Annotated in this window: 46 protein-coding genes, 1 tRNA gene, 2 rRNA genes, 1 other RNA gene and 1 pseudogene; 20 read left to right on the top strand and 31 right to left on the bottom strand. The window is 66.5% G+C overall.

Features of this window, described 5'->3' with window-relative positions; genetic code table 11:
- Positions 1-41 precede the first annotated feature (41 nt).
- Positions 42-524 (top strand): hypothetical protein, encoded by a 483-nt coding sequence (locus LQD00_RS02335; protein WP_232715501.1) that lies wholly within the window; start codon positions 42-44, stop codon positions 522-524.
- An 84-nt stretch (positions 525-608) separates the two neighbouring features.
- On the opposite strand, the gene LQD00_RS02330 is transcribed toward LQD00_RS02335, so the two are convergent.
- Positions 609-1,031: an NUDIX hydrolase gene (locus LQD00_RS02330; RefSeq protein WP_006865521.1), complete on the bottom strand. Its 423-nt coding sequence runs from the start codon at positions 1,029-1,031 to the stop codon at positions 609-611.
- A gap of 153 nt (positions 1,032-1,184) precedes the next feature.
- On the opposite strand from LQD00_RS02330, the gene LQD00_RS02325 reads away from it, so the two are divergent.
- Entirely contained in the window at positions 1,185-2,243 is a 1,059-nt protein-coding gene (locus LQD00_RS02325) for an N-acetylmuramoyl-L-alanine amidase (RefSeq protein ID WP_232715500.1), read from the top strand.
- 28 nt (positions 2,244-2,271) lie between these two features.
- Here LQD00_RS02325 and LQD00_RS02320 read toward each other — a convergent pair whose 3' ends face one another.
- The gene (locus LQD00_RS02320; RefSeq protein WP_232715499.1) at positions 2,272-2,835 is read right to left on the bottom strand and encodes a TetR/AcrR family transcriptional regulator; all 564 of its coding nucleotides are present in this window, start codon (positions 2,833-2,835) and stop codon (positions 2,272-2,274) included.
- A gap of 89 nt (positions 2,836-2,924) precedes the next feature.
- Between LQD00_RS02320 and LQD00_RS02315 the strand changes: the two genes are divergently transcribed.
- Positions 2,925-3,377 (top strand): DUF1772 domain-containing protein, encoded by a 453-nt coding sequence (locus LQD00_RS02315; protein WP_232715498.1) that lies wholly within the window; start codon positions 2,925-2,927, stop codon positions 3,375-3,377.
- A 179-nt stretch (positions 3,378-3,556) separates the two neighbouring features.
- Entirely contained in the window at positions 3,557-4,363 is an 807-nt protein-coding gene (locus LQD00_RS02310; RefSeq protein ID WP_232715497.1) for a DUF6159 family protein, read from the top strand.
- A gap of 144 nt (positions 4,364-4,507) precedes the next feature.
- Here the strand turns inward: LQD00_RS02310 and LQD00_RS02305 are convergent, their stop codons facing one another.
- The 7 genes from LQD00_RS02305 to LQD00_RS02275 form a co-directional block, all read right to left on the bottom strand.
- Positions 4,508-5,203, bottom strand: a complete 696-nt coding sequence (locus LQD00_RS02305) for a hypothetical protein (RefSeq protein WP_232715496.1) — start codon at positions 5,201-5,203, stop codon at positions 4,508-4,510.
- Positions 5,200-5,835, bottom strand: a complete 636-nt coding sequence (locus LQD00_RS02300) for a hypothetical protein (RefSeq protein ID WP_154884848.1) — start codon at positions 5,833-5,835, stop codon at positions 5,200-5,202. Before LQD00_RS02300 ends, LQD00_RS02305 begins: the two co-directional genes overlap by 4 nt.
- A complete protein-coding gene (locus LQD00_RS02295; protein ID WP_232715495.1) occupies positions 5,832-6,635 on the bottom strand; it encodes an ABC transporter ATP-binding protein in 804 nt (267 codons plus the stop codon). Before LQD00_RS02295 ends, LQD00_RS02300 begins: the two co-directional genes overlap by 4 nt.
- Positions 6,628-7,692 carry a FecCD family ABC transporter permease gene (locus tag LQD00_RS02290; protein WP_232715494.1) on the bottom strand — a complete coding sequence of 355 codons (1,065 nt, stop codon included), beginning with the start codon at positions 7,690-7,692 and terminating at the stop codon, positions 6,628-6,630. Before LQD00_RS02290 ends, LQD00_RS02295 begins: the two co-directional genes overlap by 8 nt.
- On the bottom strand, positions 7,673-8,830 hold the full coding sequence (locus LQD00_RS02285) for an ABC transporter substrate-binding protein (protein WP_232715493.1): 1,158 nt from the start codon (positions 8,828-8,830) through the stop codon (positions 7,673-7,675). Before LQD00_RS02285 ends, LQD00_RS02290 begins: the two co-directional genes overlap by 20 nt.
- Before the next feature lie 261 nt (positions 8,831-9,091).
- A tRNA-Ala gene (locus LQD00_RS02280) sits at positions 9,092-9,164 on the bottom strand.
- A gap of 111 nt (positions 9,165-9,275) precedes the next feature.
- Positions 9,276-10,025, bottom strand: coding sequence for a DsbA family protein (locus LQD00_RS02275; RefSeq protein ID WP_232715492.1), 750 nt, complete (start codon positions 10,023-10,025; stop codon positions 9,276-9,278).
- Positions 10,026-10,290: 265 nt separating this feature from the next.
- Between LQD00_RS02275 and LQD00_RS02270 the strand changes: the two genes are divergently transcribed.
- A complete protein-coding gene (locus tag LQD00_RS02270) occupies positions 10,291-10,989 on the top strand; it encodes a VIT1/CCC1 transporter family protein (RefSeq protein ID WP_051992472.1) in 699 nt (232 codons plus the stop codon).
- Here LQD00_RS02270 and pgm read toward each other — a convergent pair whose 3' ends face one another.
- Entirely contained in the window at positions 10,990-12,633 is a 1,644-nt protein-coding gene (gene pgm, locus LQD00_RS02265; protein ID WP_232715491.1) for a phosphoglucomutase (alpha-D-glucose-1,6-bisphosphate-dependent), read from the bottom strand.
- 144 nt (positions 12,634-12,777) lie between these two features.
- Between pgm and LQD00_RS02260 the strand changes: the two genes are divergently transcribed.
- Both LQD00_RS02260 and LQD00_RS02255 read left to right on the top strand, forming a co-directional pair.
- A complete protein-coding gene (locus LQD00_RS02260; RefSeq protein WP_232715490.1) occupies positions 12,778-13,428 on the top strand; it encodes an alpha/beta fold hydrolase in 651 nt (216 codons plus the stop codon).
- Between the two features lie 59 nt (positions 13,429-13,487).
- A complete protein-coding gene (locus LQD00_RS02255; protein WP_232715489.1) occupies positions 13,488-13,994 on the top strand; it encodes a hypothetical protein in 507 nt (168 codons plus the stop codon).
- A gap of 25 nt (positions 13,995-14,019) precedes the next feature.
- Here LQD00_RS02255 and LQD00_RS02250 read toward each other — a convergent pair whose 3' ends face one another.
- Entirely contained in the window at positions 14,020-15,804 is a 1,785-nt protein-coding gene (locus LQD00_RS02250) for a long-chain-acyl-CoA synthetase (RefSeq protein WP_232715488.1), read from the bottom strand.
- A 141-nt stretch (positions 15,805-15,945) separates the two neighbouring features.
- Between LQD00_RS02250 and LQD00_RS02245 the strand changes: the two genes are divergently transcribed.
- From LQD00_RS02245 to LQD00_RS02225, 5 genes are all read left to right on the top strand, one after another.
- Positions 15,946-17,187, top strand: a complete 1,242-nt coding sequence (locus LQD00_RS02245; RefSeq protein ID WP_232715487.1) for a CaiB/BaiF CoA transferase family protein — start codon at positions 15,946-15,948, stop codon at positions 17,185-17,187.
- A 197-nt stretch (positions 17,188-17,384) separates the two neighbouring features.
- Positions 17,385-18,308 (top strand): metal ABC transporter substrate-binding protein, encoded by a 924-nt coding sequence (locus LQD00_RS02240; protein ID WP_232715486.1) that lies wholly within the window; start codon positions 17,385-17,387, stop codon positions 18,306-18,308.
- Positions 18,305-19,078, top strand: coding sequence for a metal ABC transporter ATP-binding protein (locus LQD00_RS02235; protein WP_232715485.1), 774 nt, complete (start codon positions 18,305-18,307; stop codon positions 19,076-19,078). The genes LQD00_RS02240 and LQD00_RS02235 overlap by 4 nt, the downstream gene beginning before the upstream one ends.
- Positions 19,075-19,950 (top strand): metal ABC transporter permease, encoded by an 876-nt coding sequence (locus LQD00_RS02230; RefSeq protein WP_006865502.1) that lies wholly within the window; start codon positions 19,075-19,077, stop codon positions 19,948-19,950. The genes LQD00_RS02235 and LQD00_RS02230 overlap by 4 nt, the downstream gene beginning before the upstream one ends.
- Before the next feature lie 133 nt (positions 19,951-20,083).
- On the top strand, positions 20,084-20,239 hold the full coding sequence (locus LQD00_RS02225; RefSeq protein ID WP_006865501.1) for a DUF6131 family protein: 156 nt from the start codon (positions 20,084-20,086) through the stop codon (positions 20,237-20,239).
- Positions 20,240-20,371: 132 nt separating this feature from the next.
- Here the strand turns inward: LQD00_RS02225 and ssrA are convergent.
- Positions 20,372-20,747: a transfer-messenger RNA gene (gene ssrA / locus LQD00_RS02220) on the bottom strand.
- Positions 20,748-20,855: 108 nt separating this feature from the next.
- Positions 20,856-21,401, bottom strand: coding sequence for a TetR/AcrR family transcriptional regulator (locus tag LQD00_RS02215; protein ID WP_232715484.1), 546 nt, complete (start codon positions 21,399-21,401; stop codon positions 20,856-20,858).
- A gap of 155 nt (positions 21,402-21,556) precedes the next feature.
- On the opposite strand from LQD00_RS02215, the gene LQD00_RS02210 reads away from it, so the two are divergent.
- Positions 21,557-21,916: a hypothetical protein gene (locus LQD00_RS02210; RefSeq protein WP_232715483.1), complete on the top strand. Its 360-nt coding sequence runs from the start codon at positions 21,557-21,559 to the stop codon at positions 21,914-21,916.
- A 20-nt stretch (positions 21,917-21,936) separates the two neighbouring features.
- Here LQD00_RS02210 and smpB read toward each other — a convergent pair whose 3' ends face one another.
- The 7 genes from smpB to LQD00_RS02175 all read right to left on the bottom strand — a co-directional run bounded on the left by smpB (position 21,937) and on the right by LQD00_RS02175 (position 27,238).
- Positions 21,937-22,413: an SsrA-binding protein SmpB gene (gene smpB, locus LQD00_RS02205; RefSeq protein WP_154884860.1), complete on the bottom strand. Its 477-nt coding sequence runs from the start codon at positions 22,411-22,413 to the stop codon at positions 21,937-21,939.
- A gap of 87 nt (positions 22,414-22,500) precedes the next feature.
- The gene (gene ftsX, locus LQD00_RS02200; protein WP_006865497.1) at positions 22,501-23,409 is read right to left on the bottom strand and encodes a permease-like cell division protein FtsX; all 909 of its coding nucleotides are present in this window, start codon (positions 23,407-23,409) and stop codon (positions 22,501-22,503) included.
- A 55-nt stretch (positions 23,410-23,464) separates the two neighbouring features.
- Complete coding sequence (gene ftsE, locus LQD00_RS02195) at positions 23,465-24,151, bottom strand: cell division ATP-binding protein FtsE (protein ID WP_005198440.1); 687 nt, start codon at positions 24,149-24,151, stop codon at positions 23,465-23,467.
- An 89-nt stretch (positions 24,152-24,240) separates the two neighbouring features.
- Positions 24,241-24,729, bottom strand: coding sequence for a hypothetical protein (locus LQD00_RS02190; protein ID WP_232715482.1), 489 nt, complete (start codon positions 24,727-24,729; stop codon positions 24,241-24,243).
- Complete coding sequence (locus LQD00_RS02185) at positions 24,729-25,694, bottom strand: mechanosensitive ion channel family protein (protein ID WP_232715481.1); 966 nt, start codon at positions 25,692-25,694, stop codon at positions 24,729-24,731. The genes LQD00_RS02190 and LQD00_RS02185 overlap by 1 nt, the downstream gene beginning before the upstream one ends.
- The gene (gene prfB, locus LQD00_RS02180) at positions 25,691-26,806 is read right to left on the bottom strand and encodes a peptide chain release factor 2 (protein WP_154884864.1); all 1,116 of its coding nucleotides are present in this window, start codon (positions 26,804-26,806) and stop codon (positions 25,691-25,693) included. The genes LQD00_RS02185 and prfB overlap by 4 nt, the downstream gene beginning before the upstream one ends.
- A gap of 30 nt (positions 26,807-26,836) precedes the next feature.
- The gene (locus LQD00_RS02175; protein ID WP_154884865.1) at positions 26,837-27,238 is read right to left on the bottom strand and encodes a hypothetical protein; all 402 of its coding nucleotides are present in this window, start codon (positions 27,236-27,238) and stop codon (positions 26,837-26,839) included.
- A gap of 19 nt (positions 27,239-27,257) precedes the next feature.
- Here LQD00_RS02175 and hisN point away from each other — a divergent pair, with 19 nt between their 5' ends.
- Positions 27,258-28,079 carry a histidinol-phosphatase gene (gene hisN, locus LQD00_RS02170; protein WP_232715480.1) on the top strand — a complete coding sequence of 274 codons (822 nt, stop codon included), beginning with the start codon at positions 27,258-27,260 and terminating at the stop codon, positions 28,077-28,079.
- Between the two features lie 241 nt (positions 28,080-28,320).
- Here the strand turns inward: hisN and LQD00_RS02165 are convergent, their stop codons facing one another.
- A complete protein-coding gene (locus LQD00_RS02165) occupies positions 28,321-28,980 on the bottom strand; it encodes an MBL fold metallo-hydrolase (protein WP_232715479.1) in 660 nt (219 codons plus the stop codon).
- 18 nt (positions 28,981-28,998) lie between these two features.
- The gene (locus LQD00_RS02160) at positions 28,999-29,457 is read right to left on the bottom strand and encodes a DUF2752 domain-containing protein (RefSeq protein ID WP_232715478.1); all 459 of its coding nucleotides are present in this window, start codon (positions 29,455-29,457) and stop codon (positions 28,999-29,001) included.
- 161 nt (positions 29,458-29,618) lie between these two features.
- Between LQD00_RS02160 and LQD00_RS02155 the strand changes: the two genes are divergently transcribed.
- Together LQD00_RS02155 and LQD00_RS02150 are read left to right on the top strand one after the other, a co-directional pair.
- Positions 29,619-30,986, top strand: a complete 1,368-nt coding sequence (locus LQD00_RS02155) for an acyl-CoA dehydrogenase family protein (RefSeq protein ID WP_232715477.1) — start codon at positions 29,619-29,621, stop codon at positions 30,984-30,986.
- Positions 30,987-31,013: 27 nt separating this feature from the next.
- A complete protein-coding gene (locus tag LQD00_RS02150) occupies positions 31,014-32,237 on the top strand; it encodes an acyl-CoA dehydrogenase family protein (protein WP_006865488.1) in 1,224 nt (407 codons plus the stop codon).
- Positions 32,238-32,315: 78 nt separating this feature from the next.
- On the opposite strand, the gene LQD00_RS02145 is transcribed toward LQD00_RS02150, so the two are convergent.
- From LQD00_RS02145 to LQD00_RS02130, 4 genes are all read right to left on the bottom strand, one after another.
- Positions 32,316-32,696, bottom strand: a complete 381-nt coding sequence (locus LQD00_RS02145) for a fluoride efflux transporter FluC (RefSeq protein ID WP_232715476.1) — start codon at positions 32,694-32,696, stop codon at positions 32,316-32,318.
- Positions 32,681-33,160, bottom strand: a complete 480-nt coding sequence (crcB, locus tag LQD00_RS02140) for a fluoride efflux transporter CrcB (protein ID WP_232715475.1) — start codon at positions 33,158-33,160, stop codon at positions 32,681-32,683. The genes LQD00_RS02145 and crcB overlap by 16 nt, the downstream gene beginning before the upstream one ends.
- Positions 33,161-33,219: 59 nt before the next feature.
- Positions 33,220-35,100, bottom strand: coding sequence for a propionyl-CoA synthetase (locus LQD00_RS02135; RefSeq protein ID WP_232715474.1), 1,881 nt, complete (start codon positions 35,098-35,100; stop codon positions 33,220-33,222).
- Positions 35,101-35,252: 152 nt separating this feature from the next.
- Positions 35,253-35,696 (bottom strand): MarR family winged helix-turn-helix transcriptional regulator, encoded by a 444-nt coding sequence (locus LQD00_RS02130; protein ID WP_232715473.1) that lies wholly within the window; start codon positions 35,694-35,696, stop codon positions 35,253-35,255.
- A gap of 65 nt (positions 35,697-35,761) precedes the next feature.
- Here LQD00_RS02130 and LQD00_RS02125 point away from each other — a divergent pair, with 65 nt between their 5' ends.
- Complete coding sequence (locus LQD00_RS02125) at positions 35,762-36,637, top strand: alpha/beta fold hydrolase (protein WP_232715472.1); 876 nt, start codon at positions 35,762-35,764, stop codon at positions 36,635-36,637.
- 32 nt (positions 36,638-36,669) lie between these two features.
- Here the strand turns inward: LQD00_RS02125 and LQD00_RS02120 are convergent, their stop codons facing one another.
- Positions 36,670-37,281 carry an MSMEG_1061 family FMN-dependent PPOX-type flavoprotein gene (locus tag LQD00_RS02120; RefSeq protein WP_232715471.1) on the bottom strand — a complete coding sequence of 204 codons (612 nt, stop codon included), beginning with the start codon at positions 37,279-37,281 and terminating at the stop codon, positions 36,670-36,672.
- 20 nt (positions 37,282-37,301) lie between these two features.
- Positions 37,302-37,907 (bottom strand): universal stress protein, encoded by a 606-nt coding sequence (locus LQD00_RS02115; protein ID WP_232715470.1) that lies wholly within the window; start codon positions 37,905-37,907, stop codon positions 37,302-37,304.
- A gap of 165 nt (positions 37,908-38,072) precedes the next feature.
- Here LQD00_RS02115 and LQD00_RS02110 point away from each other — a divergent pair.
- Together LQD00_RS02110 and LQD00_RS02105 are read left to right on the top strand one after the other, a co-directional pair.
- A pseudogene (locus LQD00_RS02110) lies at positions 38,073-39,242 on the top strand (sensor histidine kinase).
- Positions 39,239-39,925 (top strand): response regulator, encoded by a 687-nt coding sequence (locus LQD00_RS02105; protein WP_232715469.1) that lies wholly within the window; start codon positions 39,239-39,241, stop codon positions 39,923-39,925. The pseudogene LQD00_RS02110 and the gene LQD00_RS02105 overlap by 4 nt, the downstream one beginning before the upstream one ends.
- A 131-nt stretch (positions 39,926-40,056) precedes the next feature.
- Here LQD00_RS02105 and LQD00_RS02100 read toward each other — a convergent pair whose 3' ends face one another.
- Positions 40,057-41,292 (bottom strand): helix-turn-helix domain-containing protein, encoded by a 1,236-nt coding sequence (locus tag LQD00_RS02100; RefSeq protein ID WP_232715468.1) that lies wholly within the window; start codon positions 41,290-41,292, stop codon positions 40,057-40,059.
- A gap of 164 nt (positions 41,293-41,456) precedes the next feature.
- Between LQD00_RS02100 and LQD00_RS02095 the strand changes: the two genes are divergently transcribed.
- Positions 41,457-43,295, top strand: a complete 1,839-nt coding sequence (locus LQD00_RS02095) for a flavin-containing monooxygenase (RefSeq protein WP_232715467.1) — start codon at positions 41,457-41,459, stop codon at positions 43,293-43,295.
- A gap of 208 nt (positions 43,296-43,503) precedes the next feature.
- On the opposite strand, the gene rrf is transcribed toward LQD00_RS02095, so the two are convergent.
- A 5S ribosomal RNA gene (rrf, locus tag LQD00_RS02090) occupies positions 43,504-43,620 on the bottom strand.
- 113 nt (positions 43,621-43,733) lie between these two features.
- A 23S ribosomal RNA gene (locus LQD00_RS02085) occupies positions 43,734-45,584 on the bottom strand; the annotation flags it as partial.

Below are 45,584 nucleotides of genomic sequence, written 5' to 3'. Positions count from 1 at the left end.
CGCGGAACACTCGACGCCGTCCTGCGACTAACGTCTGCGCCATGCAACAAGACCGCAGCCGACAGATCACCTGGGTTCTCGCCGGCATCGCGACGCTCCTCGTGGCCGTCTTCGTCGTGCTCGCCACGTACACCTTCACCCGGGACCGCGGCAGTAGCGCCGACGCCGCTCCGGTCACCGTGACCGTCACGAGCACCCCGGACCCGGAACCGGCGCCGCAGCCCGCGCCGGCCACGCCTCCCCCGGTCACCACCCAGCCGGAGCCGACTGGGTCGACGCCGGTCCGAGGCGGGGTGTGCCTCGAGACGGAGGACCGACAGTTTGGCGTCGCTGCCGATGGAACCAGCGTTGTGTGCGTCTACTCGCACCCGACCGATGACTACAGGTGGAGTAGGCACGCCGACAACGACGGGTCAGTCCACAACCTCGGGGAACCCTGCGACCCTGCTGTCGACAAGGTCGCCCAGGACCCGTCCGGCAAGGCGATCATGTGCGGCGGCCAGTTCTGGGTCGACGGCCCGTGACGCCGCAGAATCGCGGGTTCAACCGCAGAACCGCTGGCCGTGAGCAGCGCGTCTTCCGACAGCCGGCAATCCTGTCCGTAGGCCTCAGACCAACTCGGGCAGTACGCATTCGGTGAGCGGCGCGAGGTCCGGCGGGAACGCCGAACCGTCGAGTGGTTGCCAGCGCAGTTCGGCGATCTCGGCGGCGGGGTTCAGCGTCCGCGCGTCCCGGTCGAGCACCGTCGTGGAGACGAAGACCGCTGCCTCCACGTCGAACCCGTCTTCGTTCGCGGCGACCGCCCGGTAGACGCCACGCGACTGCAGCTCCGACGGGTCGAGTTCGAGGTGCAGTTCCTCTCGGCATTCGCGGATCGCCGTCTGCAGCGCGGTCTCGCCGGGCTCGGGCTTGCCTCCGGGGAACATGAATCGCGCGGTGCCGCGCTTGCGCACGGTCAGGACCGCGCCGGCGGAATCCCGCAGGACCACCGCACTCACCCGGATGACAGCTGAATCGACCACGCAACCCACCTTAGTGTCCGCACCTACCGGGCGAATCGGCGGTCACGCTCGAGGGCCGAGTTACCGGCGACGTCGGGCGTAGGCTCGAATCATCGAAACTCTTTGACAGGGTGGACTTTCGGAGCAGTGACGCAGAGTAGGCACACGAGGGAGGCGACCACGGTGGCATGGACCGGCGACCCGATCTGGCTGGCCGACGTACTGCGCGCCGAGGGCCTGGCCGTCATCGAACACGCCGGGTGGCGTGGCCGCGGCCACGGGGATTTCCGCGACCTGCGCGGGGTGATGTGCCACCACACCGCCGGTGGTGGTCCCAACGACTGGCGGGTCGTGCAGGACGGTCGGCCCGGCCTGCCGGGGCCACTCGCGCAGCTCGTCCTCGAACGCGACGGGACCTACCGGGTGATCGCGGCCGGGGTGGCGTGGCATGCCGGGGCCGGCTCCCATCCCGGATGGCCGACCGACAACGCGAACTGGCACGTGATCGGGATCGAGGGCGTGAACAACGGCGTGGGTCAGGTCTGGCGGGCGGCGCAGATGAATGCCTACCGGCGTGGCTGTGCAGCGATCCTCCGTCGACTCGGCCGACCCGCGTCGGATTGCGCCGGTCACAAGGAGTGGTCGTCGGAGGGCAAGATCGACCCGAATTTCGACATGGTGTCGTTCCGTGCGGAGGTCGCCCGCCTCATCGCCGGCGGCCCGCCGGCACCCGTGGAGAACGAGATCGACGCCGAAGCCCTGGTGGCCCGGGCCTGGATCGGTGCCAGGCTCACACCCGGCGAACTGCCGACCGCGGACGGCGTCGGGCGCTTCGCCCGGTTCGCCAACGGCACGATCTACTGGCACCCGTATGTGCGCAACGGCGAAGCGACGGCCGTTCCGGCGCATCTGATGAAGACCTACGCGCAGTACGGATTCGAGTCCGGCTTCCTCGGCTACCCGACCCTGCGCCACACCGTCGTTCCCGGCGTCGGCGACATCCAGGCGTTCGAGGGCGGCACCCTGTACCGCCGCTACGGCGACGACGGCTTCCCGGTCCGCGGCGTCATTGGCAAACGCTGGGCGTCGGAAGGCTGGGAGACCGGCCCTCTCGGCTGGCCGATCTCCGACGAGTACGACAACGGCACCGGCGGTCTCGCGCAGGACTTCCAGAACGGGCGCCTGCAGTGGGACCCATCCGGTGCCGTGAAGGAGATCAACCGCGGCAGCGACGCGATGTGAGCACAACCGACGCGCACGCCCGCCTTGACTACCCTGCCGAGAACCGCGAATTCAGTTCTGCCACACGGGCTTCCCGGTTCTCGGGACGCATCCTCCCGGCACGCTCCAGCAGATGAATGCCGTGCAGGGCAGCCCAGAAGGTCTCCGTCGCACTGCCGCGTTCGTCGTCCCCGATGGTTTCGGCGAGAACATCGAAACCCGCCCGTAGATCCGCGGGCGTCTCATCGCTGGCGAACTCGGCGTCGATGGCCTGCTGGAACATCGCTTCGTACACGGCGGGGTGGGCCCGCGCGAAGTCGAGATAGGCGTAGGCGACCGACTCGACGCGACCCTGTGCGTCACCACCGCTCTCCGCCGCACGACACTGCCGCGTCAGCTCGACGAAACCCTCGAGCGCGACGGCCAGCATGATCTCCGACTTGCCTCCCGGGAAGTGGCCGTAGAGCACCGGCTGCGAGTATCCGATGGCCTCGGCGAGATGCCTCGTGGTGACCGACGACCAACCCTCCGCGTCAGCACGACGCCGCGCGGCCTCGAGAATCGCACGACGCCGTTCCTCATAGCGCTTCTGCCGCGCCGTCTGTTCGGCCATCGGATCTCCTCCATTCCGTTGCGTTCGCTCGCAACCCGACCTAGTCTAGCATCACTAGAAATTCTAGTGAGGCTAGAAATGGAGTCGTCATGTCCCCTGTCCTCTCCGTGGTCACCACCGTCGTCGTCGGACTGATGGTCGGCGTGGAACTCTCGGTCGCCTTTGTGATCAACCCGATCACCCTGGCGCTGCCCGCCCCCGCCTCGATGGCCGCCCGATCGCACGGAGCCCGCATGATGGGTCGGGCGATGCCGTTCTGGTACTTCGGCTCACTGATCCTCGCCGGGGCGCTCGCCGCGACGACGTGGGGCACGACGCCGTCGACCGCGGCCCTCGTGGCAGCGGCACTGCTCGCTATCAGCGTGGTCATGTCGATCACGCTGCTCGTCCCGATCAACAACCGGTCCAAGAACTGGACCGCCGACTCGTACCCGGAGGACTGGCGAGAGCAGACGCAGCGCTGGGACAACCTCCACTACATCCGGGTCGCGGTGATCGTGGCGGCCTTCGCCCTCATCGCGATCGCCGCGGTGGCTTTGTAGGTGCGAGCAAACGGGCGACTGCCGCGGGACCCGTCCGAGCCGGCGCATCGGTTCAATCGCGGCGCCGGTGCCCGACGATCGCCTGACGCGCCCACCACTCGGCATGCCCGATTTGCCCGAAGCGATTGTTACTGTGCTCTGGGCCGTCACACCGGCCATCGGCTACCGAAAGGAACGGCGTGGCATCCTCGTGGGAGATCCTGAAGGCATCGGCGCGTATCTTGCGATCCCGCAAGGAACTGACGATGTTCCCGGTGCTGTCCGGTTGCACCCTGGGCATTCTCGCCATCGCGTCGGGCATCGTGGTCGTCACCCTTCCGGGACTGCGGGACTCCGCCGCAGGGCTGATCATCGTGGCGGCGGTCTTCTACTTCCTCGGGGCGTATGTGCTCACCTTCTGGCAGGCGGCGCTCATCTCACAGGCGGACATCACGCTCGACGGCGGCGACCCGAGCGTCGCAGGCGGTATCGCTCGGGCCACGCGAGCCGGCGTGCGCCTGGCCCCGTGGGCCGCGATCGTCGCGACCGTGTCGTTCCTGCTGGACGTCGCCGAACGTCGTCTGCCGCAACTCAACATCGTGTTCGACATGGCCTGGAACGTGACCTCCTTCCAGGTCTTGCCGATGATGGTTCTCGAGGACGAGTCCGTGCCCGGCGCCGTGCGGCGCGCCAGAGAAACGTTCCGTGAGGTGTGGGGCCGCAACATCCTCGGCGTCGCGAGCACCGGGCTGATCTCGCTTGTACCGGCTGTGCCCGGTGCGGTCCTGATCTGGCTGGCCCTCACCGAACTCGACGGTGCGATGATCGTCGTCATGGCGCTCATCGGGATGCTGTTCATCGCCGCGGGCGCCGTCATCGCATCCGCTCTCAAGGGCATCTACCAGACCGTGCTCCACCACTACCTGGTCAACCGTCAGATGCCCGAGGCGTTCGGCGGGATCGACGGTAGCCAGTTGGTTCGCACCCGACGCAGCGCGACGGCGTAGTCGCAGCTCGAAACGACAAACACCCCCTACGAGGAGGGGGTGTTGTCGGTGGATCTACGCGTCGGTCGCGAACCGTCGCCTCACGCATTGCGAATCAACCTCTGCCACACGGCCCGACCGGCCTTTCTGACACGTTGGGGCCGATCAGCTACCGGTGTTGTCCAGCCACCGCAGGAGCGAGTACAGGAACCGCGTCGAACCGGGCATGAAATTGTTGCCGTGATGGTACGTGGGGTCCAGGGTGGTGACGATGATCCGGCCCGGCGTGCTGACGGTGTCCTCGTAGAGGATTGCGCCGGCGTCTGCGCGGGCCCCGGTCTCGTCGGGTTCCTCCGCGACCACCAGCGGCACGACGCCGGCCTCGGCGTGCAGCAACCCGTGGTGATGCCAGATCACGGACTTGGTGGACAGGTACTCCCACGCCTCGTGCTCGGGGTTGCGCGTACGGATCAACGGATCCGAACCCTCCAGCCACCACCAGAAGTTGGTGGGACGCGGACTCCACGAGACGCCCGGAAGCCAGGTGTGGGCGGCGTTCTCACCGAGTACGACGAGTGTTCCTCCACGCTGGGGAACCGCAAGGAGCTGCGCGGTGTGCTTGCGGACGAGTTCCGGATGGAGCCGGTCGGCGAGCACGACGGTGTCGAACGCGTCGAGATCACCGTCGGCGAGGTCACCGAGGTATACGAACTCGGGCTGGTGCGCGATCACCGCCGGGTCCTTGAGCGTCTGCAGGTGGAAGTGCGAGCCGCCGTGAACGAAGGCAAGACGCCGACGCGAGCGCGGGGCACGGTCGGTGCGTGCGAAGGGTTCGGCGACGGGATCGATGGTCGTGGTCATACCTGGGCCTCCTGCTGGGCGAGCCACGTGAGCAGCTGGGGGAAGATTCGTGCGGAGGTGTTCGGATCCTCCTGATAGACACCGACATCGAGACCGCCGTGGACGAGCACCTGGCCGGCGCCGAGCGGATACACGTAGTCGACCGGAAGCGCGTTGCGGCCGATGCGGTTTGCCACGACCGCGCCCTCCGGCAGCTTGTCACTGTAACCGCGGGCGTAGAAGCCGGACACCCCGCGCCGGAAGCTGACGTCGGCGGGATCGACTCCCTCCCACACCGGATGCGCGTCGCCGGAGACGATCGCGAGGTCCTTGGGGCCGAAGTACTGCAGCTTGCGCCACTTGCCGAGACCGGGCAGGAAATCGGTCAGGGGATGCCCCATGATCGCGACCCGGCCACCCGCGGTGACGAAGTCGGTCAGCAGGTCGCGACGGCGTTCGAGGAAGATCTGGTCGCAGTTGCCGTTGATCAGCAGGCCGCGGACGGTGCTCAGATCCAACTCGTCGAGCGAGTACAGGTCGACGGGAGTGACCTGGTCCGAGACGTCGGTGCCGCCGGACATCCCGGCATTCGATCCCATCGTCAGATGCAGAACGGGTGGAAGTGACTGCGGTGCAGTCGGATCGGTACTCATCGAGATACTTTCTGTAGGGAGGGTGCCGCGGGGGCTGTATCCGCGAACGTGTCATAACGGGTGTAGAGAACGGTGCGGGGGCCGCCGCGGTCGTCGACGGTCGTGCTGACCACGTCGATTCCGTACAGCTCGCTGAGCACATCGTCGGTGACGAGTTCGGCGACGGGACCGACGCGGATGTCGTCGACCGAACGCATCACCACGGCGCGCCCGCCGAGGTGCAGGACGTGGTCGGGGTGATGGGTCGTGAGCAGGATGCCCATCCCGTCGGCCGCCAGGTCGCGCAGCAGCTCGAGCACTCGGGCCTGGTTCCGCAGGTCCAGGGCCGAGACCGGTTCGTCGAGGATCAGGAAGTTGCAGTCGGACACCAGCGCTCGTGCGATCAGCACCAGCTGGCGCTGCCCACCGGACAGCGCCGCGAAGCTGCGCGTCGCCAGGTCGGCGATCCCGACCCGCTCGAGGATCTCGCGGGTGCGGGCGACGTCGGTACGACTGGGGGTGGCGAACGCCGACACCTTCTTGGCCCGCCCCATCAGGACCATGTCGAACACCGAGTAGGCGAAGTTCGACGCACTCGCTTGTGGGACATAGCCGATCGCGGCGTCATGGGTGACCGACCCCTCGGACAACCGGGTCAGTCCGGCGATACAGCGCAGCAGCGTGGTCTTGCCCTGCCCGTTGGGGCCGAGGATGGAGGTGATTCCTCCGTCGATGCGCAGACTGGCGTTCCGGAACACCCAGTCGCAGCGCGGGTAGTGGAACCCGGCGTCCCGTAATTCGAGGGCGGTGTGATCAACCATCGATGAAGGCCTGTCTGCGTGAATTGCTCAGGAGCAGAACGAAGACCGGGGCACCGATGATCGCGGTCAGGATACCCAGCGGGATCTCGCCGGCGCTGATGGTGCGCGACAACGTGTCGATGATCGTCAGGTATGCGGCGCCGAGGAAGAACGTCGTCGGCATGGAGATCCGGTGGTCGGGTCCGACCCACAGTCGGGCCATGTGCGGGACGACGAGGCCGACCCAGCCGATCACCCCCGACACGGCGACCGCACCGGCGGTCATGAACGCCACCATCGTCAGCAACACCGCTCGCAGCCGTCCGGGGTTCAATCCGAGTGCGGTGGCGTCGTCGTCGCCGAGCGAAAGGATGTTGATCCGCCATCGCAGACCGATCAGCACCGTCGAACCGATGAGGATCGGGACGGCGGCGATCAGCACCTTGCCCATGTCGGCGGTGGCCAGAGAACCCATGAGCCAGAACACGATCGACGGCAGCGTGGTGTACGGGTCGGCGACGTAGGTGATGAACGAGACCAGCGCCGAGAAGAAGGCGCTCGTGACCACGCCGCCGAGCACGATGGTGAGGATCGGTCCGCCCGCTCGGGTGCGCCCGATCAGCAACACCATGCCGAGCGCGACCAGACCGAACAGGAACGCCCCACCGACGAGGAAGGCCGACCCGAGCCCGAAGATCAGCGCCAGCACACCGCCGAACGACGCCCCGGAGGACACCCCGAGGATCTGCGGGCTCACCAATGGATTACGGAACGCCGCCTGCAGTGCCGCGCCGCCGAGGGCCAGGCCACCGCCGACGAGCATGGCGAGCAGCACGCGCGGAAGACGAACGCCCAGAACCACGTTGGCTTCCGCCTCGGTCCAGGTACGGGGCAGCGCGATCACCTCGTTGACGAGGATGCGGGCGACCTCGTTGACCGGCACGGTGTAGCGACCCACCGACAGCGAGATCAGGCCCACCGCAACGATGCCGACGGTCAGGACCAGCGGCACCACGATGCGCGTCGACGTGCGTGTCTTCTCCGGCTCGGCGACGAGCTCATGCACGGAAGTCGTCATAGTCCGCGCTGCCCGCGTTGTCCGGCACCTGCAGGATGCGATCGATGTCGGCATCGGTCACGTCGTAGGCGTACAGCGTCCGGTAGGTCTCCCGGATGCGTCCGCGCAGTTCGTGGTCGACGTCGGGGAAGAAGACCGAGTTGGCCCACATCCACATCAGATTGGACTCGTAGCACGGCGGGTCCCAGGAGAATCCGCCGATCGGAGCCTTGTAGACCCGCTTGTTCTTGACCGCCGACAGCGACGACCAGCGGGGATCGGCGTACATGTCGGCGGGTGTCGTGGGCTCGAAGTTGCCGAGGATCACGATCTCCGGATCCCAGCCCAGGACCTGCTCCCGGGTGACACCGAAGCTCGAACCCTTCCCCGCACCCGAGGCGACGTTCTTGCCACCGGCCAGTCGAATCCAGAAGTCCATGTAGCTGTTGTCGGCGCCTACCTTGATCTCGGGCGCGTTGTACATGTACAGCACGCGCGGGGCCGCGGAAGCGTGAGCCGCGGCGGCCTTCTCGACCACCTTGCGGTCGGCGGCCATCGTCGCGAGAACCGCGTCGGCCTGCGACTTCTTGCCGAGCAGTTCCCCGAAGATCGAGATCCAGGCCTCGAGGTCCTCCTGGGTGCCGTACTTGAGCAGCAGCACCTTCAGGCCGGCGTTGCGCAGCGGCGCGACGATGTCATCGCCCTTGTCGCCCCACTGGATCACGACGTCGGGGTTGAGGCTCAGGATGTGCTCGACGTTCGGCACGAAGTCGTTGCCGGCGACCACCGGGGTGTCGAGGAACGCCGGGAACATCGTGCCCAGCATGCCCTTGGACGCCATCGAGATCGCGACCTCGTTGACGCCGACGTTGCGGGCGGTGGACTGATCCGAACCGATGATCATCGACGGAACCGGGATGATCGTCGACGCGATACGGCCGACCGGGGTGTCGAAGGTGACCGTGTTCTGGTACTGGTCGACGACGGTGATCGGACCGCCCGCGGCGCTGGTGCCTGCGGTCTCGGAGACTGCTTCGCGGCTCGAGCACGCGGTGACACCCAATGCCCCCAGGGCAAGTGCGGCAACTCCCATCGAGCGCATGAGGTCGCGGCGCGAGAGGTGTGCGGCAGGGGCGGACGGACGGGGGCGGGCAGCCATCTGGACTCCAGGACAAACAGGCGGCGACGCGATGCGCTGCTCAGCGCCTCGCGTCATCGGAACGGACATCTTCGACAATTAGGGGAGCTTATACTAACGAAGGCTAGCCTTGCTTCAGCGGTATTTCTGTGCCGACAATTCTGGGCACAGGGTGGCGAATTCCGAGCAGATACGGTGTGCGCGAAGGGGCCCCGCCCCGGGCGCGGGACAACAAGAAAAAGGGTGGGTCAGACCCGAAAGTCTGACCCACCCTCTGTGGAGTGGAGCTAAGGGGACTCGAACCCCTGACCCCCACACTGCCAGTGTGGTGCGCTACCAGCTGCGCCATAGCCCCGTATTTTTTTGTTCCGCCCTGTTCAAGGGCACTGTGAAAGTTACACCACTGCCTCGACGGCGACCAAATCCGCAGGAACCGGGCCCTTTGCGGGGCCCGGTCCCCCTCGGATCACGACTTGCCGGCGCCCAGAATGCCGTCGAGCCAGCCGGTGCCGTCGAGCAGTCCATCGACGGGCTTGCCGTCGTGGAGGACGCTCGGGGTGCCCACCTGGCCGGCGGCCTTCTTGAGTTCGTCACTCGACGTGGCGGCGTTCGCTTCCGCCTGCGCGACCTTCTCGTTGTCGGTGATGCACTTGGCGGTCGCGGGTGTCGCACCCTGCGAGGTCGCCAGGCGCGCCAGTTCAGGGCTGGTGATGTTGCCGGTGCCGTCCTCGGCCGGCTGGGCGTCGAACAGCGCACTGTGGAACCGGAGGAACAGGTCGGTGTTCTGCTCCTGCGCCACACAGGTCAGCGCGCCCGCCGCACGGGAGCTGTAGTCACCGGTCGCCGACCGCGAGTTCAGGAAGTTGAGCGTGTGATATCGCACCCGCAGCTTTCCCTCGGTGACCGCGGCGGTGATCGCGGGACCCGACTGCTGCTCGAACATCTTGCACACCGGGCACAGCGGGTCCTCGAAGACATCGATCAGCGGCGCGTTCTCCGGTCCGACGATCATCGTCGAACTCGCGGCGAGCGCGGACTGGTCAGCGGTTCCCTTGTCGCGACCGCTCCACCAGATCCCGCCGATGACCAGGCCCGCGATCACCAGGATCGCGATACCTCCGAGGACATAGGTCATCGTGCTCGACGGCGCGCTCGGCTGATACTTCGATGTGGTGGCGCGGGGCACGGAGGCTCCCGACTTACGCTTTTCGCTCACGTAACGACAATATCCGCGCCGCACTGATAATCGGCTGAGTAGATGCGCCCGAGGAGCACCGAATACGTGCCGCTTTCGCAAAATGATCTCGACACGGCTCGATCGGCGAAGGGACGGCTCGATCGGCGAAGGGACGGCTCGGTCGGCACAGGGACGGTCGATCGGCGAAGGGATGGCTGGACCGGGAGAAGGGCCGGCTCGCCCGGCGACCCGCGACATACGTCGCTACGCTCGCGGGGTGACCAACAGCGAGGTCGACGAGGAAATGAACCCGATCAGCCACGAGCACCCGGACGTCTCGGGCGGCCAGGTCCGCGCCGCGACCTTCGGCGCGATGGACGGCTTGGTCACCAACATCAGTCTCGTCGCCGGCGTCGGTGGCGCAGGTGCCAGTGCACACACGATCATCCTGTCGGGCGTCGCCGGACTGATCGCCGGCGCGTTCTCGATGGCGCTCGGCGAGTTCACCTCGGTGTCGACGCAGAACGAGCAGCTCGATGCCGAGGTGGAGGTCGAACGCTCCGAGATCGAGAAGAACCCCGGCGGGGAGATCCACGAACTCATCGAGATGTTCACCGAGATGGGCATGACCGAGGAGACCGCGACCACCGCGGCGCACGAGATCCACCAGGACCCCGAAGGTGCGGTCGACGTCCACATCACCCAGGAACTCGGCGTCGCCCCGTCGGACAAGCCGTCCCCGTGGGTGGCAGCGATATCGTCGTTCGTGATGTTCGGTATCGGCGGCGTCGTCCCGCTGATCCCGTACCTGCTCGGGTTCTCCTCGCTGCTCCTCGGCCTGTCGGTCGGCGCCGTAGGACTCCTCATCGCGGGCGGCGTCGCCGCGTACGTCACCCGCCACCCGATCGCCCGGGGCGCGCTGCGTCAGCTGTGTTTCGGCGTGATCGCCGCCGGCGCCACCTATCTGGTGGGCCTGGCGATCGGCATCCCCGCGGGCGGCTGATCAGCTCCCGAGCGCGGTGTCGACGACCTGCTGCGCCTCCTTCTGCACCTGCGCGAGATGCTCAGGGCCCTTGAAGGATTCGGCGTATATCTTGTAGACGTCCTCCGTTCCGGACGGCCGCGCGGCGAACCACGCGTTCTCGGTGGTGACCTTCAGGCCGCCGATCGCCGCCCCGTTGCCAGGTGCGGTTGTCATGATCGCGGAGATCGGTTCTCCGGCGAGTTCGGTGGCCTTCACCTGCTCCGGCGACAGCTTCGACAACACCGCCTTCTGCTCGCGCGACGCAGGCGCGTCGATCCGGGCGTAGGAGGTCTCGCCGTACTGCTCGGCGAGTTCGGCGTACCGCTGTGACGGCGTCTTGCCGGTGACGGCCAGGATCTCCGAGGCGAGCAGCGCCATGATGATGCCGTCCTTGTCGGTCGACCACGGCGTGCCGTCGAACATCAGGAACGACGCCCCGGCACTCTCCTCACCGCCGAACGCTACGCGTCCCGAGAGCAGTCCGTCGACGAACCACTTGAAACCGACGGGGACCTCCATCAGCGGCCGGCCGATCCCGGTGACCACCCGGTCGATGAGTGACGACGACACCAGCGTCTTGCCGACCGCCGCCCGCTCCGACCACTGCGGACGATGGGTGAACAGGTAGTCGATGGCCACCGCGAGGTAGTGGTTCGGATTCATCAGACCGGCGTCGGGCGTGACGATCCCGTGGCGGTCGGAGTCGGCGTCGTTTCCGGTCGCGATGTCGAAGGAGTCGCGCGCGGAGATCAGCGAGGCCATCGCGTTCGACGACGAGCAGTCCATCCGGATCTTGCCGTCGGTGTCGAGCGTCATGAACGAGAACGTCGGGTCGACGGTCGGGTTGACGACGGTGAGATGTTCGAGGTTGTAGCGCAGCCCGAGGTGGGCCCAGTACCCGACCGACGCACCGCCGAGCGGGTCGGCACCGATGTGGATGCCGGCGTCGCGGATGGCCGCCATGTCGACGACGTCGCCGAGGCCCTCGATGTAGTCCTGCAGGAACGAGTAGTCCGCGACGAACTCACTGGATCGAGCCCGCTCGAACGGAATCCGCTTCACGCCGTCGAGCTTCGCCGCGAGCAGGTCGTTGGCGCGAGCAGCGATGACCGAGGTCACGGTGGTGTCGGCCGGACCACCGGTCGGCGGGTTGTACTTGAACCCGCCGTCGCGCGGCGGGTTGTGCGACGGCGTCACCACGATGCCGTCGGAGAGCACACCGGGGTTCTCCTTGTTGAACGTCAGGATCGCGCGACTGACCGCAGGGGTCGGGGTGTATGAGTCGTCCTCGGCGGTGAACACCGACACCTCGTTGGCGGCGAGAACCTCGAGCGCTGTCCGCCACGCCGGAATCGACAAAGCGTGCGTATCGAAACCGATGAACAGCGGACCCGTGATTCCCGCACCGCGCCGGTATTCGACGATGGCCTGCGTCGTCGCGAGGATATGCGCCTCGTTGAATGCGGTGTCGAAACTCGAACCCCGATGGCCGGATGTCCCGAACACGACCTGCTGCAACGGGTCCGACGGATCAGGGACGTTGTCGTAATAGGCACGCTCGAGTGCCTCCACGTCGACGAGGTCTTCGGGCAGGGCCAATGTTCCAGCGCGGGAATGTGCCATATCGGCGATTCTGCCACCAAGATCGGAATTCGCCCGTCCGACGACACCAATTGGCGAGGCTCAGCAGACCGGTCCATATTAGCCTCGGAATCGAATCGCTAGGGTGAGACGATCGTCGACGTGCCGTTGGAGGCCTGCCGAACCATGTTGAACCCCGGTCCCCTGCGACTGCTCTCGCCCGGACTGTTCGCGACCCGGCGCGACCCGGCCGGCCTCCTCGTCCTGGTGCTGCCCGGCGGCACCGACGACAGTCGCAAACCGTTCAGTCCGTGGCAGGGCTCGGCGTTGCGCATGTACCCGTTCACGTGGTCGCTCCGATTGCGCTACGGACGGGCCGTGCGGGTGCATCAGGTGCGGTACCGCGTCTACGGCTGGAACGGCGACGAGAGCAGCCCCATGCTCCCGGCGCGCGCCGCGCTCGACGAGTTGTGTCGTCGCCACCCCGGCGTCCCCGTCGTCGCGATCGGACACTCGATGGGCGGCCGGGTCGCCGCGCAGCTCGCCGCCGACCGCCGGGTCATCGGCGTACTCGCCCTCGCCCCCTGGTGGCAGTACGCCGACTGGCGACACATCCAGCCGGGCGCCCGCGTGGTGGCCGTCCACGGCGACGCCGACGAACGCACCTTCGCCAAGCGCACCCGCAAGGGCATCGACGAGTTGTCGGCGCAGGGCGTGGACGCCCATTTCGTCAACGTCCCCGACGGGGGCCACGCGATGCTCGACCACATCGGCCTGTGGCAGCGCAGCGCGCTCGACTTCGTGGGCGAGCGCTTGTCCGCTGTGCACCATGAGTAAACTCCGCAGGCTGACGTCTCCGGTCCCCGGCGGCGCGCACCACGAAGGAGTCCAATCGCATGAACGCGATCACCGTCACCGATCAGGGAACCCAGATCTCCTACAGCATCGATGACGTGACCCGATACCACGGTCCCGGCTTCCCGGGCGGCGTCGCGCACGCGTTCAAGGTCCTCGAGCGAGCTCTGCCCCAACTCGGTGAACCCGGCTCGGTCGAGCGTCGTGACATCGTCGTGGCCACGGCACATACCGGGCCCGGTGTACGGGACACCTTCGAGATGGTCACCCGCGCGGTGACCGAGAACCGCTACACCATCGACTCCACACTGGAGCGCAACGACCGCGGCGCGACGCTCGAGCGCTACGTCTTCGAGCTGTCCTACCGCGACCGGAAGGTCCGGCTGGAAATCCGCGAGGGGTTCGTGACGGATGAGTTCATCGCGCTGGCCCGGCAACCGGAGCGCACCACCGAGGAGGAGGCGCGCCTGACCCACCTCAAGCAGGAGATGGCGGACCGGCTCCTGGCTGCGCCGGCCGAGGCGGTCTACGACGTGGTGAACGGCTGACACCGCCACCACGTCGGCCCACCGCTCACCCCTGTCGCCGGGCTCCGGACAGTTCCTCGACGTACTCCGGGTAGAACTCGACGTAGGTGTCGCCCGAGAGCACGTACATCGGATCGTCGCCGGTCTCGGAGTAGGCCTGCTTGCGCAGTTCGGTACGCATGTTCTTGAAGGTCGACGTGTGTTCGAGCTGGTCGACGATCCGGACGAACAGCGGCACCGCGTAACTCGGCAGTCCCTTCCGGACGTGAGCGGCGAAGCCCGCGGCGTCGAACTCCTGACCGTCGTGGAGACTCACCGCCGCCATGCCGGCCTTGCCGTCGACACCAGGCACCGGCACACCGAAGACGACGGCCTCCTCGACGGCGTCGTGTGCGTCGACCACGGCCTCGACCTCGGTGGTGGCGACGTTCTCACCCTTCCAGCGGAAGGTGTCACCGATCCGGTCGACGAAGCCGATGTGGTGGAAGCCCTGGTCGCGGACGACGTCGCCGCTGTTGAACCACTGGTCGCCCTTCTTGCGGGCGTCGCGGACGATCTTCTTCTCGGTGGCCTTCGGATCGGTGTAACCGTCGAAGGGGACGCGCGAGTTGATCTGTGCGAGAAGCAGTCCCGTGCCGCCCTTGCCGACCTTCTTCACCCGGCCATCGGGCCCGCGCAACGGTTCGCCGGTTTCCTCGTCGTACTCGACGACGATGTAGGGCAACGGCGAGAAGCCCGCGGTCTTGGACAGCCCGAACACGTTGACGAAGCCGATGTTGGCCTCGCTGGCCGCATACAACTCGACGATGCGGTCGATGCCGAAACGTCCGGTGAAGTCGTCCCAGATGTCGGGGCGTAGGCCGTTGCCGACGGCGAGCCGGACGCGGTGCGCGCGGTCGGTCGGCTTCGGCGGCTGCGCCAGGAGATACCGGCACAGCTCGCCGATGTAGCTGAACGCGGTGGCGTCGTTCTCGATGAGCTCGTCGAAGAAGCGGGACGCCGAGAACTGCTTGCCGATCGCGAGGCAGGCACCGGAGTTGAGCACCGACGACAGTGAGATCGTGAGCGCGTTGTTGTGGTAGAAGGGCAGCGCCGTGTACATCACGTCGTCGCTGCGCAGTCGGATCCCGAGGCCGCCGATGCCGTTCATGGCGACCAGCCAGCGGTAGTGACTCAGCTTGCTGGCCTTGGGGTATCCGGTGGTACCGGAGGTGAAGATCAGGATCGCCGTCGAGCCGACCTCGACGGATTCGGTGGCCTTTGGATTGACCGGCGAGCATGGCGCGACCAGCGACGGCAGCTTCTCGAAGGTGAATTCCTTTGCCGGACGCGCACTCTGCGGTACCGAGTCCAGGGCCTCGACCAGATCCTCCTGGTACAGAACGACCTTGGCGTCGAGGAGCCCCAGGCTGTGCTCGAGCACTGCGCCGCGCTGGTGGAAGTTGATCATGCCGCAGATCGCGCCGATCTTGACGATGCCGAGCATGGCGATCACGACGTCGGGGTGGTTCTTCGACAGCACCGCCACCACATCGCCCTTGCCGACGCCCTCACGCGTCAGGAAGTCGGCGAGACGGTTGGCCCGGGCGTTGGCCTCGCGGTAGGTGATCGACGAGCCCTCGAAGCGCAGGAAGTCGCGGTCGGGGTACTTGTCGACGGACTGCTGGAAGCGCTTGCCGATCGACATCTTGGTGGTCGGCGGCTTGGGCAGCATCTCCGGCAGCACACGCAGAACGGTCCCGATGTCCTTGCGCAGCGATGCGACGCCCGCCGCCATGTCGGCGAGACGGATGTCGGGCAGGAGCCCGGTCCCCGATGCGTGATCAACCATTCAAAGCCTCCCCAGTATGTGTTCGACGACACACACCATAGCCGGAGATGCGCGACAATGGAACGCAAGATTCGATTCGTTCCAACCGTAAACCGACCCTTCGTATTGGCGTCGCACCTGTGACCGGCCACACTGTCTCCCATGACCGACAACACCGTTGCCGCGCCGAACCGAGAAGGAGCCCCGGCAGGACCGCTCGAGGGCGTCACCGTGCTCGAGCTGGGCACCCTGATCGCGGGCCCGCACGCCGCCCGACTCCTCGGCGACATGGGCGCCGACATCATCAAGATCGAACCGCCGGGCAAACCCGATCCGATCCGCACCTGGGGTCAGGCCGAGGTCGACGGCCATCGCTTCTACTGGACGGTCCACGCCCGCAACAAGAAAGCGATCACCCTCGACCTGCGCTCCGACCGCGGCCGAGAGATCTTCCTCGAGCTCGCCGACCGCGCCGATGTCGTCGTCGAGAACTTCCGCCCCGGCACGCTCGAACGTCTCGGCATCGGCCCGGACGTGTTGTCGGAGCGCAACCCCGGCCTCGTCATCGTGCGGGTGTCCGGTTACGGCCAGACAGGTCCGGATGCGACACGCGCCGGCTATGCGTCCGTCGCCGAAGCAGCAAGCGGCCTAAGGTATCTGAACGGCTACCCCGGGCAACTGCCTCCGCGACTGGCACTTTCGATCGGCGACACCCTCGCCGGCATGTTCGCCGCGCAGGGCGCACTGGCAGCCCTGTATCGCCGGACGGTGACCGGCAAGGGCCAGGTCGTCGACACCTCCCTCATCGAATCCTGTGTGGCCGTGCAGGAATCGGCGATCGCCGACTACGACGCGGGCGGCGTGGTGCGCGGACCGTCGGGCACCCGACTCGAAGGCATCGCGCCGTCGAACCTCTACCCCACCAGCGACGGCACGCACGTCATCATCGCGGCCAACCAGGACTCGGTGTTCGCCCGCCTCTGCCAGGCGATGGGCCAACCCGAACTCGCCACCGACGAGCGATTCGCCGACCACACCGCCCGGGGTCGTAACCAGGACGAGCTGGACGCGATGATCGGCGAATGGTCGGCGCAGTACTCCGCCGAAAAACTCACCGAGGTGCTGAGCGCCGCGGGAGTGGTTGTGGGCCCGGTCAACACGGTCGCCGAGGTGGTCGCCGACCCCCATCTGCGGGCGCGCGGCATGATCGCCGAGCACTACGACGAGGGCGCCCGGCGAACCGTCCTCGGACCCGGCGTCGTCCCCCAGTTCAGCGAGACGCCCGGCGGCATCCGCAACGCCGGCCCGCCCACGCCGGGGTACGACAACGAGACCGTCTACGGCGAGATGCTGGGACTGTCGACCGAGGACCTGACCGAGCTACGGGAGTCGGGCGTCATCTGACCGGCCGCCGGTGAAATCCGCCCCCGAGATCCGCCCCCGGGATCCGCCCCTGAGATGCGCCCTCCACAGCCGGGGCGGCGACGATATGTCGCCGGACCCGTTCAGGAGGGTGGTTATCGGGGGCGGATTTCGTACGGATCGGGGTTTGCGGCCCCCCGGAGGTAGAAAGTTCGGCTCCCCGAAACTATAGTGTCGGCATGCCCAAGGTGCGCGCTCGTCGACTGCTGTCCGCCGGGGCGCTGATCGCTGTCCTGTGCACGGTCATCTCGGGCTGCACTCTGTCCAGCCGTCTCCCCGACGAGAAGGTCGTGCTCACGACGTTCACCGTGCTCGCCGACATCGCGTCGAATGTCGCGGGTGATCGCCTGCGGGTCGAGTCGATCACCAAGCCGGGCGCGGAGATCCACGGTTACGAACCCACTCCTGGCGACGTGCGACGCACCGCGACGGCCTCACTCGTCGTCGACAACGGACTCGATCTCGAGGCCTGGTTCGGCCAGTTCGTCGACGGACTCGACGTTCGGCATGTGGTGGCCAGCGACGGCATCGACCCGATCGACATCGCCTCGGATGCCTATGCGGGCAAACCGAATCCGCACGCATGGATGAGTCCGGTCAACGTCGGCATCTACGTCGACAACCTGGTCGAGGCGTTCACCGACCTCGACCCCGAGGGCGCCGAGATCTTCGCGGCCAACGGAGCGTCGTACAAGAAACAGCTGCAGCAGGTGCAGACCGAACTGGTCTCGGCACTCGACGACCTGCCTCTCAACGAACGCGCGCTGGTCACCTGCGAGGGCGCCTTCTCCTACCTCGCGCGCGACGCCGGACTCGCCGAGCGCTACATCTGGCCGGTCAACGCCGAACAGCAGGCCACCCCGCAGCAGGTGGCCGCGGCCATCGACTTCGTCCGCAAGAACCGGGTGCCGGCGGTCTTCTGCGAGTCGACGGTCTCCGACGCGGCGATGCAGCAGGTCGTCGGCGCAACCGACGCCCGTTTCGGCGGCACGCTGTACGTCGACTCCCTCTCCGAGGCCGACGGCCCGGTGCCCACGTACCTCGACCTGATCCGCCACGACGCCCGGACCATCGTGTCGGGACTGACGGGAGACAACCGATGATCACCTCGCATGCCATCGAGGTCGACGACGTGACGGTGCGTTACGGCCGCATCCTCGCGCTCGACCACGCCTCGGTGCGCGTGCCGACGGGCCGCATCTGCGCGCTCGTCGGCATGAACGGATCGGGCAAGTCGACGCTGTTCAAGACCATCGTCGGGTCGGTCACCCCGACCACCGGCTCGGTCACACTCGCCGGCAGATCCCCCGCCGCCGCTCGCAAGTCCGGCCTCGTCGGGTACGTCCCGCAGTCCGAGGACATCGACTGGACGTTCCCGCTCTCGGTGCGCGACGTCGTGATGACCGGCCGCTACGGCCATCTCGGCTTCACCCGCCGACCCAAGCGCGCCGACCACGACGCCGTCGACAAAGCACTCGCGCGCGTGGAACTCACCGACTACGCCGACCGTCAGATCGGCCAGCTCTCCGGTGGCCAGCGCAAGCGCGCCTTCGTGGCCCGCGGCATCGCGCAGGAGGCCTCGATTCTGTTGCTCGACGAGCCGTTCGCCGGCGTCGACAAACGCACCGAGGCCACCATCACCGCGTTGCTGCGCGAACTCGCCGATTCGGGCGTGACGATCCTGGTCTCCACGCACGATCTGCAGGTTCTGCCGACGCTCGCCGACCAGGCGATCCTGCTGATGCGGCGGGTCGTCGCACAGGGTGACCCCACCGAGGTGATCACCACCGACAATCTGGTGCGCGCCTTCGGGCTCGACCCGCTGGACCGGACCGTACAGACTCCCGGCGACCGCCAGGAGGAGGCGTCATGAGCATCGTCGACCACCTCCTCGACCCCTTCGCCTACGCCTTCATGACCCGGGCATTGTGGGCGACGCTGATCGCATCGGTCGTCTGCGCGCTGTTGTCGTGCTGGCTGGTGCTGATCGGTTGGTCGCTGATGGGTGACGCCGTCTCCCATGCCGTACTGCCGGGAGTCGTGCTCGCCTACATCGTCGGATTCCCGTTCGCCATCGGCGCGGTGGTCTTCGGGTTCCTCGCGGTGGCGATGATCGGTGCGGTCCGCGACGGCGGCCGGGTGAAAGAGGACGCCGCGATCGGCATCGTCTTCACATCGCTGTTCGCCCTCGGGCTGGTCCTGATCTCGGTGACGCCGAGCCAGACCGACCTGAACCACATCATCTTCGGCAACCTGCTCGGTGTCTCGGCGTCGGATCTGATCCAGATCGCGATCCTCGGTGCCATCGTCGCGGTGATCCTGCTGCTCAAGCGCCGCGACTTCACCCTCTACGCTTTCGACCCCACCCACGCCTTCGCCATCGGCCTCAGCCCGAGGTTGCTGGGCGCGGTACTCCTCGCCCTGCTGGCTCTGACCGCCGTGACCGCGCTGCAGGTGGTCGGCATCGTGCTGGTGGTGGCGATGCTGATCATCCCCGGCGCGACAGCGCAAATGCTCACCAACCGCTTCACCCGCATGCTGGTCATCGCGCCCGCCACCTCGGCACTGTGCGGCGTCATCGGCCTGTACGTGTCCTACTACCAGGACACCTCACCCGGCGGCATGGTCGTGCTGGTGCAGGGAATCCTGTTCCTGCTCGTCTTCCTGTTCAGCCCGACCCACGGCGTCATCAGCAAGCGACGTCGTCACCGTGAGCACGCGCTGGCCGACGCGGCCGCGGCCTGAGCCGCGGCGACACCGAGCGGCGTCCGACGGTCGGTCATCGTTCGGCGCATTGTCGGGTGTGACGGGGGTAACGTGAGAGGTGCTTGCAGCAGCGTCGAGCATCCTAGTAACTGCGACCTCCGGAGTGTGCGCGGTGATCATCCTCGGAATCATCCTTCTTGTTCTCGGATTCATCTTCGGCATCCCGATCCTGTGGACCCTGGGCATCATCGTCGCCGTGATCGGCGTGATCCTCGCGGTTCTCGGTGCCACCGGGCGCGCGGTGGGCGGTCGAGCCCACTACTACTGAGATAGGCCTTCGGAGCGTCGGCACCAGGCTCACGCCGCACTCGAACGCCGAGGTCAGCTCGGTTCCCGAACCGACCCTGTAGAAGCCGCTGTACGCAAAGCGCCCCACCTGCGAACAGGTGGGGCGCTCTGGCCGTGGAGCTGCCGGGAATTGAACCCGGGTCCTCCGTCGTGTTGGTAGGGCTTCTCCGTGTGCAGTCCGCTATGTCTCTACTTGGATCTCTCGGTCACGCGAACAAGCCGAGATGACGATCCCAGTCGCTGTTTGATGTTCCGACCTCGCCCGCGACCGGCGAGGACGGTGAGCTCCCTGAGATGATGCCGGCATCCGGATTCGGGAGCACAATCCGGGCCGACAGACTAGCCGTCGCTACTTAGGCAGCGAGGGCGTAGTCGCGCTGATTGGAATCGGCGCTTAATTGGTTGCTGCGACGCTTATACGGTGGTCTCCAGCCTGCACCGACACGCTTCCCCTACCTCGACGCACGTAGTCGAAACCGATCAGCCCCGAGACAGGTACCCGCCGACCGAAGTCAGCGAGTAATTCAGTCTAACAAGTCCGACAGCGGACTTCATTCCCGGTTTCGACGGAGCTCAACCAGCGAGAAGAACCGAGCTCAACCACGGGCGAGCACGATCGGCGCGAACATTTCGACGACGCGGTCCTCCCAGTCGTCGCCGACGCTCCCCAACCTGGCCCGTTCCGCGACGAGTGTTCCGACGATGCTGTCGATGAGCGTGTCCGGGTCCACGGTGGAAGCCACGAATCCGCGGCTCTTGCCGTCGTCGATGACTCTCGTGAGGTCGGCGCGGTGCGTCGACAGCACGGCGCGAAAGATCTCGGTGAAGGCGGGATCGGCGTCGGTGATCAGTGCCGCCATCCCACCGAAGCCGATGCCGTCGGACACCATCGATGCCGCGTGGCGGACCACCCATCGAAGGCGTTGCTCCCCCGACAGCTCGTCGTCGAGACCCGGTGGCGTCCCCACGGCGACGAGCGCCGCGGTGAGCATCTCGTCGCGGTTGCGGTATCGGCGGTAGATGGTGGTGCGGGCGACGCCGGAGTGGGCGGCGACGGCCTCGATCGTCACGCCCGACGGCCCCTTCGTGCGCAGCAGCTCCAGCGCAGCCGTGATGATCTTCGGACCGCTGTCAGCAGGCAAGCGCGGAACCCTTCTCAGTCGGAACCGGCGCTGTCGAGCACCGGTGCTTCAGGAATATCACGGCACGCTCAGCCGCTACACAGAGTGTTGCGCTACAGTCGCCGTAGCGATACACACTATGTATCGGAACCCGTTACCCGAGGAGGTTGTTCGCCGTGCGCTCCGCACCCCGTCCAAGATCGTTCGCCTTCGCCGCTTACCTGGTGATGCTGCTCGGATTCCTGTTCCTGGGACTGTTCGTGATGTCGCTCGCCGGTGGCGTCGATGCACCGTCGTGGATGTTCGGACTCGCGATGGCCGTCCTGTTCGCAGGTGCCCTCACCGCGTTCCGCATGCAGATCCGACTCAGCGAGGCCACCCGCGACAGCGATGTATACGTGTCGTCGGACCCGCTCACTCCCCCGTTGCGGCGTACCGACGTCGAACGATACGAACGCACCTACCGCCGCGCGCCGGCGGCGACCGCCGAGACCCCGCACACGAATGAGGGCACGCGTCTCTACAAGGCAGCCTGAGATCCGGCCGATCCGGTCGGTCAGCCCATCCCCTTCACACGACGGCCGACCTCACGCTCGACCTCACGCTGCGCGGTCCGCTTGGCGATGTCGTGGCGCTTGTCGTGCGCCTGCTTACCGCGGGCGAGCGCCAGCTCGACCTTCACCCGACCGTCGCTGAAATACAGCGACAGCGGCACGAGCGTGAGGTTTCCGTCGCGGATCTTGCCGATCAGATTGTCGATCTCCCGACGATGCATCAGCAGCTTGCGCTTGCGTCGGACCGCGTGATTGGTCCAGGAACCGTGGCCGTACTCGGCGATGTGCAGGGCATGCAGCCACACCTCGCCATCGTCGATCGTGGCGAAGGCGTCGACGAGCGAGGCCTTACCCGCGCGCAGACTCTTCACCTCGGTCCCCACGAGAGCGATGCCTGCCTCGTAGACGTCGAGGATGGCGTAGTTGTGGCGCGCCTTGCGGTTCTGGGCAATCACGTTGCGTCCCTTTTCCTTGGGCATCGCGCACTCACCTCCTCGTGGATCGACGGTTGGCAGGGTCGAATAGACCGTAGTCAAGCGTGTGTGGAACGTCGGCGGCGGGTCCGCTCATTCCCGGACGTACACACGAAGGGTGACATATGCCGTCGCACCCGCCAACACGATTCCGCCGAGGATCAGCCACGGCGCGACGAATAAGACGTCCGCCAGTTCGATGCGGGCGAAGAAGCTCACGCCGTAGAGCTCCTTCAGCGCGGTGTCGAAGAAGAACTTCTTCGCGAGCAGCAGACCACCGATCGCGAGCAACGCACCGACAAGGGCGGACACCACCGCCTCCAGGAGGAACGGCAGCTGTGTGTACCACCGCGTCGCGCCCACCAGGCGCATGATCGACACTTCGGTTCGTCTTGTGAACGCCGCGATCTGAACGGTGTTGATGATCAACAAGATCGCCGCGACCGCGAGCACCGAGGCGATTGCGAACGTCGCGTTGCGCACCCCGTCGAGCACACTGAAGATGCGTTGCACCAGTTTGCGGTCGTCCTTGAATGCGTCCACACCCAGGTCTTTTCGGCCCGCGTACTCGGTGAGCACCGCGTCGAACTGGGCCGGGTCGGAGACCCGCACCCGCAACGACGCCGGCAGTGTGCCCTCGACGATGTTCTCGGCGAGGTCCGGGTTGTTCGCGAAGATCTCCTTCGCACGCTTGTAGGCCTCGTCCTTGTCGAGGTAGGTCACCGAGGTGACGCCGGGCTCGTTCTCGAGCCCCCGTCGCAACTGCGCGCAGGGATCGGCCTGACACTGCGGATCGCGTTCGGTGACTTCGGGATTGAGGTAGAACTCCATCTCCACCCGGTCGAGGAAGATCTTCTGGCTCTTGTCGGCCATCTGGATCACCAACAGGCCACCGCCGAACATACCCAGCGTGATCGCCGTGGTGATGATCATCGCGATGGTCATGGTCGCATTGCGGCGCAGTCCGTTGAGAACCTCGCTGATGATGAAATTCGCTCGCATGCTTGCTCAGACGTCCTTGGGGGTCGTTGTTGTGTGTCGGGAGTGGGCTGAGCCGTCAGCCGATTCCGTACACACCCTGCGGGTCGTTGCGCACGAGCTGCCCGTTGTCGAATTCGAGGACGCGGCGTCGCATCGCGTCGACGATGTGCCGGTCGTGGGTGGCCATGACCACCGTGGTGCCCCGACGGTTGACGCGGTCGAGGACGTCGACGATCTCCTCGCTGGTCTCCGGATCGAGGTTTCCGGTCGGCTCGTCGGCCAGCAGCACGAGCGGGCGGTTGACTATCGCGCGGGCGATGGCCACACGTTGCATCTCGCCACCGGACAGCTCGTTGGGCATGCGGTCGTGCTTGCCCTCGAGACCGACATACTCGAGCACCTCGGGCACCACGCGCTGGATCGTCGACTTCGGTCGGCCGATCACCTCGAGCGCGAAGGCGACATTCTCGGCGACGGTCTTCTTCTGCAGCAACCGGAAGTCCTGGAAGACACAGCCGATCGACTGGCGGAGTTTCGGAACCGAACGGGCCCGCATCTTGTTGACATGGAACTCACCGAGGTACACGTCGCCACTCGTGGGCCGGTCCTCTTTGAGCAGCAATCGGAAGAACGTCGACTTACCCGATCCGGACGGACCGATCAGGAACGCGAACTCCCCCTTGTCGACCTCGAAGCTCAAATCCTTCAGAGCCGGTCGAGAGGATGCCTTGTACTGCATCGTGACGTTCTCCAGCTTGATCACGATGAGCCAGTGTAACGACGCCGCCTGAGAGTCCGTTCAGGCGCAACACACCGGGTCGAAGATGGCACTGACCTGCGCTTGCGCGGAAGTCAGCGTGTCGGAACCGGAGTGGTCGGCGTCGGGGCGCCGAATTGCGGAATCTCCACGCCCGGCAGGCCGGGGATCGTCGGTCGGGTGGTGGACTGCGACGGTGTGGGCGTCTGGCCCGGCGGCACGGGCGTCTCAGTCCCGCCGTCGGACCCCGGCCCGCCGGTCGTCGACGACTCCGAAGGCGATTCCGAGGTGGTCCGCTCGTACGTCGACGGCAGCGGCTGCTCGTACGTCGGTTGGTCGACGACCTGGGATGTCCTCGGCGCGGGACGCGGCGGTTCCGGCGAGACGACGCCGTAGCGCTGGGAGGTGTAGCCGTAGAGGACGCAGCAGACGATGAACACGGCGAAGAGGATCGCCGTGCTGATCCGGATCGAGGTGCGCCCGATGTGTTGGTTCCAGCGGAAGATGCGCCGGCGGCGTCCCCCGTCGTGTTCCGAGCCGTCCGATCCCGGCTGCGGGGACTGGTTCTGTTGGGACCCGGCCATCACTCGTCCCCATCCCGGTCACGGCCGACCTGGTCGGCCAGGGTCGCCGGCGGACCGCCCGCCGCCTGGACCTCACGCCCGGCCGGCACCGTGATCCCCTCGCGGGCGAGGGCTCGGATGATGTGGACGCGCAGTGCTCGGCCCACCTCGAACTGCTTGCCCGGCAGGGTCCGCGTCACCATGCGCACGGTGATGGAGTCGAGTTCGAGGCTGATCACACCCAGCGACGACGGCGCGTCGAGTAGCAGGTCGTGCCAACGTGGCAGCTCGTAGAACTGGCGGCCGACCCGGTCGAGCGTGTCGTTGACGAGCCCGATGTCGGCCTCGGAGGGCACCGGCACGTCGACGACGGCGCGCGCCCAGTCCTTAGACAGGTTGGTGGCCTTGATGATCTGGCCGTTGGGAACGGTGATGACCTCGCCCTCGGTGGTGCGGAGCTTGGTCACCCGTAGGGTCACGTCCTCGACGGTGCCCTCCGCCGGCGCATTGCCGGTCACGGTCAGGTTCACCACGTCGCCGTAGCCGTATTGCTTTTCTGCGACGACGAAGAAGCCGGCCAGGATGTCCTGCACTATGCGCTGTGCGCCGAAACCGAGGGCAGCACCGATGACTGCGGTCGGTCCGGTGAGTCCGCTGAGCGGAATCCCGAACACCCCGAGGATATGGACGATGACGACGATGGCGATGCCGACGATCAGCGACCACGCCACCACGTCGACCAGCGCCCGACGATGTTTGGCGTCCTCGGTCTGGACGATCAGATCACTGGTGGAGAACCGCGATTCGACCCGATTGGCGTACTTGCCGGCGAACCACCGGATGACGCGGGCCAGCAGCACCGCACCCAGAATCCAGATGACGATCTCGAGGCCGTTCGTGGCCAGCCAGACATAAACCCGACCGATGAGGATCTCGGTCGGGGACGGCGCAGCGGCCAGCAAGTCGGCTCCCGAGGTCACGGTCACGCTTCGGCAGACGCCATCCGCCAGCGGATGCCGGCCTCGATGAACTTGTCGAGCTCGCCGTCGAGCACCGCGGTGGGGTTGTTGTCCTCCACGCCCGTCCGCAGGTCCTTGACCATCTGGTACGGGTGCAGCACGTAGGACCGCATCTGGTTGCCCCAGCTCGAGCCGCCGTCGCCCTTGAGCGCGTCGAGTTCGGCGCGCTCCTCCTGGCGCTTGCGCTCGAGGAGCTTGGCCTGCAGCACGCGCATGGCCGACGCCTTGTTCTGCAGCTGGCTCTTCTCGTTCTGACAGGTCACGACGATGCCGGTCGGGATGTGGGTCAGGCGCACGGCGGAGTCGGTGGTGTTGACCGACTGGCCACCGGGGCCCGACGAGCGGTAGACGTCGACCTTGATGTCGTTCTCGTCGACGTCGATGTGGTCGGTGGTCTCGACCACCGGCAGTACCTCGACCTCGGCGAACGAGGTCTGGCGGCGGCTCTGGTTGTCGAACGGGCTGATCCGCACGAGGCGGTGGGTGCCCTGCTCCACCGAGAGGGTGCCGTACATGTAGGGCGCCTTGACGGCGAAGGTCGCGGACTTGAGGCCGGCCTCTTCGGCGTAGGAGGTGTCGTAGACCTCGACGCCGTAGCCCTTCCGCTCGGCCCAGCGGATGTACATGCGCATCAGCATCTGCGCCCAGTCGGCGGCGTCGACGCCACCGGCGCCGGAACGGATGTTGACCACGGCCTCGCGGGAGTCGTATTCACCCGCGAGCATCGTCTTGACCTCCATGGCCTCGATGTCGGCGCGCAGGCTGGCCCGCTCCTCGTCGGCATCGGCCAGGGCCGCGGCCTTGTCCTCGCCCTCTTCGGCGTCGGCGAGTTCGTAGTGCACGGGCAGGTCCTCGAGGCGCTGACGCAGCTCGGAGACCTTGCGGAGTTCGGACTGCGCGTGCGACAGCTCGCTGGTGACCTTCTGTGCGTGGTCCTGGTCGTTCCACAGGTCGGGATCCGAGGCCTGCATCTCCAGCTCGTCGATTCGACGACGGAGCTCCTCGAGGTCGAGCACCTTTTCCACGGTGGTCAAGGTGGCGTCGAGGGATTCGAGGTCTGCGGCTACGTCGGGATGCACAATCATCCAGAGTACCGACCGCGGGCCGGGTCAGACAGCGTCAGGCCCCATGGGCGGCTGCGGATCGGGCAGGACACCGAACTGCCAGGACGTCACGGCCTTGTGCGGCTTGTAGATCACCGGCAGGTCGTCGCCGACCTGCGGCCACGGATCATCCGGCCCGAGCACGAGCGTTCCGTACACCTCGGTCGGGTTGGTCTCGGGCCCGACGATGGTCCCGGTGATGGTGTAGAAGCGCTGACCGTTCTTGTCCGTGGCGCTCTGCGGATCGGACTGGTTGTCGGAGACACCGACGATCGTCAGCATTCCCTGCACATATTGCGAGGCCTTCCCGGCGGACATGGCCCGCGGGTTGCGTCCCCGCTGCCACTGCATGACCAGCACCACCACCAGTGCGGCCAGCAACAGGGTGAACGTCACGGTGAGCAGCATGAGGGCTACCCTACCGGGCATGTCCGCCGACTCCGGTCCGAAGAACCCAAGCACCTCACAGAGCTTCGACGACGACCTCGAACTCGCGCTGTCGCTCGCCGATTCCGCCGATGCGCTGACCATGGACCGGTTCGGAGCGGTCGACCTCCGCGTCGACGACAAACCCGACCTCACGCCCGTCTCCGACGCCGACCTCGCCTGCGAGACCCTCATCCGCGAACGGCTCGCCGCCCGCCGACCCGCCGACATGGTTCTCGGTGAGGAGTTCGGTGGCGACGCCGCCCTGTCCGGTCGTCAATGGGTCATCGACCCCATCGACGGCACCAAGAACTTCGTGCGCGGCGTCCCGGTCTGGGCCACGCTGATCGCACTGCTCGTCGACGGTGTGCCGACGGTCGGCGTGGTGTCCGCACCCGCGCTGCGCCGACGCTGGTGGGCCGCCGGCGGTCTCGGCGCCCACACCTGTTTCGACGGCGAGGACGCCCGCGAACTCTCGGTGTCGGGGGTCGGCGACCTGTCGTCGTCGAGCCTGGCCTTCTCGAGCCTCTCCGGCTGGGCCGACCGCGGCATCCGCGACCGCTTCGTCGATCTCACCGATCAGGTCTGGCGCGTCCGCGGCTACGGCGACTTCTTCAACTACTGCCTCGTCGCCGAGGGCGCGGTCGACATCGCCGCCGAACCCGAGGTCTCCCTCTGGGACCTCGCACCCCTCGACATCCTGGTCCGCGAGGCCGGCGGCCGGTTCACCGCACTCGACGGAACCCCCGGCCCGGCCGGCGGCAGTGCCGTCGCGACCAACGGACTCCTGCACGACGAGGTGCTCGCCGCGCTGCGGCCCTAGACCTCCGTACCCATCTCCTCGTCACACGCCCCTCCGTTACTCAACGAGCGGGGGCACCCCCACCGCTCCCTGAGGTGCGAGGAGCGATAGCGACGAGCCTCGAAGGCTGGTGGGCCGACCTACAGTTCCGTACCGGTCTCCTCGTCACGCTCCTCGGCTACTCAACGAGCGGCGGCACCCCCACCGCTCCCTGAGGTGCGAGGAGCGATAGCGACGAGCCTCGAAGGGCTGGTGGGCCGACCTACAGTTCCGTACCGGTCTCCTCGTCGAGCACCTTGAACTCGGTCGCGTCGTCCTTCATGTCCGACAGCCGGGCGTAGTGGACGGCCGACCCCGCGTCGGACAAGACCGCCTGGTGGATCGGGACCGCGACCCGCGGCGCCATCGCGCGGAGGTAGTCGACGGATTCGCTGAGTTTCATCCACGGCGCCGCCGAGGGCAGTGCGAGGACGTCGACGTGTTCGAAGGGGATGTAGAACGAGTCGCCCGGATGCATGAACTGTCCTGGCTTCTCGGCGGTGCCCAGGATGTAGGCGACGTTGTCGATGACCGGGATCTCCGGATGGATGACCGCATGCCGGCCGCCGGTGAATCGTGCGGTGAGCGAACCGATCTCGATCTGGTCACCTCCGCGGGCCGCGGTCCAGGCGCCGGCCACGTCGTCGCCGTTGAGCTGGGCGGTGGTCTGCGGGTCGGCGTAGAGGACGGCGTCGGGGTTGGCCGCGACGAGGTCGGGCAGCTTGGCGACATCGCAATGGTCGGGGTGCTGATGGGTGATCAGGATGGCGTCGAGACCGCTGATGCCCTCGAAGCCGTGCGAGAAGTTGCCCGGATCGAAGAGCACCTTGGTCCCGTCGATCTCGACGAGCAGACAGGAATGGCCGAAGTGGGTGATCTGCATGCATCCACTCTGCCTTCTTCACACCACGATCGGGAAGATCCCCCAGCCCGCCGCGGCGTCGACGATGCGCACCAGTCCGTAGGTCAGCCACGCCCCCAGGAGGACGGCGCCGGCACGACCCAGCACGACGTCGCGCCACCCCTCGAGCGGAGAACGCCTCCGCCGCACCAGGGTTGCGACCGCGAAGACGACGGTGACGATCGTCAGGACGAGCAGGATCGGGCCGAAGACGTTGAAGCGGAACGACGCCCCGACGTCGCCGTGCATGAACGCCACCCAGCTGCGGGTGAGCCCACACCCCGGGCACGGCAGGCCCGTCATCATCGCGAACGGGCAGATTCCCGGACCGTCGGCGATACCGGCGGGCGTGAACGCGCAGGCGGCTCCGACAGCCGCGGCGCCGGCCAGTCCGACGACCGCCGCTCCCACTGCGCCGGTCGACGATAAGCGCAGGTCGGAGCGGGCGTCCACGGTCACCCGGCCAGCCTAGCGCGCAGGCGGTGTGACGGCGTCGGACGAGTAGGTGACAAACTTCTTACTACGGAGTAAGGTTTGGACTTACTACCGAGTAAGATCGGTCCGCAAAACCCTGTGCAGAGTCCCCGACCGGGGCTACTCCGAAGAAACGGCTGGTGATCATGACAACTCACACCGAACCGCGCGACACCTCCGCAGTCGGCCGAAACCCGCATCCCCGCAACTTCATCGGCACCGCGATGCGTGTGCTGTCGACGGTGACGGGTTCGGAGTTCGCCGACAAGTACAAGATCCGCGAGCCCATCAACCGCGTCGCCTACCAGGCCACCAAGACCGGGTTCCAGACCCTCGGTGCGGCGAACCGCGCGTTCAAGGCCGTTCAGGGCGGTTCGGGCGACGCCAAGCGGCTGACCACCGCACCCAAGGACTACTTCAACCTCACGCCCGACGACGAGCAGAAGATGATCGCGGAGACGGTGAAGGACTTCGCGACGGAGATCCTGCGCCCCGCCGCCTACGACGCCGACGCCGCGGCCACCGCGCCCGAGGACATCGTCAAGCGCTCGGCCGAGCTGGGCATCACGATGATCAACGTGCCCGAGGACTTCGACGGCGCGGCCACCGAGCGTGGCGTGGTCACCAACGCACTCGTCGCCGAGGCGATGGCCTATGGCGACATGGGTCTGGCTCTGCCGCTGCTCGCACCGAGCGGCGTCGCCACCACCCTCACCAACTTCGGCACCGACGCCCAGCAGCGCACCTACCTGCCCGATTTCGCCGGCGAGAACGTGCCGCAGGCGGCCGTCGTCATCGCCGAACCGAAGCCGCTGTTCGACGCATTCTCGTTGAGCACCAAGGCAACCCGCGTGCCCAGCGGTTACCGCCTGAACGGTGTGAAGTCGTTCGTCCCGGCCGCCGGGTCGTCGGAGCTGTTCGTCGTCGGCGCGCAGCTCGACGGCAAGCCCGCCCTGTTCCTCGTCGAATCGGACTCCAAGGGCCTCATCGTCGAGGCCGATCCCGGCATGGGCGTCCGCGCCGCCGGTATGGGTCGCCTGCTCCTGCAGGACGTCGCGGTTCCGGAGTCGGCGCTGATCGCCGGCGAGGGCGATGCCGCCTACGCCGCGTACCGCGACGTCGTGCGCCTGTCCCGTCTGGGCTGGTCGGCATTGGCCGCCGGCACCGCGCGCGCCGTCCTCGACTACGTCATCCCCTACGTCAACGAGCGCGAGGCATTCGGCGAGCCGATCTCCAACCGCCAGGCGGTGGCGTTCATGGTCGCGAACATGGCCACCGAGGTCGACTCGATCCGACTGGTCACGCTGCGTGGCGCCGCCCGCGCCGAGCAGGGCCTGAGCTTCGCCCGCGAAGCCGCCCTCGCCCGCAAACTCACCATCGACAAGGGCCTGCAGATCGGCCTCGACGGCGTCCAGCTCCTCGGCGGCCACGGCTTCACCAAGGAGCACCCGGTCGAGCGCTGGTACCGCGACCTGCGTGGCGCGGGTATCGGCGAAGGCATCGTCGTCCTCTAGACCGTCTCCTGACCCAAGGAATCCGACATGAGCATCAATCTCGAACTCCCGAAGAAGCTGCACGTCACCATCGATCAGGCACATCAGGCGGCGGCGGAGATCTTCCGGCCCATCTCGCGCAAATACGATCTGCGCGAACACGATTACCCGGTCGAGCTCGACACCCTGGCCAGCCTCTACGACGGTCTCTCGGAGACCGGTCAGGCCGGTGCGGGCGCCGATGGCGGTCGCAGCCAGCAGAAGAAGGCCAAACCGAAGGCCGAGGGCCAGGTCGTCAACGGCGGCAACATGCAGTCCGTCGTGAACGTCATGGAGACCTCGTGGGGCGACGTCGGCCTCATGCTGTCCATCCCCTACCAGGGCCTGGGCAACTCGGCGATCGCCGCGGTCGCCACCGACGAGCAGCTCGAACAGTTCGGCAAGGTGTGGGCCGCGATGGCCATCACCGAACCCAGCTTCGGCTCCGACTCGGCCGCGGTGAGCACCACCGCGACACTTGACGGCGACGAGTACGTCATCAACGGCGAGAAGATCTTCGTGACCGCCGGCTCGCGCGCCACCCACATCGTCGTGTGGGCGACCGTCGACAAGAGCCTCGGCCGTGCCGCCATCAAGAGCTTCGTGGTCCCGCGTGAGCATCCCGGTGTGGAAGTCGTTCGCCTGGAACACAAGCTGGGCATCCGCGTCTCCGACACCGCGGTCATCCGCTTCGAGAACTGCCGCATCCCCAAGGAGAACCTGCTCGGCTCCCCCGAGGTCGACACCAAGAAGGGGTTCGGCGGGGTCATGCAGACCTTCGACAACACGCGCCCCCTCGTCGCGGGTATGGCCGTGGGTGTCGCGCGTGCGGCCCTCGAGGAACTCCGTCGCATCCTCGACGAGGCCGGCATCGAGGTCGACTACGACCGCCCGGCCGCCGACCAGCACGCCGCAGCCGCCGAGTTCCTGCGTATGGAAGCCGATTTCGAGGCCGCCTACCTGCACACGATGCGTGCTGCGTGGATGGCCGACAACAAGCAGCCCAACTCGACCGAGGCGTCGATGTCGAAGGCCAAGGCCGGCCGCACCGTCACCGACATCACCAACAAGGTGGTCGAGCTGACCGGCACGCTCGGCTACTCCGAGCGCCTGCTGGTGGAGAAGTGGGCGCGCGACTCGAAGATCCTGGACATCTTCGAGGGCACCCAGCAGATCCAGAACCTCATCATCGCCCGCCGCGTGCTCAACAAGAGCAGCGCCGAGCTCAAGTGAGCGCCTGACACAACAGCATTCGGCCCCGCCACCTCATCGAGGACGGCGGGGCCGAATTGCGTTGACGACGCGGGGAGTTCAGAGCGCCCAGACCACGGCCAGACCCGCTGCGCACGCGGCGGCCGAGACGAGCAGGGTGAGAACCGCGTACGCGCCCGCGACCACCCGCTGCCTGTTCTCCACCAGTCGGACGACCTCGAAGCTCGCGGTGCTGAAAGTGGTGTAGCCACCGCAGAATCCGGTCCCGATGATCGCCTGCAGTTCGTGCGGCGCACCGTGGAAGAGCACGAGACCGGCGAGTACGCCGAGCAGCGCCGAACCGCTCACGTTGATGACGAAGGTGCCCCACGGTGTGATGGTCGGCCACTTCCACTTGACCGCGCCGTCGACGACGAAGCGCGTCACCGCGCCCAGCGCTCCCGCCACCATGACGGCCAGCGCGATCAACGTCGTGCCCATCGGGTCACGATTGCCGAAGCGAGCGCGATACCACTGGCTGCCGCCAGCAGACCGAGGACGACGCTGACCGCCGCGTACGCGAGTGCGGTCGTGACCGCCGAGGCCCGTGTCAGCTCCGAGATCTCCAGTGCGAAAGTGCTGTAGGTCGTCAGCGCTCCGCAGATGCCGGTGCCGCCGAACAACCGCACTCGCTGGCGCCATCCCTCGTCGTGCCCGAGCCGGGCGAGCAGTTCGAGGAGCGCACCGAGAACGAACGCACCGATGATGTTGACCGCGAAGGTCGCCCACGGCCAGTGCCCCTCAGCGGAGGGAAACGTCTCCGCCGCCCAGTACCGGACGCCCGTACCGATCAGCCCGCCCGCGAACACCCACGCCAGGGCGTGCACGCGCAGGTGCAGCGGACGTTCGTCGGGGTCGACGGGGAGTTCACCGTGCGTGTCCGGGCCGTGCTCGTCTGAGTGCACCCGGCAAGTCTCCGCCACCTACAGGTCGTGGACAAGGCGACCCGCCACACCCGATCGGGTCAGCGCTTCAGCTGCTCTGCGAGCGCGGTCAGCACGTCCGGGTCCTCGATGGTCGACGGAACCGTGTATTCCTCGTGATCGGCGATCTGGCGCATCGTCTTGCGCAGGATCTTGCCGGACCGTGTCTTCGGCAGCGCGGGCACCACCGTCACGTCGCGGAAGGTCGCGACCGCGCCGATCTCTTCCCGCACCTTGGCCACGAGTTCGCTGCGCAACGTGTCGGCCTCGATGTCGACGCCGGACTTGAGCACCACATATCCGCTGGGCCGCTGCCCCTTCAGGTCGTCGTGGATGCCGATGACCGCGCATTCGGCGACGGCCGGGTGCGACGCCACCACAGCCTCGATGCTTCCGGTCGAAAGCCGGTGTCCGGCAACGTTGATCACGTCGTCGGAGCGACCGAGGACGAATACGTAGCCGTCTTCGTCGACGTAACCGGAGTCGCCGGTGAGGTAGTAACCGTCGAAGGCGGCCAGGTAGGACTTGCGGTAGCGGTCCTCGTCGCGCCACAGGCCGGCGAGCGTCCCCGGCGGCAGCGGCAGCTCGATGACGATGCTGCCCTCTTCCCCGGCTGCCACCAGCTTGCCCTCGGCATCGACGACGCCCACGGCATAACCCGGTACCGGCACGGTGGGCGAACCTGCCTTGATCGGCATCGGTTCCAGGCCACGGAGATTCGCCGCGATCGCCCAGCCGGTTTCGGTCTGCCACCAGTGGTCGACGACCGGGACGCCGAGGGTGTTCGACGCCCAGGTGAAGGTGTCGGGGTCGAGTCGCTCGCCTGCGGCGAACAGCGTCTGCAGAGACGACACGTCGTACTTCGCCAGCTCTTCGGCGTTCGGGTCGGCTTTGCGTACGGCGCGGATCGCGGTCGGTGCGGTGAAGAGCGCCTTGACGCCGTGGTCGGAGATGACCCGCCAGAAGGCGCCTGCGTCCGGGGTTCCGACCGGCTTGCCCTCGTACATCACGGTCGTCGCACCGACGAACAGCGGCGCGTAGACGATGTAGGAGTGGCCCACGACCCAGCCGACGTCGGAGGCCGTCCACCAGACGTCGCCCGCGGAGATGTCGTAGATGTTCTTCATCGACCAGGTCAGTGCGACGGCATGGCCACCATTGTCGCGGACCACGCCCTTGGGCTTACCGGTGGTGCCGGAGGTGTAGAGGATGTAGAGCGGATCGGTCGCGGCAACGGGTACCGGATCGGCGGCTTGCGTGTCGGCCATCGCCGCATCCCAGTCCAGCCAGCCGTCGTGATCGGCAGCGGAACCGGCGATCTCCGGACGGTCCTTGACGATCACGGTCTGCGGCGCGTCGGCCGACAGTTCGATCGCCTTGGCCACCATCGGCAGGTACTCGACCGCACGACCCGGCTCGAGACCACCGGACGCGGTGACGATCGCGACCGGTTCGGCATCGTCGATGCGCGTGGCGAGCTCGGGTGCCGCGAAGCCACCGAAGACCACCGAGTGCACGGCACCGATCCGTGCGCAGGCCAGCATCGCGATGGCGGCCTCCGGGATCATCGGCATGTAGATGACGACGCGATCGCCGGCGGTGATGCCGCGGGCCGCGAGGACGCCCGCGAAACGGGACACCTCGTCCAGCAGTTCGGCGTAGGTGTAGCGGCGAACCTCGCCGACCATCGCCGAGTCCCAGATGAGAGCCGTGCGGTCGCCCTGGCCGGCCGCGACGTGGCGGTCGAGGGCGTTGTACGAGGTGTTCAGCTCGCCGCCGGGGAACCAGCGGTAGAACGGCGCGGCCGAGTCGTCAAGGGCGCGGGTGGGTTCGGTGGTCCAGTCGACGGCCTTCGCGGCCTCGAGCCAGAAACCTTCACGATCGTCGACGGCCTGCGTGAATGCTTCGCTGTACTGGCCCATGGCCATCCTTTCGTCCGCGCGCTCATGGCGGGACACCCTCACGTGTCACGCCGCCCCTAGAGCGTATCGGTGTGACGTCGGACACCAAATCGGATCGCGTGACCTGCGCCGACCGGTCGCCCACGCGCGATGAACGGTCGACGCGCCTCGGATCAGGGCCCGCGCAACTCTCCCACCGCACCGATGACCTGGTCGAGAAAGGAACGGACTGTATCGAGTTCCGCCTCGGAGAAACCTTCGGCGACGGTCCGGACCCGGCCGATGAGTGGACCGAAGAACGCCCATCCCATCTCCTGGGCTTGCTCGGTGGCGTGAAGCGCGACCCGCCGACGATCGGACTCGTCGCGCGCCCGAGAGACCAGGCCGCGACTCTCCAGCCGGTCGATCAGCGCGGTCGTCGACGCGGAGTTGAGGCCCAGGTGTCGCGAGAGCCAACCGGGCGTCACAACCTCTCCTGCGCGCGACCGGTCGAGCAGGGCGATCAGCGCACGCACATCGGTCGCGTGCAGGACGTTCCGCGCCGCGAACTCGGACCCGAGCAACTCGAGTTCGAGGGTCAGCGCCCGCAGACGATGGACGAGGTCGTCATGTGCCACAGCGCCACTTTACGACACTCACTCGATGATCTAGTCTCTCGATTATCGAGATACCGGAGGTGCCGATGGCTCGACCGTCGATACAGGACTTCGCCGACTCCCCCGACGGGCGGACGTTCTTCGCCGCCTACGACGCGCTCATCCCCCGGGAGGGCGGTCTCCCGATCGATGTCGAGACAAGTCACGGCGTGACACGTGTAAACAGCTACGGCAGCGCCTCGGGCACGCCCTTGGTCCTGCTCCCAGGCGGTGGCGCCACGTCCGCGTCGTACGTGAACGTCGTCGGACGTCTGGCCGAGGGGCGCCGGGTCCTCGCCATCGACATCATCGGGGACGCCGGCCGTTCTCGCCCCGGCCCCGGGCGGCCACGCTCCACCGGCGAACTGCTGACCTGGCTCGATGTGGTGTTCGATGACCTCGGCGTCGACGCCGTTGACCTGGTGGGCCATTCATACGGTGCGATGATCGCGCTGGCCTACGCGACCGGCGTCCACCACGAACGTGTGCAGCGACTCGCCCTGCTCGATCCGACCTCGTGTTTCGCCGGCCTGCGATTGCGTTACCTCGCCCACGCGTTACCGGCCCTCACCGTCCCGACCCCGGACCGGCAGCGCCGATTCCTGTCCTGGGAGACCGGTGACGCGTCCCTCGACGACATCTGGGTCGAGATGTATTGCGCCGGTGCGCGCTTCCCCACCGACCGGATGATCGTCCCCGAACGCCCGTCACGAGAAGCGATTTCGAGGTTACAGAGCGGCAAGAACGTCACCGCGATGTTCGCGCCACACAGTCGGGCACACGATTCCGAGCGCGTCTCCGCGCGGGTTCGGCGATCCTTGCCCGACGCACGGGTCGTGATCCTGGGCAGCGGAACGCACCACACGCTGCCGCTGCAGCCGGCGGGCGAGATCACCGCAGAGCTGGCCCTGCTCCCCGGGTAGCACCGGAGCCGACGGAGGGGCGTGTCGAAGGGCTAGTACAGGATCTTGCGGAAGTTCTCCTCCGAGTACCGCTTCTCCAGCGCGGTCTCGTCGACCTCCGGCATCACCTGTTTTGTGATCGCCGCAGCCGACGGCAGCACGTCGGGGGTCCAGCTCTCCGGTTTCCACAGATCCGACCGCAGGAACGCCTTGGCGCAATGGAAGAAGACCTCGTCGACATCGATCTCCACCGCGAGGATCGGCCGCTTGCCCTTGACCGCCAGGTCGTCGAAGTAGTCGCCGTCGTCGACGATGCGGGCCGGGCCGTTGACCCGCAGCGTGTCTCCGCGTCCGGGGATCAGGAAGACCGTGCCCGCGTGGGGATTCCGGAGAACGTTGAGGTACCCGTCGACCCGCCTGTTACCCGGCCGCTCGGGGATGGCGATGCGCGTGTCGTCGACGACGTGGACGACCTTTCCTCGCGGATCGCCCTTGGGGGACACATCGATCCGACCGTGTTCGTCCGAGGTCGCCAGAAAGACCATCGGCGATTCGGCCAGCCATTCCCGGTGGATCTCCGACAGGGTCGGCCGCACCTTGTTCCGGACCAGATCGGTCGGGTCCCCGATGATCTCCCGAAGACGCGCCTCATCGGTGATGTGCATGAGCACATCCTGTCACGCACTCAGCGCACGGCGACGCCTCGTTGCGGCACGACCCAGCCCGACGCTCGACTTACGGTTCGCTCTGTTGCCGCACGAGAGGCGGCCCGGCGGCGGTGATGGGTCACCCCGTCGGTGACGACGAGATCCACCCCGTCGTCGAGGCGTCGCGCGAGCGCTCGCGCCGTCCACCCGGGCCGCCCACCCGCCGTGCCGAGCACGACCGTTCCGGCGCCGAAGCGGTCGGCGGCGTGTTCCAACACGGTCACCGGTTCTCCGAAGCCGGTGTGGGTGACCACCGACCGGGCACCGAGCCAGATCGCCAGTTCGCGTGCGGTCCGCAGTTGCTCGGCGATCGTCGCCTGCCCGGTGAGCAGATAGGACTCGTCCTTGAGCGCATCGTGGAGTGCGGTCGGAGCCTGCTCACGCCGGCTGCGTCGTGTGGCGCAGACCAAGATCACGTCAGATGTTCCGCCGGTCGCCTTCACCGCGGCCTTCAGCGCCCGGCGCGACGCCTCACTGCCGGAGATCCCGACGAGCACCGGCCGCCGCGTGGACAGCCCCTGTGGTTCCGATGCAGCGGGCGACGCGACCCATCGCGAGCCGTTGCTTCCTGGGAGCAGCATCATCGTCCCGTCCTCTCTCTGATGGTGGAAAAGTGCTGCTCACAACGCTATGGAGACGCCGTCTCCGATTCGCCATGCCGCGGGATGAACCGTTCTCCACCCCTGGGTGGAGAACAGAATCCATCGACGGGCGGAGGTGGCGACGGGCTGCAGACCTATCCTGGAACGGTGACGAGCTTCACAGCAGCTCTCGGCGCCGAACTGCGGCGCCGGGTCGAACGGGCCGGCGGGGACTACCCGCCGCTGTACCCGGCGGTCATCCTGTCGGCGAGCGTGGCCGTCACGGTGGTCTCGGTCGCCCAGCGATACCCGTTCGAGCATCTCGGTTGGGTGATCGCCGGGCTCGTGCTCGCGTGCGTGACACTCGCGCTCGATCTCAGCATGCCGCCGTCGTCCTACGTCTGCTTCACGGTGCTGGCGAGCACTCTGTGTTTCCTGATGGTCCCGGTACCCAACGATGCCGCGCCCCTGCAGTTGATCCTCACGGCGGCCATCGGTGCAGCGATGTACTCGCTGCGCACCGGAATCCGCGTCGCGGTGTTGTGCGTCGCGTTGGTCGTGGCGTTCGGCATCTTCGGTGGGCTCGGGTCCCCCGCGTTGTACGCGCTGGGCGTCGCCTGCGGTTGGCTGATCGGATACATGGTGCTGATCCAGAAACGTCTGTCCGACAACCGCGCCCGCGTTCTTCGTGAGCGTGCCGATCGCGCCGCCAGCGATGAACGGCGCCGCATCGCCCGGGAGATCCACGACGTCATCGCGCATTCGTTGTCGATCACCATGCTCAACGTCACCGGCGCGCGGCGAGCCCTGGAACAGGATCGCGACGTCGACGAGGCGATCGACGCACTGACCGACGCCGAACGCCAGGGCCGTCAGGCCATGTCCGAGATCCGGACCATCGTGCACGTGCTCGGCGCCAACGAGAAGCAACCGCCCACGACTCCGGCCGGCGATCGCGATCTCGCCGCACTGATCGACGATTACCGGAAGGCGGGCATCCACGTCTCCTACCGCCACGACGGTGACCTCGCCTCGCTCCCCGATCCGGTCGCAGCTGCGCTGTACCGGATCACACAGGAATCCCTCGCCAACGTCGTCAAACACTCGACCGCCAACCGGGCAACGGTGGAGGTCACCGTGGGTGACTCGGTCTAGGTCGCCATCGAGAACCCACACCTCGGCGGACGGGTTAGAGATCGCGACGGCGCCGGGATCGACGGCATGACGCAACGGGCCGCCCTACTCGGCGGCACCCTGGAGACTCGCCACGACGACGGAACCTGGAAGGTTCAGGCCTCGCTGCCGACCCGGGTCATGACCGACGGGCTCGGCGTATGACCGCCACCGGGCCCACCGACATCGGCGCCGATCCGATCCGAGTCCTGCTGGTCGACGACCAGGAACTGATCCGCACCGGACTCCGACGCATCCTGCGGCTCCGCGACGGTTTCGACATCGTCGGCGAATGTGCCGACGGCTCCGAAGTTCTCGCGGCGGTCGCCGAGCACCGCCCGGACATCGTGGTGATGGACCTGCGCATGCGCAATATCGACGGCATCACCGCCACGACGATGCTGCGGACACTCCGGGAACCGCCGCCCGTGTTGATCCTGACCACCTTCGACGACGACGAGCTGTTGTCCGGCGCACTGCGCGCGGGCGCCGCCGGTTTCATCCTGAAGGACTCGGCTGCGGAGGCCTTGATCTGGGCGGTCCGGGCCGTGGTCCGCGACGGCGCCTTCCTCGACCCCGCCGTCACCGAACGTGTCCTGAACGGCTTCCGGCGGGCCGGGCGCGAACAGCCCTCGACCGCGCCGGACCTGACCGACCGCGAGACCGATGTCCTCCGTCTGATCGCACGCGGTCTCACGAACGCGGAAATCGGCTCGGCCCTGGGTATCTCGCAGGTGACGGTGAAGACTCACGTGAACCACATCTTCACCAAGCTCGACCTGCGGGACCGCGCCGCGGCGATCGTCTACGCCTACGACCGGGGACTGGTCCTGGCCGAGTACGACTGACCAGGCGCCGCCGAAATCCGCCCCTGGGATCCGCCCCTGAATTGCACCCGCAACAGAGCCGTCGACGACGATTATGTCCGCCGTGCAGCTACCGCGGGTCGACTTCAGGGGCGCTTTTCAGGGAGTGGTTGTCAGGCGGCCAGACGAACCTCGACGCCGTCGGCGAAGCGGTACGGTCCCGCCATCAGCAGGCCACCGAAACGCTTGCGCAGCCTCGACATCTCAGCGCGGACGGTCACCGTCCGGTCGTCGACGCCGAAGAGGTGGGTCGACATCTGCGCCGCGGTGACCCCGCTGCGGTGTCGGGCGAGATAGGTGAGGATGTCGCCGTGGCGAGGCGAACACCGGTGGGTCCAGCCGCCGCTGGCTCCCTCGACCGAGACCTCGACGCACTCTCCTCCGGCGGCGGTCATCACCGTGCGCATCGAGACCCGCGTCGTCGACGCATCCGCGGCGTCGGCCACGCGCACGAGCCAGCCACCAGGTAGCGCCTCGACGTCGCATTCGCCGAGTGCACCGAAGAAGGATCGGCCCGGACCGACGCCGCGTGGCAGGAGCAGCCGCGATCGCGGAGACACCGCGTCGACGGCCGCAACCCAGCCGTCCACGTCCACGGCCAGCGCCGGCCCCGGCGAGCGGGCGAGAATCGGCGCGGCGACCGCGCGGAGGCAGTCGAGCCGGCGGTGATGCTGTTCCCGCAGCTGCGACTCCGCCAATCGGGCCACCGCATGCACGAGAGCCAGCGTGGTCGGGTGGATCGTCGCAGCCGGACCGCTGACGTCGACGACGCCCAGCATGTCCCCGGTTCGCGGGTCCTTGATCGGTGCGCCGGTGCACGTCCAGGAATGATGACTCCGGACGAAGTGCTCGGCGGAGAACACCTGAATCGACCTGCCGGACATCAGGGCGGTGCCGATCGCGTTGGTGCCCACCGATCCCTCGGCCCAGTCGGCGCCCTCGATGAACCCCAGCTGATCAGCACGGTGCAGCACCTTCGACGACCCACTACGCCACAGCACGTGCCCCCGCGCGTCGGCGATGACCAGGATGTTGTCCCCGTCGGCGATGAGGGAGTCCAAGCTGCGCGCGAGTTCGTCGACGACCTCGAGCAGTCCCGACTGACGTCGCCGCTCTTCGAGTTCCTCGAAGTCGAGGCCCCGCTCGACCGCGGTGTCGGCGTCCGGAGAGAGTCCTGCCCTGCGAAGCCGCTGCCATGAGTCGTCGATGACCGCCCGTGGACGAGCCGGCATCCGCCCACCCGACATCGCCGCGTCATGGACGGCGCTCAGGACGTGGGCGAACTCCCGCGGATCGTCGCCCGCCTGAACGGCAGGCTCCAGAGCGGAGACATGGTCGGAAATCGTCATCACGACGATTGTGCGCCTCATCACAGAACCGGTGCAACGAGGGGTCAGGTCGCAACGGACTGCAACCCTTGCCGCGGCGGGCACACGGGGCGTCTGCTGTCCTCAGCAAGACTGTGGCCCGCGTCACTATCGACGGCCACCCCCGAACTGCACGAGGAGAGACGATGACCCAGACGATGGAGCCGGTTGTCAGCACCGGCCGCACCCCACAGCAGCGCGTCGACGCGTGGCTGGCCGAGTTCGAAGCTGCACTGGCCGCGCTGGATGTCGGGCGTGCGACAAGTGCGTTCCTCACCGACAGCTACTGGCGCGATCTCACGGCCTTCACCTGGAACATCAAGACGGTCGAGGGGCACGAGCAGATCAGCGACATGCTGACCGCACGTCTGGCCGACACCCGCCCCGCAGGCTTCGCGACGACGGAGCCCGCCACCGACGACGGTGACGGCGTGGCGTCGGCTTTCCTATCCTTCGAGACCGCTGTCGGACGCTGCGAGGGGCATGTACGCATCCGCCCGGACGCCGACGGCATCGACCGCGCGTGGACACTCCTCACCACGATGCAGGAACTGAAGGGCTACGAGGAGAACCGCGGCCCCACCCGCGTGCTCGGTGCCGTGCACGGCTCCGATCCGGACATCCGCTCGTGGGCGGAGAAGAAGGCCGACGAGGAACGCGAACTCGGTCGGACCGCGCAGCCCTACGTCCTTGTCATCGGCGGCGGACAGGGTGGCATCGCACTCGGAGCACGCCTCCGTCAGCTCGGGGTGCCGTCAATCGTCGTGGACCGTCACGACCGTCCCGGCGACCAGTGGCGCAAGCGGTACAAGTCGCTGTGCCTGCACGACCCGGTCTGGTACGACCACCTCCCTTACCTCCCCTTCCCGGAGAACTGGCCGGTATTCGCCCCCAAGGACAAGATCGGCGACTGGCTCGAGTTCTACACCAAGGTCATGGAGGTCCCCTACTGGAGCAAGACCACCTGTCTCTCGGCGAACTACGACGAGGAGCAGGAACAGTGGACCGTCGAACTCGACCGCGACGGCGAGCGACTGACGCTTCACCCGACCCAGCTCGTACTCGCCACGGGTATGTCCGGAAAGCCCTCGATACCGACGGTTCCGGGTCAGGACATCTTCGCCGGCGAGCAGCATCACTCCAGCCAACACCCGGGTCCCGACTCCTACGCCGGCAAGAAGGTCGTCGTGATCGGGTCGAACAACTCGGCCCACGACATCTGCAAGGCGCTCGTCGACAACGGAGTCGACGCCACGATGGTGCAGCGCTCCTCGACGCACATCGTGAAGTCCGATTCGCTGCGCTCGATCGCCCTCGGTGGTCTCTACAGCGAGGAGGCCGTCGCCTCGGGCATGACGACCAAGAAGGCCGATCTCACCTTCGCCTCATTGCCCTATCGGATCATGCACGAGTTCCAGGTGCCGGTGTACAACCAGATCCGCGAACAGGACAAAGAGTTCTACGACCGTCTGGAGGCCGCCGGCTTCAAGCTCGACTTCGGCGACGACGACTCGGGCCTGTTCATGAAGTACCTACGACGCGGCTCGGGTTACTACATCGACGTCGGCGCCAGTGAGCTCATCGCCAACGGAACCATCAAGCTCGTTCAGGGACAGCTGGATCACCTCACCGAGAACTCGGTCGTTCTGGCCGACGGGACCGAGCTCGAGGCCGACGTCGTCGTCTACGCAACGGGATTCGGATCGATGAACGGATGGGCTGCTGACCTGATGGGACAGGACGTCGCCGACCGCGTCGGCAAGGTCTGGGGACTCGGGTCGGACACCACGAAGGACCCGGGCCCGTGGGAGGGCGAACAGCGCAACATGTGGAAGCCGACGCAGCAGCCGGGACTCTGGTTCCACGGCGGCAACCTGCATCAGTCCCGCCACTACTCGCTCTACCTGGCTCTCCAGCTGAAGGCCCGGTACGAGGGTCTGGACACCCCTGTCTATGGACTGGCCGAGGTCCATCACCTCAGCTGAGTACGTAAGACGACGAATGCCCCGCGGCCAGGAGGTCGCGGGGCATTCTCATGTCCGGAGTATGGGCCGGCCGGCGCCGGGGGTTTTGTAGAAGGTATGCGCGCTATAAGCGCAGTTTTTTCTACATCCTCGCCGGCCGGGGGGTTCGGTGGAATGCATTGTGGCCCTACACGAACTGATGTCGTGTAGGGCCACAATGGGATGTTGTGTTCGGCGGTGTCCTACTCTCCCACACTGATTAAGGTGCAGTACCATTGGCGCTGGAGGGCTTAGCTTCCGGGTTCGGAATGGGGCCGGGCGTTTCCCCTCCGCTATGGCCGCCGTAACTCTATAAAACAACCAACAAACAGGTCATTTGTTTGTTTGTGTGTTGTTTCAGAAGTGTCATAGTGGATGCGAACACACCAGAAAAACGGGTTTCTGTGGTGTGTGGGTGTTGTTGGTAAGTCCTCGGCCGATTAGTACCAGTCACCTGAACACATTGCTGTGCGTACAGTTCTGGCCTATCAACCCCATGGTCTGTAGGGGGCCTTAACCCTGCAAAGAGGGTGAGAAACCTCATCTTGGAACAGGCTTCCCGCTTAGATGCTTTCAGCGGTTATCCCTTCCGAACGTAGCTAACCAGCGGTGCCCCTGGCGGGACAACTGGCACACCAGAGGTTCGTCCGTCCCGGTCCTCTCGTACTAGGGACAGGTTTCCTCAAGTTTCTTACGCGCGCGGCGGATAGAGACCGAACTGTCTCACGACGTTCTAAACCCAGCTCGCGTGCCGCTTTAATGGGCGAACAGCCCAACCCTTGGGACCTACTCCAGCCCCAGGATGCGACGAGCCGACATCGAGGTGCCAAACCATCCCGTCGATATGGACTCTTGGGGAAGATCAGCCTGTTATCCCCGGGGTACCTTTTATCCGTTGAGCGACACCGCTTCCACTTGCCGGTGCCGGATCACTAGTCCCGACTTTCGTCCCTGCTCGACATGTACGTCTCACAGTCAAGCTCCCTTGTGCACTTACACTCAACACCTGATTGCCAACCAGGCTGAGGGAACCTTTGGGCGCCTCCGTTACTCTTTGGGAGGCAACCGCCCCAGTTAAACTACCCACCAGGCACTGTCCCTGAACCCGATCAGGGTCCGAGGTTAGAAGTCCAATACGATCAGAGTGGTATTTCAACAACGACTCCATGAACACTGGCGTGCCCACTTCACAGTCTCCCACCTATCCTACACAAACCGAACCGAACACCAATACCAAGCTATAGTGAAGGTCCCGGGGTCTTTTCGTCCTGCCGCGCGTAACGAGCATCTTTACTCGTACTGCAATTTCGCCGAGTCTGTGGTTGAGACAGCAGAGAAGTCGTTACGCCATTCGTGCAGGTCGGAACTTACCCGACAAGGAATTTCGCTACCTTAGGATGGTTATAGTTACCACCGCCGTTTACTGGGGCTTAAATTCTCAGCTTCGCGGAACAAGTCCACTAACCGGTCCTCTTAACCTTCCAGCACCGGGCAGGCGTCAGTCCGTATACATCGTCTTACGACTTCGCACGGACCTGTGTTTTTAGTAAACAGTCGCTTCTCTCTGGTCTCTGCGACCCACACCAGCTCAGGAAGTAAATACCGTCACCGGTCTGGGTCCCCCTTCTCCCGAAGTTACGGGGGCATTTTGCCGAGTTCCTTAACCACAGTTCTCTCGATCGCCTTAGTATTCTCTACCTGACCACCTGTGTTGGTTTGGGGTACGGGCCGTGTACCAACTCACTAGAGGCTTTTCTCGGCAGCATAGGATCATGGAATTCACCGCAACGGCTACGCATCACCTCTCAGGCTCAATGTGTTCCGGATTTGCCTAGAACACGCCCTACAGGCTTACACCAGTACAACCACTGACTGGCCCCACTACCTTCCTGCGTCACCCCATCGCTTGCCTACTACCAGCCAAGGTCCCATGCATCACCCCACCCGGCACCCGAAGGTGCTCCTGGGGGATCTGGATGGTTAGTACAACTGATTCAGCATGGGCGCGGATACACGGGTACGGGAATATCAACCCGTTGTCCATCGACTACGCCTGTCGGCCTCGCCTTAGGTCCCGACTCACCCTGGGCGGATTAGCCTGGCCCAGGAACCCTTGGTCATTCGGCGGAAGAGTTTCTCACTCTTCTTTCGCTACTCATGCCTGCATTCTCACTCCCACACCCTCCACCACTAGATCACTCTGTGGCTTCCACGGATGCAGGACGCTCCCCTACCCACCCACACACCTGGTCGCTTCTCCGTAGAAAAACG

The organism is Gordonia metallireducens (assembly GCF_021245825.1).
Taxonomy (GTDB): Bacteria; Actinomycetota; Actinomycetes; order Mycobacteriales; family Mycobacteriaceae; genus Gordonia; species Gordonia namibiensis.
The sequence above is the reverse complement of the archived record's forward strand: the minus strand, read 5'-3'. Positions and strand labels throughout refer to the sequence as shown.

Coding starts and splice junctions, on each gene's coding strand:
- LQD00_RS02335 (WP_232715501.1), top strand. CDS start 42: ATGCAACAAGACCGCAGCCGACAGATCACCTGGGTTCTCGCCGGCATC.
- LQD00_RS02320 (WP_232715499.1), bottom strand. CDS start 2,835: ATGGCCGAACAGACGGCGCGGCAGAAGCGCTATGAGGAACGGCGTCGT.
- LQD00_RS02315 (WP_232715498.1), top strand. CDS start 2,925: ATGTCCCCTGTCCTCTCCGTGGTCACCACCGTCGTCGTCGGACTGATG.
- LQD00_RS02305 (WP_232715496.1), bottom strand. CDS start 5,203: ATGACCACGACCATCGATCCCGTCGCCGAACCCTTCGCACGCACCGAC.
- LQD00_RS02300 (WP_154884848.1), bottom strand. CDS start 5,835: ATGAGTACCGATCCGACTGCACCGCAGTCACTTCCACCCGTTCTGCAT.
- LQD00_RS02295 (WP_232715495.1), bottom strand. CDS start 6,635: ATGGTTGATCACACCGCCCTCGAATTACGGGACGCCGGGTTCCACTAC.
- LQD00_RS02290 (WP_232715494.1), bottom strand. CDS start 7,692: ATGACGACTTCCGTGCATGAGCTCGTCGCCGAGCCGGAGAAGACACGC.
- LQD00_RS02285 (WP_232715493.1), bottom strand. CDS start 8,830: ATGGCTGCCCGCCCCCGTCCGTCCGCCCCTGCCGCACACCTCTCGCGC.
- LQD00_RS02270 (WP_051992472.1), top strand. CDS start 10,291: ATGAACCCGATCAGCCACGAGCACCCGGACGTCTCGGGCGGCCAGGTC.
- pgm (WP_232715491.1), bottom strand. CDS start 12,633: ATGGCACATTCCCGCGCTGGAACATTGGCCCTGCCCGAAGACCTCGTC.
- LQD00_RS02260 (WP_232715490.1), top strand. CDS start 12,778: ATGTTGAACCCCGGTCCCCTGCGACTGCTCTCGCCCGGACTGTTCGCG.
- LQD00_RS02255 (WP_232715489.1), top strand. CDS start 13,488: ATGAACGCGATCACCGTCACCGATCAGGGAACCCAGATCTCCTACAGC.
- LQD00_RS02250 (WP_232715488.1), bottom strand. CDS start 15,804: ATGGTTGATCACGCATCGGGGACCGGGCTCCTGCCCGACATCCGTCTC.
- LQD00_RS02245 (WP_232715487.1), top strand. CDS start 15,946: ATGACCGACAACACCGTTGCCGCGCCGAACCGAGAAGGAGCCCCGGCA.
- LQD00_RS02240 (WP_232715486.1), top strand. CDS start 17,385: ATGCCCAAGGTGCGCGCTCGTCGACTGCTGTCCGCCGGGGCGCTGATC.
- LQD00_RS02235 (WP_232715485.1), top strand. CDS start 18,305: ATGATCACCTCGCATGCCATCGAGGTCGACGACGTGACGGTGCGTTAC.
- LQD00_RS02230 (WP_006865502.1), top strand. CDS start 19,075: ATGAGCATCGTCGACCACCTCCTCGACCCCTTCGCCTACGCCTTCATG.
- smpB (WP_154884860.1), bottom strand. CDS start 22,413: ATGCCCAAGGAAAAGGGACGCAACGTGATTGCCCAGAACCGCAAGGCG.
- ftsX (WP_006865497.1), bottom strand. CDS start 23,409: ATGCGAGCGAATTTCATCATCAGCGAGGTTCTCAACGGACTGCGCCGC.
- LQD00_RS02190 (WP_232715482.1), bottom strand. CDS start 24,729: ATGGCCGGGTCCCAACAGAACCAGTCCCCGCAGCCGGGATCGGACGGC.
- LQD00_RS02175 (WP_154884865.1), bottom strand. CDS start 27,238: ATGCTGCTCACCGTGACGTTCACCCTGTTGCTGGCCGCACTGGTGGTG.
- hisN (WP_232715480.1), top strand. CDS start 27,258: ATGTCCGCCGACTCCGGTCCGAAGAACCCAAGCACCTCACAGAGCTTC.
- LQD00_RS02165 (WP_232715479.1), bottom strand. CDS start 28,980: ATGCAGATCACCCACTTCGGCCATTCCTGTCTGCTCGTCGAGATCGAC.
- LQD00_RS02155 (WP_232715477.1), top strand. CDS start 29,619: ATGACAACTCACACCGAACCGCGCGACACCTCCGCAGTCGGCCGAAAC.
- LQD00_RS02150 (WP_006865488.1), top strand. CDS start 31,014: ATGAGCATCAATCTCGAACTCCCGAAGAAGCTGCACGTCACCATCGAT.
- LQD00_RS02145 (WP_232715476.1), bottom strand. CDS start 32,696: ATGGGCACGACGTTGATCGCGCTGGCCGTCATGGTGGCGGGAGCGCTG.
- LQD00_RS02135 (WP_232715474.1), bottom strand. CDS start 35,100: ATGGGCCAGTACAGCGAAGCATTCACGCAGGCCGTCGACGATCGTGAA.
- LQD00_RS02125 (WP_232715472.1), top strand. CDS start 35,762: ATGGCTCGACCGTCGATACAGGACTTCGCCGACTCCCCCGACGGGCGG.
- LQD00_RS02120 (WP_232715471.1), bottom strand. CDS start 37,281: ATGCACATCACCGATGAGGCGCGTCTTCGGGAGATCATCGGGGACCCG.
- LQD00_RS02115 (WP_232715470.1), bottom strand. CDS start 37,907: ATGATGCTGCTCCCAGGAAGCAACGGCTCGCGATGGGTCGCGTCGCCC.
- LQD00_RS02105 (WP_232715469.1), top strand. CDS start 39,239: ATGACCGCCACCGGGCCCACCGACATCGGCGCCGATCCGATCCGAGTC.
- LQD00_RS02100 (WP_232715468.1), bottom strand. CDS start 41,292: ATGACGATTTCCGACCATGTCTCCGCTCTGGAGCCTGCCGTTCAGGCG.
- LQD00_RS02095 (WP_232715467.1), top strand. CDS start 41,457: ATGACCCAGACGATGGAGCCGGTTGTCAGCACCGGCCGCACCCCACAG.